The sequence below is a fragment of the Serratia liquefaciens genome (assembly GCF_027594825.1).
Taxonomy (GTDB): Bacteria; Pseudomonadota; Gammaproteobacteria; order Enterobacterales; family Enterobacteriaceae; genus Serratia; species Serratia liquefaciens_A.
Genome location: NZ_CP088930.1, coordinates 2,431,405 through 2,489,075 on the forward strand (window position 1 = coordinate 2,431,405; position 57,671 = coordinate 2,489,075).

Genomic DNA, 57,671 nt, shown 5'->3' on the forward strand with positions numbered 1-57,671 from the left:
TGAGCGAAACAACGCTTGCACACCAACAGGCCGCCGGCGATACGCTGGCGGCCGACGAACGCTTGGCCACCAAAGAAGGGCGCGGCCAATTCTGGCGTGCCACTTTTTCCTGCTGGCTCGGCACCGCCATGGAATATGTCGATTTCGCGCTGTATGGTCTGGCGGCCGGTATGGTGTTCGGCGACGTGTTCTTTCCCGAAGCCACACCGATAGTGGCGCTGTTGGCCAGCTTTGCCACTTACTCCGTCGGCTTTGTCGCTCGTCCTATCGGTGCATTGGTGTTCGGCTGGATTGGCGATCGCAAAGGCCGCCGCGTGGTACTGCTCACCACGGTTGCGTTGATGGGCGTTTCTACCACGCTGATCGGGCTGATCCCCTCCTACGCGCAAATAGGCGTTTGGGCGCCTGTCTGCCTGGTGATCCTGCGTTTTGCGCAAGGCTTCGGTGCCGGAGCGGAGCTCTCCGGCGGCGCGGTGATGCTGGCAGAATACGCACCGGCAAAACGACGCGGTCTGGTCGCTTCGATCATCGCCATCGGTTCCAACAGCGGCACCCTGCTGGCGTCGCTGGTGTGGTTGTTAGTGTTGCAGTTGGACAAAGCGGATCTGATCGCCTGGGGGTGGCGTATTCCGTTCCTTGCCAGCATCCTGATCGCCGCAGGAGCACTCTACCTGCGCCGCCACGTACGCGAAACGCCGGTGTTTGAACGTGAACTGCAGCAAAACCACCAGCGGATGCTGGAAAATACCCCCACCGAGCCGGATAACCGCAGTTATTTGCAACGCACCAAAGCTTTTTGGATCATGCTTGGCCTGCGCATTGGCGAGAATGGCCCCTCCTATCTGTGTCAGGGCTTTATCGTCGGTTACGTCGCCAAAGTGCTGATGGTGGACAAGTCGGTGCCCGCGCTGGCGGTAATGATCGCCTCGCTGTGCGGTTTCCTGGTGATCCCCCTGGCCGGTTGGCTTTCCGATCGCTTCGGCCGTCGCATCACTTACCGCTGGTTTTGTCTGCTGCTGGTGTTGTATGCCTTCCCGGCGTTCTGGCTGCTCGACAGCCGCGAACCGGCAACCGTCATTTCAGTGATTGTGGTCGGCATGTGCATCGCCTCGCTGGGTATTTTCGGCGTGCAGGCGGCCTACGGCGTGGAGCTGTTCGGCGTCAAGAATCGCTATTCGAAAATGGCGTTCGCCAAGGAGCTGGGGTCGATCCTTTCCGGCGGTACCGCTCCGCTGATCGCCACCGCGTTGCTGTCCGGCTTCGGTCACTGGTGGCCTGTCGCCTGCTATTTTGTTGTAATGGCGGCCATTGGCTTAATCACCACCTTCTTTGCACCGGAAACCCGCGGCCGCGATCTTAACCTGCCGCAGGATGCGGCGTAATCGGGGCGTACAGGAACCCAACTTGGATAATCAATCCGCGCGACGCATCACCCGTGCCGACGTCGCCCGCGTAGCGGGCACCTCGGTAGCGGTAGTCAGCTACGTGATCAACAACGGACCACGCCCGGTAGCGGAAGCCACCCGCTTGCGGGTACTGGCGGCAGTCGAGCAAACCGGTTACCGACCAAACGACATCGCCCGGGCGCTGGCTTCAGGCAACACCCTGACCTACGGGTTGGTAGTACCCGATATCTCCAACCCGTTTTTTGCCACCCTGGCCCAGGCGTTGCAGCGAGAGGCTTTCAGCCACGGTCGGGTACTGCTGTTGGGTGACGCCGGTGACGACCGCCAGCGCGAGCACGACCTGATTAATCATCTGCTGCGCCGTCAGGTTGACGGGTTGCTGTACACCAGTGTCGATCGCCATCCCTGGTTCGATCTGATCCGCGCATCCGGCACGCCATGCGTAATGATTGACACCATAGACAGCCATGCCGGCATCTGCGCCATTCGCGTCGACGAACGTGATGCAGCCTGTCAGGCAACCCGCCATCTGTTGCAGCACGGTTATCAGGAGATCGGCATTTTTGTGGGCCCCTTGACCATGCTCAACGCGCAGGACCGCCTTAACGGCTGGCGTGATGCGCTGAAGGAAGCGGGCATTGCGCCACGCGAAGAGTGGATATTCGAAGCCCCCTATACCCGTCAGGGGGGCTATCAGGCCAGCCAGAAAATGCTGCAAGCTCCCCGGCCACGGGCCATATTCACCTCTAACGAACAGCAGGCGCTCGGTTGCCTGTCGGCACTGGCAGAACACCGGCTTCGCGTGCCGGACGATCTGGCTATCATTTGTTTTAACGGCACCCAGCAGTCCGAGTTCAGCGTGCCGCCGCTCAGTGCGGTCGAACAACCGATTGACGCCATGGCCAAGCGAGCCATCGCCATGCTGGCCGCCGGTGCTGCGCAGCCAGAGCTGCACGAATTCGCTTTCCAACTGCATATCCGCCGATCGTGCGGCTGTTAGTTTATTGATTCAGGTAACCGCTATGCGTTTGATTATTGATTGCGATCCCGGCAACGGCATTCCCGGTGCTAACGTCGATGACGGGCTGGCTCTGGCAGTGGCGCTGGCGGCCAAACCGCAGCTTTCATTGGAACTGATCAGCATCGTGGCCGGCAATACGCCGCGCGATCTCGGCTTTGCCGTAGCCCGTCATCTGCTGCAAGAAACCGGCTATCAGGTACCGATTGCCGTCGGCGCGGCGCGCGCGCTGAGCGAACCACCAGAACCCTGGCGCGCCCACCTCGATCGCGCGATTGCCGATCAGGATCTGGCAGTACTGTGGCGCGATACGCCTTACCCACAGGCCGCAATCACGCCAACGCCAAACGCCGCCGTGGCGATCGGCGAGCTGATCTGCAATAACCCCGGCGAAATCACCCTGGCGGCAATCGGCCCCCTGACCAACGTCGCCCATGCTATGCAGCTGTACCCGCAGATGGCACAGGCGGTGAAGGAAATCGTGATCATGGGGGGAGTCTTCAACCTGGAAGGCTACATCAAGGACACCAATTTTGGTCTGGATCCGGAAGCCGCGCGCCAGGTGCTGACCAGCGGCGCCAATATTACGCTCGCCCCACTGGACGTTACCACGCAAACCATGTTGACTCAGGAAAGCCTGGCGCAGATGACCCAACCGGACACGCCGCTGTGCCGCTACCTGCGGAGCACCACTCAACCCTGGATTGACTATTCCCGCCATACCCGCCATCTGCCGGGTTGCTGGATCCACGATGCGCTGGTGATTGCCTGGTTGCTTGAGCCACAGTTGGTGACCACGGAGGAATATTACGTGGATGTCGCGCTGGAAGGTGCCATGACGCGCGGCAGTTCTCGCCGCTGGCGTCCCGGAGGCCTGCGCCTGACGGTCGGCATGCCGGAGCCCGAAGGCAAGCCGTTGCGGGTGATGCAGCAGGTGGATAACGCCCGCCTGCTGGCGTTGATCGGCAGCACTCTGGCCCGCGGATGAAAAAAGGTGCGCCGGGGCGCACCAATCATCGAGCCAGCATCGGCAGCGTCGGGTACTACCCCTTGCCTTTCACGCTACCAATAAAGGTTTCACGTGCTGTGGTGGAACCCAGTTTTTCAGCCTCATTCATCAGTTTCAGCGCTTTATCGATATCGCCCGCCTTCACCGCCTGTTTGATGCCGTTGTTAAAGTAAGCTTCGGTGTCATTCAACATCGGCTCCGCCGGTTGGGTCGGCGCTGGAGTCGGTGCTGCCGCCACCGCGGCCGTTGAGCCCACCACCACTGGCGTCGCCGCCGGTGCCGGCTGCAGCATGCCGATCATGATATTGCCGCTGCCCTGCTCTGCCGTGACCTTCAGCTTGATGGTGCCGCTGGTGCTATGCCTGGCGATCGGATCCGGAATATCCGGCACCGCATTGCCCACGCCCTGCGCATAGGCCTTGGCCGGGTTGGTCAGTTGCGTGGTTTTCGCCAGATCCTGACGGGTGGTGTACACCAGCAGATAAATTTGTTTCTGACCCAGCGCCGGGGTCAGTTTCAGCGTGCCCTCCAGCCGATCGGATGACATCGCACCCGGTGGCTGATACGGGAAATAGCTGCTCGGGTAATAGGCCGCAGGGCGCAGGTGCTCATCCAGCACCAGCACGCTCGGCGCGTAAAGTGAGTTGTTCTTGCTGATGCTGCTCAGCGTAACTTCCAGCGAACCGCGATCGGCCGGCAGCGTATAAGCGGCAATAGCTCCCTGAATGTCACCCTGATTGATTTGCGGGCTGACATTATCCAGTTTGATGTCCTGGCTGACCGGCGGCATCAGCGGTTGCCACGGCAGGCTTTGCAGCGTACTGGCACTAATGGCCGGCGCGATGGAAACATTGGCTGGCGTATCGGCATTGGCCACCAGCGGTGCGCCAAGGGTCAGAGCCAGTGACAGACAAAGTGACAGCAGATTCTTTTTCATTGTTATACCCCATGATATCCGGCGCGGCTCAGGCAAGAGAGACGACGCCGGCGAATACAGGCTGGGGAGAGCACCTGGCCCTCCCCGTTATCTCATTACCACCAGATTTCCATCTGGGCGCCGAAGGTGACTTCGTCGTCATTGCCGCGGCTGAAGGTGTGCAGGCTGGTGTCGTTGTACGCGGTGCCCGAGGTGTAACCGGCACCGGAATCGTTATTGGCGTAGCCCCACTTCTCATCCCACTTGGCGTAGGTCGCGAATACGCGGATGGCCGGACGTGACCAGATGCTGTTGCCCGCTTGCCACTGTTGCGCCAGGGTCACTTTGTACTGACCGTTGCGATCGCCGGTGCGCTGGGATTTCACGTTGTCGTAACCGGCTTCCAGCAGGGTGCTCATGATTGGCGTCCATTTGTACATTGGACGCACGCCCACGGTGTACCAGGTGGTGCCGTTATTGTTGTCACGATCGACATCCTGGAACATGCCGACGTACATCAGCGCCCATTGATCGTTGAAGTCGATGGCACCGTGATCCAGCACGCGGATCATCTTGCCGTTGTTGTCGATGGTCGAGCCTTGGTTGCGGCCGTTGTTCTGCGAAGTCATGGAGTCGGTGGCGTATTGCACCACAAACTTGTTGTAGCCGGTCAGGATGCTCTGGGTATGTTCCGCGGTGAACATCCAGCCGTCTTTGCTGGCGCCGTCAGCCAAATGGTAACCGTCCTGAGTGTTGGCGCGACCGTAGTCCACGCCCAACTCCAGGGTGCCGCCCGGGTTCAACTCCAGGCCGGCCAAGCGCACGTCGAAGGTGTCGTTGACGGTCGGACGTTGATCCCACTCGTTATCCAGATAACCGTAAGAGCCGCCGGATTCTGAGTTGCGGGTCACGGCAGCAGACAGCTTGCCGAAGCCCAGATCGATATTTTCCAGGCCGGCACCCGGACCGGAGATATCCCAGTAGTAGAAGTCAATCATGTGAACATCATGACGCTGATAGAAACGCTTACCGGCCCACATGTTGGCCCCCGGCAACCATTCAATCAGGTTTTTACCCTGCACATTCACTTCACGGAAGCCTGGCGTCACGTCTTCCCAGTCGGAACGTTGTGAAACGGAGTAAGCCAGGTTGGTATCGAAGTAGAAGCTTTTATCGCCTTCTTTCCACACTTCCTGTCCCAGTTTCAGCTCGGCGTAGGTCTCGCATTCGTTGCCGAGACGGTACTTGCTGCCGGCACCGGTAGCCTGGAAACACTGTTGCTCGCCGCCACTGCCGGTCCAGCCGATGCCGGAACGGGCGTAGCCTTTAAAATCAACGGCCATCGCCTGAGTGGTCAGAACACCAGCGGCGATTGCCAGTGCCAGAGGAAGTTTGCGCAGAGTAGTCATCATTATTCTCCTGTTATACAGACTGTGATGCTTTAAACGCCCGGCTCCTGGTGCAGCCGTTTACATGCCGTACCGTCCTCACGGAACAGATGGCAACGGTGAGGCGGCAAGCCTATGGCGAATGTTGCACCTTCTTCTACCAGCACCACGTCGTTCTGGCGGTAAACCAGGTTTTGACGAATTGCCGGGATTTGGATGTGGATTTGCGTCTCGTTACCGAGTTGCTCCACCACCTGTACGTCACCCGTAAGCAGTACTTCGGAGGCATCACTGGGCAGCAGATGCTCCGGGCGAATGCCCAGAGACATGTTGGTACCGGGCTGAACGTCGGTGCCTTCCACCGGCAACCACACCAACTGGCGGTTAGGCAGCTCGACCTGGACCTGTTGCGGCTCTGCGGCGGTCACTTTGACCGGCAGGAAGTTCATTTTCGGCGAGCCGATAAAGCCGGCGACAAAGCGGTTGGCCGGATAGTGATACAGCTCCAGCGGCTTGCCGACCTGGGCGACACGCCCGGCGTCCAACACCACGATCTTGTCGGCCAGCGTCATCGCTTCCACCTGATCGTGCGTCACGTAAATCATGGTGCGCTGCAGACGCTTGTGCAGACGCGAAATCTCAATGCGCATCTGCACCCGCAGCGCGGCGTCGAGGTTCGACAAAGGTTCGTCGAGCAAGAACACGTCCGGTTCCGCCACCAGCGTACGGCCGATCGCCACCCGCTGACGCTGCCCGCCGGACAGCGCTTTAGGCCGCCGGTCGAGCAGGTGAGCCAGTTGCAGCACTTCCGACACCTGATTCACCCGCTGGCTGATTTCCGCTTTCTTGGCACCGGCCAGCTTCAGGCCGAACGACATGTTGTCGGCCACCGACAGGTGCGGATACAGCGCATAGGACTGGAACACCATGCCAATGCCGCGCTCGGAAGGCGGCACCTCATTCATGCGTTTATCACCGATCATCAGGTCGCCAGAGGTGATGTCCTCCAGCCCGGCAATCATGCGCAGCAGCGTCGATTTGCCGCAGCCCGACGGCCCGACAAACACCACAAACTCACCGTCATCTATCGTCAGATTGACGTCTTTGGAAATCACAGCTTCGCCGAAGGCCTTATAAACGCTGCGCAATGTGACGCTAGCCATGCGTTACTCCCCTGCTTTCGCAGTTAACATTTCGTGTAAAAATGGCGGACGCAAAACCCGCCAAAACCCATTGATGACCCTCTTGCTGCGCACCGTGCTGCCATGCCAGTGGCAAGGTCGCCTCAGACGGTGCGGCCGCCTGAGTATAAGGCTGCAGGTTAATCAGCGCTTCAAGGCATTGATCCTGATGGGTAATAAGTAAACGAACCACGCCGTTATGCTGGCTGACCACGCTCAGTTCGCCCCGCTGGATCACCGGCAAGCGGCGCAGCGCCAACAGGGATTGGCAGTAACGCAAGGTGGATTGGTGATCCTGCTGCTGGCGGCTGATGGCCAGCGCACGATGTTCGATGGCCACCTGTTGGTACCAGTGGATCTCACCGTCGGTCACCTGTTCCGGCGCTTCATGCCAGGGCATCGGCGTTTGTGCACCCAGCGGATCCTGCAGGCCGGCGGCATGTGGCAGGCCCAATTCTTCGCCCTGATACAGGCAGATGGGCGCAGGCAACATCGCCAGCAGCGTCAAAAAGGCGTCGGCCGAACGCAGATTACCCTGGCCCCAATGGCTAACGACTCGCGGTTGATCCGCATCACCGGTGCTCCACAGGCTGTCTGCCAGGGTGGCGCGGCGCGCATTCAACACCTCAATCAGTTTCTCTACGCTGAAGGGCACCACCTCCAGCGCCAATGGGCTACGAAGGTACTGCTGCGACGCGGCGGCGCGGCGAATGTGATACGGCCCGTCGCAATACCACAGCGCCAGACCCTGTGCGGCGACCGCCGCCCCCTCTTGCTCCGCCAATGCCTGCGGCAGGACCAGGCCGTCTATCGACAGCTGGTTCAGGTAGGGTAGCGCCGCAATCATGCCGTGAGCATCACCCACACCGTCCCCGTTTCCATCACGGAAACTGACCGGGTGGATCCGGTACAGGGTTGGCTGAGTGACGGTAGGCATTGGCGACATAAATCCGGTTCCCTGCTGCACGTGGCGATAAAATCAATGTGGCCGATAGTGCGGTAATCCCCACAAAGGGTAATCATCCGTAACAGGATTTTTCATGGGGGAGGAGATGGGAGGATGAGAGAACGACCACGGGGACGAGAAGTTCCACGCTTAAGACAAATCTGTGATCTGCCTGGCAAAAATCGTCCCCCTATTTTGTGTCTGACACCACAGAATAGGGAGCAATGTTAACTGGATCACACTACGCAGGCGTGGGGCGTAGAGGGGGGGAGGATGAGAATGTGTCGCTTTGTGACCCACTATTACCGCGAAACCTCTCTCCTTGACTTACGTGCCCACAAAAAAGAAGGATTGGATTATGACTCGCAGCTTTACCACCGCCCGCACACTGGTGCTTTCGGCTCTGACCACCTTGGTGCTTTCCTCTTCCGCCTTCGCCAAGATCGAGGAAGGGAAGCTGGTTATCTGGATCAACGGCGATAAAGGCTATAACGGCCTGGCCGAAGTCGGCAAAAAATTTGAAAAAGACACCGGCATCAAAGTGACCATCGAACATCCGGACAAGCTGGAAGAGAAATACCCGCAGGTGGCTGCCACCGGCGACGGCCCGGACATCATCTTCTGGGCCCATGATCGCTTTGGCGGCTACGCACAGTCCGGCCTGCTGGCAGAAATTCATCCTTCCAAAGCTTTCCAGGACAAGCTGTTCCCGTTCACCTGGGACGCAGTGCGCTACGACGGTAAGCTGATCGGCTACCCGATCGCCGTAGAAGCGCTGTCGCTGATTTACAACAAAGACCTGATCAAGCAGGCGCCAAAAACCTGGGAAGAGATCCCGGCGCTGGACAAAGAACTGCGCGCCAAAGGCAAAAGCGCCATCATGTGGAACCTGCAAGAACCCTACTTCACCTGGCCGATTATCGCCGCCGATGGCGGTTATGCCTTCAAGTATGAAAATGGCAAATACAACATCAAGGACGTTGGCGTCGCCAACGCCGGTTCGCAGGCCGGTCTGCAGTTCATCGTCGATCTGGTGAAAAACAAGCAGATCAACGCCGATACCGATTACTCCATTGCTGAAGCCGCCTTCAATAAGGGCCAAACCGCCATGACCATCAACGGTCCATGGGCCTGGTCAAACATCGAGCAAAGCAAAATCAACTACGGCGTCACCCTGCTGCCGACCTTTAAAGGCAAGCCGTCCAAACCTTTCGTTGGCGTGCTGACCGCCGGGATCAACGCCGCAAGCCCGAACAAAGAGCTGGCTACCGAATTCCTGGAAAACTATCTGTTGACCAACGAAGGCCTGGCCGACGTCAACAAGGACAAACCGCTCGGTGCGGTGGCCCTGAAGTCCTACCAGGAACAACTGGCGAAGGATCCGAAAATCGCCGCCACCATGGAAAACTCACAAAACGGCGAAATCATGCCTAATATCCCGCAGATGAGCGCCTTCTGGTACGCCGAACGCAGCGCGGTAATCAACGCCGTCAGCGGCCGTCAGACGGTGAAAGCCGCGTTGGATGATGTGCAGACCCGTATCACCAAGTAACACACAACGTTGTGCGGGGTGCGAATCAGCGCCCCGCTGTGGCTTCACAGAAAGGAACGCCCTATGCAATTAGCTCACGCCGGGTCGCCTGCGCGCAAAAAGTCGAAGTGGTGGCAGAGTGACGTACTGAAATGGCTGGTCATCGGCCTGTTCAGCCTGGTTACCTGCTATCTGATTGTGTTGATGTATGCACAGGGTGAATACCTGTTTGCCATTCTGACGCTGATACTGGTCAGCGCCGGGCTTTACGTCTTCGCCAATCGCCGGGCTTACGCCTGGCGCTACGTTTATCCGGGCATCGCCGGCATGGGGCTGTTTGTCCTGTTTCCGCTGATTTGCACCATCGCCATCGCCTTTACCAACTACAGCAGCACCAACCAGCTCACCTTTGAACGCGCTCAGTCGGTGCTGATGCAGCGCCAGTTCCAAACCGGCAAAACCTTCACCTTCGGGCTGTATCCGGCAGAAAATCAACGTTGGCGCCTGCAGTTAACCCCCCCTGACAGTGACCAAAAACTGATTTCCGAACCGTTCAGCTTTGACGCCAGTGCGCCGCAAACGCTGAAACTGACGGAGGAAAGCGCAGAACCGGCCGGCGAACGCGCCACGCTGCGAGTGATCACGCAAAATCGTCAGGCGCTGAGCCAACTGGTGGCATTACTCCCGGACGGCGGCGAGCTGCGCATGAGCTCTCTGCGCCAGTTTTCCGGCACCACCCCGCTCTACGCGCTGGATAAGGACAGCAATACGCTGACCGACCAACAAACCCATATTCAATACCGGCCGAACCCGGACATTGGTTTCTATCAGGCGGTAAATGCCGAGGGCAACTGGGCCAAAGAGACCCTGAGCCCGGGTTATACCGTCACCATCGGATGGAAAAACTTCCTGCGCGTGCTGCAGGACGAAGGGATCAAGAAGCCGTTCGTGTCGATTTTTATCTGGACCATCGTGTTCTCGGTCATGACCGTGATCCTCACCGTGGCGGTGGGTTTGGTGCTGGCCTGCGTGGTGCAGTGGGAAGCGCTGAAAGGCAAAGCGGTTTATCGCGTGATGCTGATACTGCCTTACGCGGTGCCGTCGTTTATTTCGATACTGATTTTCAAAGGGTTGTTCAACCAAAGCTTCGGTGAAATCAACATGATGCTCAGCCACCTGTTTGGCATCAAACCGGCCTGGTTCAGCGACCCTATCACCGCCAAAAGCATGATTTTGATCGTCAACACCTGGTTGGGCTATCCCTACATGATGATCCTGTGCATGGGGCTGCTGAAGGCAATACCCGACGATCTGTACGAGGCCTCGGCAATGGACGGCGCCACCCCGATGCAGAACTTCTTCCGCATCACGCTGCCGCTGCTGATCAAACCGCTGACGCCGCTGATGATCGCCAGCTTCGCCTTTAACTTTAATAACTTTGTCCTGATTCAGCTGTTGACCAACGGCGGGCCGGACATGATTGGCACCACCACGCCGGCCGGTTATACCGACCTGCTGGTCAGCTATACCTACCGCATCGCCTTCGAAGGCGGCGGCGGGCAGGACTTCGGACTGGCAGCCGCCATTGCCACGCTGATCTTCCTGCTGGTGGGCGCCCTGGCGATCCTGAATCTGAAAGCCAGCAAGATGAACTTCGACTAGGGAGAAAAATAATGGCCATGGTCCAACCCAAATCCCAGCGCCTGCGCCTGTGGATGACCCATATTCTGATGCTGTGCTTTATCGCCCTGATCATGTTCCCGCTGCTGATGGTGGTGACCATCTCGCTGCGTTCCGGCAACTTCGCCACCGGCAGCCTGATACCGGAACAGATTTCCTGGGACCACTGGCGCTTGGCGCTCGGCATGAGCGTGACCCACGCAGACGGCAGCGTTACCCCACCGCCGTTCCCGGTGCTGCTGTGGCTGTGGAACTCAATCAAGATCGCGGTGATCACCGCGATCGGCATCGTCACGCTGTCCACCACCTGCGCCTACGCCTTTGCCCGCATGCGTTTTCGCGGCAAGAGCACGCTGCTGAAAAGCATGCTGATTTTCCAGATGTTCCCGGCGGTGCTGTCGCTGGTGGCGTTGTACGCCTTGTTCGATCGCCTGGGCCAATACATTCCGTTTATCGGCCTGAACACCCACGGCGGCGTGATCTTCGCTTACATGGGCGGGATCGCCCTGCACGTCTGGACGATCAAAGGCTATTTCGAAACCATCGATAACTCGCTGGAGGAGGCGGCGGCGTTGGACGGCGCCAGCCCTTGGCAGGCGTTCCGCCTGGTGCTGTTGCCGCTGTCGGTACCGATCCTGGCGGTAGTGTTTATTCTGTCGTTTATCGCGGCTATCACCGAAGTGCCGGTGGCCTCGCTGTTGCTACGTGACGTCAACAGCTACACGCTGGCGGTGGGTATGCAGCAATATCTGAATCCGCAAAACTACTTATGGGGCGACTTTGCCGCAGCGGCGGTGCTGTCGGCGATCCCGATTACCGCCGTATTCTTGCTGGCGCAGCGCTGGCTGGTCGGAGGCCTGACGGCTGGCGGGGTGAAAGGTTAGAGTTTCTCGGGCTCGACATGCAGAGCCCCTATTGCGCTTGATGTACTTCAGTTCTTTCCGATCAATACCTGTGTCTTTGGCGGCCTCCGGCCGCCATTTTTATTTCTGCTATTCCCGTTTTAAGCGGTCGGTATTAGCCAGGTAAAGTGTCACCACCAGTAACAATATCGCGGCGGAATAAATTAGCGTATCGATTGGGTTTTCATGATCCACAATGATTAAACGGATGATTGCGGTGATGCCAATGTAAATAAAGTAACGCAACGGGAAGTGATAACCCGACTCAAAATACTTCACAATCAAGGCAATAAACTCAAAGTAGAGGAAATAAATCACTATCCCCTCAATCAGCAGATAGGACGTCGACTCCTCGTTGTTGACAAACAGCACTTTCGCCAAATGAATGGTTTCTTTCACCAAAAAGACGATCAGGATCGCCGCCAGCAGCAGCAGCCCAACGTTCAGCACCCGTTGCAGCCCTTTGGCCACCATCACGGAGCGGGAGGTTTTTGCCATAGTTATTCCCCATAAAACTCATTGAAATTATCCGCGCATCCTAACATAGGCATTATCTTAAAAATTAACATCCGTATAAAACCAAGAAAAAATAAATATTATTCAATAAGTTATATTTAAATGTTTCACATGGATATATTTGTAGCAAATTGAAATGTCAACTATGATGGGTCATAGATCTTTACATAAAACAAACAACTCGAATTAACAAGGGAATATTTATGCGCGCTAAGCTTAACGGACTGGTCGCCGCAGGCCTGTTTACCTGTGCATTAACCGGCCATGCCAGCGGATTGGTAACCCCTGATAATGACCTGCGCAACGACCTTGCCTGGTTGTCGGATCGCGGCGTCATCAACGTCAGCCTGTCCACCTGGCCACTGAGCCAGGAAGAGATCAGCTCGGTCATTTCTCAAGCCAAACCGGTAACCAATACCGAGAAAAACGTCATCGACCGCGTTCAACGCCGCGTCGGTGAACTGAAAGCCAATATCCGCGTCAGTGGCTACGCCGCCACCGACAAACCGGGTACGCCTCAGGGATTCGGTCAAAGCCAATATGCTGACCAAAGCCTGACCGTCGGCGCCGGCGCCAACGGCGAATTCTGGGACGTGCGTCTCCAGGGTTCAGTCGAAGGCGATCAACGCGTCAGCGACGGTTCCAAATTCAACCTCAACGGCTCCTACGGCGCGGTGAAAATCTGGAACCAGTGGCTGTCCTTCGGTGAGGTTTCCCAGTGGTGGGGGCCTGGTTACGACGGCAGCCTGATCCGTTCCGACGCCGCACGCCCGGTTGCCGGCTTTATGCTGCAGCGCGCCGACCAATCGCCGTTTGAAACCCCTTGGCTGTCGTGGATTGGCCGTTGGCAGTACCAACTGACGGCAGGTCAGCTGTCGCAGTACACCGCCGTGCCTGACACCAAGCTGATTGGCGGCCGCTTTACCATGATGCCGACCAACTTCCTCGAGCTGGGTGCCTCGCGTATCATGATGTGGGGCGGTAGCGGTCGCCCACAATCCTGGAGTTCATTCTGGGATGGCGTAACCGGTAACGACAACACTGGCGATCCAAAAAACGATCCGGGCAACCAACTGGGCGGGTTTGACTTCAAGTTAAAACTGCAACCGTTGATTGGCCTGCCGGTCAGCTTCTACGGCCAGATCACCGGTGAGGATGAAGCGGGTATGCTGCCATCACACAATGGCTATCTGTTAGGTCTGGAAGGCCACCCTGAATGGGGTCCAACCACCATTAACTGGCATATTGAAGGGGCTGATACCCGCTCTAATGGCAAGTCTGATAATGTCATGTATCGCCACTACGTTTATAAAGATGGCTACTATCAGCAAGGCTACCCGCTGGGCCACGCCATGGGCGGCGACGGCCAAATGCTGTCCGGCCGCGTAGAGATGGTGCTGGACGATGGCCAACGCTGGAGCACCCGTCTGGTGTACGCCAAAGTGAATCCGAACAGCCAAACAGTGAACAAGGCGTTCCCGAAATCCGACACGCTGAAAGGTATTCAACTGGGTTGGGGCTACAATTTCGATTCGCAGGTCAAGTTTGATACCAGCCTGTGGTACACCGACAACAATGCCAGCACCGCCGATGACGTAGGCGCAGGCATCAGTTTCGAAGTGCCAATCAATCTGTAATTCCTTCAGACGTAAAAAAACCCGCCGCGGCGGGTTTTTTATTGGCATTCATTCAGACGGCAATTAACGCCATGCTTTGAAGCGGTTGATCAGCGCATTGGTTGAGCTGTCGTGGCTGCTGACCGCTTCATCACCCGCCAGTTCCGGCAGGATACGGTTAGCCAGCTGTTTGCCCAGCTCCACGCCCCACTGGTCGAAGGTGAAGATATTGAGGATCGCGCCCTGAGTGAAAATCTTGTGTTCATACAGGGCAATCAGGCTGCCCAGGCTGAACGGCGTAATCTCACGCAGCAGGATGGAGTTGGTTGGGCGGTTACCTTCAAACACCTTGAACGGCGCCACGTGCTTAACCTCGTCCGGCGTTTTGCCCTGGGCGGCGAATTCTTCTTCTACCACTTCCAGCGATTTACCGAATGCCAGAGCTTCGGTCTGCGCGAAGAAGTTCGACAGCAGTTTGGCATGGTGGTCGCTCAGCGGGTTATGGCTGATGGCCGGCGCGATAAAGTCGCAAGGCACCAGTTTGGTCCCCTGGTGGATCAGTTGGTAAAACGCGTGCTGCCCGTTAGTGCCCGGCTCGCCCCAGATGATTGGACCGGTCTGGTAGTCCACCGGATTGCCGTTGCGATCGACATATTTACCGTTGGATTCCATGTTGCCCTGCTGGAAGTAAGCGGCAAAACGGTGCATGTACTGGTCGTACGGCAGGATAGCTTCGGTTTCTGCACCGAAGAAGTTGTTGTACCAGATACCGATCAACGCCAGCAGCACCGGCAGGTTTTTCTCCGCCGGCGTTTGCGCGAAGTGTTGGTCCATCGCGTGCGCGCCGCTCAGCAGCTGTTCAAAATTCTCGTAGCCCACTGACAGGGCGATAGACAGGCCAATCGCCGACCACAGGGAATAACGCCCGCCGACCCAGTCCCAGAACTCGAACATGTTAGCGGTGTCGATACCGAACTCACCAACCGCCTTGCCGTTGGTGGACAGCGCCGCGAAGTGTTTCGCCACGTGTTTTTGGTCACCGGCGGTGCTCAGGAACCAGTCGCGCGCGCTGTGGGCGTTGGTCATGGTTTCCTGGGTGGTGAAGGTTTTGGACGCCACCAGGAACAGGGTGGTTTCCGGGTTCAGCGGTTTGAGCGTTTCGGCGATATGGGTGCCGTCAACGTTGGAGACGAAGTGCATGTTCAGGTGATTTTTGTACGGGCGCAGTGCCTCGGTAGCCATATAAGGACCGAGATCTGAACCGCCAATACCGATATTTACCACGTCAGTAATCGCTTTGCCGGTATAGCCTTTCCAGTCACCGCCAATCACGCGGTCACAGAACTGTTTCATTTTGGCCAGCACCGCATTCACTTCCGGCATCACATCTTTGCCATCAACGATGATTGGGCTGTTGCTGCGGTTACGCAGGGCGATATGCAGCACCGCACGGTCTTCAGTCCGGTTGATTTTCTCGCCGGCGAACATGGATTTGATCGCGCTTTGCAGATCGGTCTCTTTCGCCAGCGCCTGCAGCTTCTCCAGGGTTTCCGCCGTGATGCGGTTTTTAGAGTAGTCCACCAGCATCTGGTCGTTGAAGGTGGCGGAAAACTTGGAGAAACGCTCTTTGTCCTGAGCAAACAGATCGCCGATCTGTACGTCTTTCATCTGTTCAAAATGTTGCTGCAGGGCTTGCCAAGCAGCGGTTTGACTAGGATTGATATTTTTCATAGCAACACTCTTAGGCTTGAGAATAAATGTGACGTGGTTGACCGATTGTAGCCTGTTCGACCGTGATTATGATCTCTTTTCTTGCGATAGGCGCTAACTGTCAATTGCCGCCGCATCGTTTCAGCACTTCCCCTATACTTTTGGATAACAGCCTGTTATCAGGGTTGCTTAACTGTCACTAAACTGTGTCAGGTTATCACCACGTTAATGACGTAATTAGGCTAAGGATGCGCGGCCAGCCAGGCTGCGGTGTGAACGACGAAGGACATGACTATGGAATTATCTGCCCCATTGATGTTGGTGGTGATTGGATTGAGTTCATTGCTGGCGCAGTGGCTCGCCTGGGTGTTGCGCCTGCCGGCCATTTTGCCGTTGCTGGTGTTTGGCATCGTGCTGGGACCGGTGGTGCATTGGGTTCAGCCGGACGCGTTGTTCGGCGATTTGTTGTTCCCGCTGGTGTCGCTGTCGGTCGCCATTATTCTGTTTGAAGGGGCGCTAACGCTGCGGGTCGAGGAAATACGCGGCCTCGGCGGCGTGGTGCGCAATCTGGTGACCATTGGCATGCTGATGACCTTCCTGGTGATCGGCGTGGCCTGCTGGTGGCTGCTGGACTTTCCACCGGAGTTGGCGGCGCTGATCGGCGCGGTCACGGTGGTCACCGGACCAACGGTGATTGCCCCGTTAATGCGCGTGGTGCGTCCGAATGCCAATATCAACCAGGTACTGCGCTGGGAAGGCATCGTTATCGACCCGGTCGGCGCCATTTTTACCCTGCTGGTGTTCGAATTTATCGTACTGAAACAGCATTCAGAATCTTACACCCACCTGTTCTGGACGCTGGGCATTACCGCCGCCGTCGGTCTGGTGGCTGGCGCGCTGTTCGGCTATTTACTGGGCCTGGCGCTGCGCCGCGTCTGGCTGCCGCGCTACCTGCAAAACCTGGCGGTATTGGCGATCATGCTCACCGCCTTTGGCGTGTCCAATGCCATCGCCGATGAATCAGGGCTGCTGACCGTTACCGTGATGGGCATTTGGCTGGCCAATATGCGCGATGTGGATACCAGCGACATTCTGGCGTTCAAGGAAGAGCTGTCGGCGATCCTGATTTCGGCGCTGTTTATCATTTTGGCGGCACGGCTCGACGTTCAGGCCTTGTGGAACATGGGCTGGCCGTTACTGGGCCTGTTGCTGGTGGTGCAGTTCGTCGCCCGCCCGCTGTGTATTGCGGTATCAACCTGGCGCTCTTCCCTGCACTGGCGCGATCGCCTGCTGCTATGCTGGATCGCTCCACGTGGCATCGTCGCCGCGGCGGTCAGCTCGCTGTTTGCCCTGACGCTGCAGCGCAGCGGTTATCCGGGCGCCGATCGGTTGGTAACCGTGGTGTTCGCCGTGATCATCGGCACCGTGGTACTGCAAAGCCTGACCAGCGGCATGATGGCGCGTTGGCTGCGGGTACAGCAGCAAAAACCGCGGGGGGTGCTGATTGTCGGCGCCAATAGCGTCGCGCGTATGCTGGCACAGGCGTTGATGAAGTTGAATATCCCGGTGCTCGTTACCGACAGCAGTTGGGAATATTATCGCCAGGCGCGTATGGACGGCATCCCCGCCTATTATGGCCATGCTTACTCTGAACATGCCGAAAACTACCTCGATCTTAGCGACACCGCGCAAGTACTGGCGCTCTCCCCCAACCGCCACCAAAATGCTTTGGCGGTCTATCACTTCGGCCATATTTTTGGCGAAGGGCAGGTGTTCGCCATCCGTTCTGGTGCCCCGCTGAAAGGTCGCGGCAACAGTGCGGAAAGTTCGCGTTTCCGCCGGCATGAGATCCTGTTCAATCAAGAGGCCACCTACGGTCGGCTAAGCAGCCTGATTGCCCAGGGCGCCACCATCAAGGCCACCAAGCTGAACGAGAACTTCGGTTGGTTGGAATATATAGAGAAAAACCATAGTGTTATTCCGCTTTTCAGCCAGCGGGAAGACGGCACGCTGCAGCCGATCGGCGCCGGTTTCGTCCCGGCAATGCCCTGTACGCTGATTGCACTGGTACAAGATGAAAATCCCTCAACTTCCGGACGTTGACAGCGGCACGATATCGGGCTATTCCTAACAGCCTACTTGCGCACCCGGTGTGCAAGCCAGAAGAGGCGCGTCGCCCAGGTAGAGTGTCAGAGGAGCCGTTTTCCAATGACGACGCTTGAGGGGGAGCGACGCCGAGGTAAGGTGATGCGCGGCATTCATCGTATCGACTACAGGGGCTGAATCCCCTGGGTTGTCACCAGAATTGTCCGTAAGGGCAATCAACAAGGTGGGGCGCTTCTGGGTGTATCGTAGCTTTCACTTCTACGTCTGCTCCCGTTTATCGCTCCCCCCTTGTGCCAAGGCTATGAAAAAAGTGCTCTCTGAAGAGGGCCACCCTGACACGAGGTTTTTACATGAACCAAGCAGCACCCCAGAATGCCACCGTTGTCGCCAAATTCGGCGGCACCAGCGTTGCCGACTATGAAGCCATGAACCGCAGCGCCGACGTCGTTCTCGCCAATCCGAACGTACGTCTGGTGGTATTGTCCGCTTCTGCGGGCGTCACCAACCTGCTGGTGGCTCTGGCCGAAGGCAGCGATGCCGACAAACGTCACTATCAGCTCGACGAAATCCGCCGCATTCAATACGCCATTCTCGATCGCCTCGATAATCCGGCGGTCATCCGCGACGAAATCGACCGCATGCTGGAAAATATCGCCATGCTGTCCGAAGCGGCCTCCTTGGCCACCTCCACGGCGCTGACCGACGAACTGGTCAGCCACGGCGAACTGATGTCTACCCTGCTGTTCGTTGAGATCCTGCGCAGTCGTGATGTGCAGGCCGAGTGGTTTGACGTACGTAAAGTGATGCACACCGACGATCATTTCGGTCGCGCAACGCCGGACAGCGCAGCGCTGAACCAACTGGCCCAGTCGCTGCTCAAGCCACGCCTGCAGGAAGCCCTGGTGGTCACTCAGGGCTTTATCGGCAGCGAGCCGAAAGGCCGCACCACCACGCTGGGCCGCGGCGGCAGCGATTACACCGCCGCCCTGCTGGGCGAAGCGCTGAGCGTTAGCCGGGTCGATATCTGGACCGACGTGCCGGGCATCTACACTACCGACCCACGCGTGGTTCCGGCGGCAAAACGCATCGATAAAATCGCTTTTGAAGAAGCCGCTGAAATGGCCACTTTTGGCGCAAAAGTCTTGCACCCGGCCACCCTGTTGCCGGCCGTTCGCAGCGATATTCCGGTGTTCGTCGGCTCCAGCAAAGATCCGTCCGCCGGCGGTACCCTGGTGTGCAACACCACCGAGAACCCACCGCTATTCCGCGCGCTGGCACTGCGCCGCAAACAAACCCTGCTGACGCTGCACAGCCTCAACATGCTGCACGCACGCGGTTTCCTGGCCGAGGTGTTCAGCATTTTGGCGCGCCACAATATCTCGGTGGACTTGATCACCACCTCCGAAGTTAGCGTCGCGCTGACCATGGATACCACGGGTTCAACCTCCACCGGCGGCAGCCTGCTGACCACGTCATTGCTGACCGAGCTGTCGTCACTGTGCCGGGTAGAAGTGGAAGAAAACCTGGCGCTGGTCGCCTTGATCGGCAACAAGCTTTCCCAGGCCTGCGGCGTGGGCAAAGAAGTGTTCGGCGTGCTCGATCCGTTCAATATCCGCATGATCTGTTACGGCGCCAGCAGCTACAACCTGTGCTTCCTGGTACCGGGCGACGACGCAGAACAAGTCGTTCGCACCCTGCACCACAACCTGTTCGAATAAACTATCATCCTCCTCTGCGGGCGCAGCATGCTGCGCCCCTACATCTAAAAAATCAGTTCATAACCGTAGGGGTTCAGTTCACCGAACCCGCAAAAAACACAACACCACCCCATCGTTGTTATTTGGCTAAGGAAAACCTCACTCATGCTGGCAAAATTTACCCGATTATTCCCCCTGTGGGCGGTGCTGCTCGCCGTCGCCGCCTACAGCACGCCCACCACCTTTACCGGTATCGGCCCCTACGTCAGCCCGCTGCTGATGCTGATCATGTTCGCCATGGGCGTCACGCTGCGGCTAGATGACTTTAAGCGCGTACTGTCCCGCCCAGGCCCGGTCGCCGCGGGGATCTTTTTGCATTACCTGATCATGCCGCTGGCGGCCTGGCTGCTGGCAATGCTGTTCCATATGCCCCCGGATCTTTCCGCCGGCATGGTGCTGGTCGGCAGCGTGGCCAGCGGTACCGCTTCCAACGTCATGATCTATCTGGCCAAAGGGGATGTGGCGCTGTCAGTGACCATTTCGGCAGTCTCCACGCTGGTGGGCGTATTCGCGACGCCGCTGCTGACCCGCCTGTATGTCGATACCGAGATCAGCGTCGATGTCATGGGGATGTTGCTGAGCATTCTGCAGATCGTGGTGATCCCTATTGGCCTGGGTTTGATCGTCCATCACACCTTTACCAAAACCGTCAAACGCATTGAGCCGATCCTGCCGGCGTTGTCGATGATCTGCATTTTGGCAATCATCAGCGCCGTGGTTGCAGGCAGCCAGAGCCATATCGCCTCGGTCGGGCTGGTGGTGATCGTGGCGGTGATCCTGCACAACGGCATCGGGTTGCTGAGCGGTTACTGGGGCGGCAAGCTGTTCGGCTTCGACGAATCGACCTGCCGTACGCTGGCAATTGAAGTCGGCATGCAGAACTCCGGGCTGGCCGCGACGCTGGGCAAAATCTACTTCTCACCGCTGGCCGCGTTGCCGGGTGCCTTGTTCTCGGTGTGGCATAACCTGTCCGGATCCCTGCTGGCGGGTTACTGGTCCGGTCGACCGATCAATAAAAAATAATTACACCTCGGGGTGCAGCCATTTGCGCCCCCAAACTCTTCTGCGAAATTTCGTATTTCCCACTGGTCGGATTGTCAGAATTATCCCCATCCTCTATTATCCCCGCACAAAATAAAAATTCAGATTTTTCCCAGAGCTGCCGATAACCGCCTATAACGACGAGAGCGGAAAAGTCCAATTAATTTACTTTTTTAATTACCTCATTATGAGTAATTGAGAGGTGATTATTAAAAATATAAACAAGCAGCCTAATTATTATTTAGAAAAATAAAAACCCACCTTCTTATTTTCCACTGGCGAATAAGAACCCCGCAATGTGATTGTCGCTCGCGATTTCGGGCCGGCCGTTGGCCGCCTGTTTATTGACCTCATGGATTGAGCAGGCCGCCCCGGCGGCTTCTCATAATGGATTACAATGATCAGAAAAACCGCCGCTCTGGCGCTGCTGTTTAGCACCGCACTCCCCGCCGCCACCCTGCCGGAAATGGGGGATTTCTCACCGATGAGCGAATCGCGTCGCGCTTTGCAAGACGGCACGCGTGAAGTGAATCAACAAATAGAGCAACGACGCTACCAACAGCTTAAACAGCAGCAACTGCTTGCCGAGCCGGAACCCGCTGTGCCGGCGCTGCCACTTTCGGCTCAATGCCTGCCGATCGGCGGCGTGTATCTGCAGGGGATAACGCTGCTGTCGGCGAAAGATTTGGCGGAGTTGAGTGCACTGCCAGAGCACTGCATCAGCAGCAACGACATCAATCGCCTGACGCGTGAATTGACCCGCTTATACCTGGATAAGGGTTATATCACCGCACGCGTGCAATTTATTCGCCCCAATGCTGAGGGGGAATTAGGACTGCGAGTCACCGAAGGCTTTATCGAAAAAATAGAGGGGGGCGATCGTTGGGTTAACAGCCAATTATTATTCCCCGGATTGGAAGGTCAGCCATTAAAATTAACCCAGCTCGATCAGGGATTAGATCAGGCCAATCGTTTGCAATCGAATAAAACCCGATTGGATATATTGCCGGGCAGTAAAGTGGGAGCTTCCATTATTCGGCTGCATAATCAACATACTAAACCCTGGTTGCTGTCCGCCACATTGGATAATTACGGTCAGAAAAATACCGGTCAATGGCTGGCGCGCAGCACGGCAACGCTGGACAGCCCTTTCGGCCTGTCGGACTTCGCCAGCCTGAACGTTGCCGGCACGCTGGACAACCCGGCACAACGCTATAATCGCGCCTATACCCTGCTCTATTCCCTGCCCTATGGCGCTTTGACCTTCAGCGGCTTTGCCAGCTACTCGCAATACCTGAACCACCAGCAGTTGATGTTCAACAGCTACAAACTGCACGGCCAGACCCAACAATACGGTCTGCGCGGCGACTATGTGTTTTATCGCGATCGCGATCAGATCAATACCCTGAGCGGCCAACTCACCCATAAGCGCATCACCAACTATTTCGATACCGTACGCATTGGCCTTGGCAGCCCGACGCTCAGCTTGTTTGAGCTGGGCGTTAACCATCTGCAGATCCTGCCCACCGGCCTGATCAGCGCCAATCTCAGCGTGGAGCAAGGGTTACCCTGGTTCGGCGCCGACCGCCATGGAGGAGAGAACCTTCCCGATGCCCAATTCACCAAAGGAAAAGTGTTCGTCAACCTCAACCAACGCATCGAGCTTGCCGGTTCCACTTACCAATTGAGCAACTTGCTGTACGGGCAGTACAGCCGCGATCGCCTGCCTGGCGTGGAGTGGCTCAGCTTGACGGACCGCAGCGCGATCCGTGGTTTCAGCCGCAGTACGCTGTCCGGCGATAACGGCTGGTATCTGCAAAACACCCTGTCCCGCAGCTTCACTCTGGGCCAAAGCACCCTCACCCCACGCATCGGCGGCGACGTCGGCCGGGTACTGCCTCGCGACAACCGACCTTCCGGCTGGCAAAGCAGCGCTGGGTTAAGCGCCGGCGTTACCCTGCGCTACCAACGAACCCTGTTCGACGTTGAAGCCAGCCGCGGTTGGCTACTGTCCAGTCACTCAATGCCTGACGATCCTATCCAGGTGCTGGCACGCTTTTCGTACACCTTTTAGTTAGCGTTTTTTTTGCACTACCACAGCGATATATGGAGATACATGGATGAAAAATAATAACTTCAGGCTCTCGGGAGCGGGCAAGTTAGCCGCTTCACTGGCGATCATTCTCGCCTCCCTCGGCAGCGCTTACGCCGGCGAGATCGTAGCGGCCAACGGCGCTAACGGTCCCGGTGTTTCAACTGCCGGTAACGGCGCACAGGTGGTCAATATCGTGACGCCTAACGACCAAGGGCTGTCACATAACCAGTATCAGGACTTCAACGTCAACCAACCCGGAGCGGTGCTGAACAACTCGCTTGATGCCGGGCGGTCTCAGTTGGCCGGCCAACTGGCTGCCAACCCGAACCTGAACAATCAGGCGGCCAGCGTGATCCTCAATGAAGTGATCAGCCGCAACCCGTCGCTGTTGCACGGACAGCAAGAAATCTTCGGCATGGCGGCCGACTACGTGCTGGCTAACCCGAACGGTATCAGTTGCGACGGCTGCGGCTTTATCAATACCAGCCGCTCGTCGCTGGTAGTGGGTAACCCCCTGGTGGAAAAAGGCATGCTGCAGGGCTACAGCACGCTGGGCAATCGCAATACCCTGAGCCTTGATGGCCGGCTGAACGCCAGCGGCGTGCTGGATTTGATCGCGCCAAGGATCGACAGCCGCGGCGAGGTAATAGTCGCGCCGTTGTACGATAAAAAAAGCGATAAAATGATCTCGGCGATCAACGCCATCAGCGGCAACAATCGCGTATCGCGCGATGCACAGGTACTCAGCAGCGAACAACCTGAGCTCACAGTCTGGGACCAGTTATTAGGCACCACGGACAGCTACTATCTTGGCAGCATGCAGGCAGGGCGCATCAATATCATCCATACCGTCACCGGCAGCGGCGTAAAGCTGGCGGGCAAGCTGGATGGTAGCGACGAAATCCGGGTGAAAGCTTACAACATCCGCACCGACAGCCAGGTCAGCGACAGCAGCAGCAACCGCAATAGCGGCGAGAACTATCAAAACTACCGCGGTGGGATCTACATCAACGACCGCAGCACCGGTCAGCAACTGGCGCGCACCGAACTGAAAGGCAAAAATATCAGCCTGGTGGCCGATAACAGCAACCACCTGACCGCCACCGACGTTCGTGGCGAAGAGATCAGGCTGCAAGGCGCCAGCCTGACGCTCGACGGTCGGCAACTGAAGCAGACTCAGGGCCACACCGATGAACAGTGGTTCTACAGTTGGAAGTACAACGTCACCCGTGAGAATGAGCAGCTTCAACAGGCCACCAGCAACATTGAGGCCACAAAAAATGCCACTCTGACCGCCACCGAGCAGGATGTGACGCTGCTGGGCGCCAGTGTGACGGCGGGCAACGCATTGAAAATCGAAGCCAAGCGCGACGTGCAGCTCAGCGGATTGGTCGAGCGAGACAAAACCAGCGAACGCGGTAATCAGCGCAACCATACCTCCAGCCTGCGTACCGGCAGCTGGAGCAACAGCAATGAAACCGAAAGCCTGAAGTCCGGCAGCGTCTTCTCCGGCGGTGATTTGGCGATAAAAGCCGGTAATCGCGTCGTGGCCCAGGGAACCAAAGTGTACGCGTCAGGCGATCTCAAGGTGGATGCCAACGACCAGATCAATATCGGCGTACAAAAGACCGCCAATGAGAAAATCGTTCGCGACAATAAAACCTCATGGGGCGGTATCGGCGGCGGCAACAACCAGGACAACAGCAACCGTCGCGAAGTCAGCAACGCTTCTCAGGTGATGGCCGACGGCACCCTGTGGCTGAACGGCAAACAGGGCGTGACCATTACCGGCAGCACCGTGAAAGGGGCCAAAGGCGGTTTTGTCGCCGCCACCGACGGCGGTCTGCGGATCGATAACGCCCTCAGCACCACGGTTGACAAGGTGGATGCCCGTACCGGCACCGTCTTCAATATCACCAGCAGTTCGCAAAAGTCCAACAACAGCCACCAACAGTCCACCGCCAGCGAATTGGTTTCCGATACCAACCTGCAGTTGGTCAGCAAAAAGGATACCGACGTGGTGGGCAGCAAGGTGACCAGCGCCGGTAAGCTGGAGGTCAATGCCGGTGGCAATATCAATGTCAGCGCCGGGGAACAGCAGCAGCACATTGATGAGCAGAAGACCGCCCTTGCCATCAACGGCTATGCCAACGAGAAAAGCGATAAGCAATACCGCGCCGGTTTACGTATCGAGCATACCAGCGACAGCGAGAAAACCACCCGCAGCGAACAGCAATCGTCGACGCTGAGCGGCGGTAGCGTCGAGCTGAAAGCAGACAAGGACGTCACCTTCAGCGGATCCAAACTGGTGACTACCCAGGGTGATGCCAGCATCAGCGGCGACAACGTGGCCTTCCTGGCGGCCGACAACAAGACCACCAGCGATAGCGAAAAAACCAAAATCGGCGGCGGAGTCTACTACACCGGCGGCATAGATAAAGTTGGCTCCGGCATCGAAGGCGGTTACGAGAACAGCAAGACGCACTCGCAAAGCAGCAAGGCCGTAACTTCCGGCAGCGATATCGCGGGCAATCTGACGATTAATGCCAAAGACAAACTGACCCAGCAAGGTGCACAGCACCAGGTTGGCGGCAAATATCAGGAAAACGCCAACAGCGTTGACCATCTGGCCGCCGTCGACAGCGAAAGCAGCAGTACCCGCAAACTCGACGTCGGCGTAGATATTGGTGCCAACGTGGATTACAGCGCCGTCACCCGTCCGGTAGAGCGCGCGGTAGGGAAAGTCGCCAAGCTGGACGCCAACGGCGTGATTAACGAGATCGGCGGCATCGGCACACCGAATATCGGGCTTGATATTGGCGCCAATGGCGGCAGTAGCGAAAAGAGCAGCAGCAGCACGCAGGCCGTGGTCAGTAACATTAGCGCCGGGGCGATCGACGTTAAAGCCGGCGGAAAACTGCAGGATACCGGCACAAAATATCAGGCCAACCAAGGTGGCGTGACGCTGACGGCAGACAGCCACCACAGTGAAGCGGCGAAAAACAGCCAGCAGGAAAGCAGCAGCGAAAGCCGTGGCGGCGCCAGCGTGCGCGTTTATACCACCACCGGCAGCGATCTGACCGTTGATGGCAAAGGCGAAGGCGGCAATAAACACAGCGAAAGTACCGGCAGTCAGGCCGTTACCGGCAGCATCACCGCCGCCAACGGCATCGACATCAAGGTCAAGCAAGATGCGGTGTATCAGGGGACTTCGTTGGAGTCCGGCGACGGCAAGGCGAAGGTAAAAGCGGAAAACGGCAACATCCGTTTCGAGCAGACCACCGACACCAGCCATGAAAGCCACAACGGCTTCAATGTCAAAGTCTCAGCCAAAGGCGGCACCACACCGGAAACCAAAAGCTTCGGCCTGGGACTGGGCGGCAGCTACAGCGATGGGAAAAGCGATAGCAGCAGCGCGCAAGTCAGCAACATCGGCGGCAAACAGGGTGTAGAACTGGATGCCGGCCGTGGGCTGACGCTGCAGGGCAGCAATGTCACCAGCCAGGGCGACGTTTCGCTGAAAGCGGGAGACAAGGTCGCACTACAGGCAGCCCAATCGCAGCAGACCCGTAAGGACGATACGCTCTCCGGCAATATCGATATCGGCGGCAACAGCACCGATAGCGACAAAAAGAACGCGGGCGGCCTTTCCCTCGGCGGCGCGTTTGACATTGCCAAGGTAGATGAAACCTCGACGACCCAGCAAGGTGGCAAAATCACCAGCGGCGGCGCAGTGACCATTACCGCCAAAGGCAACGACGCGCATGCCCTGCACCTGCAGGGAACCGAGGTCAAGGGCAGCAGCGTTAGCCTGAACGCCGAGAACGGCGGCGTGGTGCTGGAGTCGGTGCAAAACCAGGAGCAGAAAAACAACTGGAACCTGGGGCTGAAGGCTAACGCCAAAGGCGGCCAATCCTTCAATAAGGACGCCAACGGCAAGGTGGATACCGCCAGCGGCAGCGACACCCATACCCTGGGCGCCGGGGTGAAAGTCGGTGTGGATAACCTGCAAAAAACCACTCAGGGCAACAGCCAGATCACGGCTGGAGAAGTGACAATCAACAGTGGTAAAGACACCCGATTGGCCGGTGCCCGGATCGATGCCGACAGCGTGCAAGGCAACATCGGCGGCGACCTGCATGTTGAGAGTCGCAAAGACAGCGAAAGCAGCGTGAAGGTCGATGTGGATGTCGGTCTGAGCCACACCAACGACCCGGCCAGCAGCATAACCAGCAAACTGTCGAAAGTGGGCACCCCGCACTATGCGGGTAAGGTGAAGGAGAAGCTGGAGGGCGGCATCAACAAGGTCGCTGACGCCACCACCGACAAGTACAACAGCGTAGCTCGTCGCCTCGATCCGAAACAGGACACCACCGGTGCGGTCAGCTTCAGCAAGGCCGAGGGTAAGGTCACCCTGCCGGAAACGCTGGCCGGTGAAAAACAAAAGGGGCCGCTGTGGGATCAGGGCGCTCGCTTCCTGGGCAACAAATCCAAAGAGAGTCTGACCGGCCCTGCCGGGCTGCAAGGTCAGTTCAAGGTCAAGGCCGACGTAGTCAATAACGATGCCGTAGGCGTGCAGTCTGCCATCAGCGGGAAAAATGACGTGGCGCTCAACGTTCAGGGCACCACTCGTCTGACCGGCGGCGAGATCCGCAGCCAGCAAGGTGAAGTGACGCTGGGTAACGGCAAACTGGAGCAGCAGGACGTGGCGGGCAATCGCTATCAGGGTGGCGGTCATCTTGATGCCGCTGCCTCGGCCGGTGCCCTGCTGGGTATTGCCGGTAAAAGCGTGGTGAATCTGGAGACACCGGTCGGCGGTTATATCAATAACCAGGCCGCCGATGCCAAAGCGGGGGTCTTTTCGGGTAAATAACTGAGGTACTGCCCCCGGCTGCGCCGGGGGCATGACTTACAGCGTGCTGGGCGTATCCTCCCACTCGCGCTCATCATCCTTTTCATCTTGATCCAGCACGTTATACGCCACCGCACAGAACAGTGAGTTCAGGCGTTTCATATCCCCCAGCAGCCCCAGATGCAGCGAACTGGTTTCAATACTCTGCACGTTCTGCTGATGCAGGCGATCCACGTGCGCATGCGCGTAACGCCGATCCAAAATACGGAACCGATGCTTGGAGCGCCGCAGCCGTTTGGCGCTGGTAAGGTCGCCGGACAGGAACACCGACAGCCCCAGGCGCAGATTGCCGATCAGCCGCTCATGCAACGCATCCAGCTCGGCCAGCCCTTCGGTAGAGAAGGCTCGCCGCGCCGCGTGTGATTTCGACCCCACGTCGCCGGCCATCCGCTCGATAATGTCGCCCGCCTGCTCCAGGTTGAGCGCCATCTCGATGATTTCAGCCCAGCGGCGTGAGTCCTCCTCGCCCAAATCCTCTTTCTGGATCTGCGCCAGATACAGCTTGATGGCGGTATACAACACATCGACGTCATCATCCAGCCGGCGAACCTCTTTATCTTGCCCCTGCTTACCGTGCAGCACTTCACGCTGCAAAATCATCATATGCTCCACCACATCGCCCATGCGCAAGGTTTCGCGCGCCGCATTGGCCAACGCCAGCGTCGGGGTATCCAGAGCACTGGCATCAAGGTGCCGGGGCCGCAATCGGGGATCGTCCGCCGCCACGTCGGCGATCAGCGTTTCGCACAGGCGTGCCATCGGCCCGGCCAACGGGATCAGCACCAGGCAACGGATCAGGTTGTAGAACACGTGGAAATAGATCACCAACTCTTCGTTGCCACCGGGCAGGCGGGTCATTGCATCTGCCAGATAAGAGACGAACGGCAGCACCAGCACACAGCCAATCAGCTTGAACAACAGGCTGCCGAGCGCCACCCGACGGCCGGCGGCATTCTGACCGCTGGTGTTGATCACCGCCAGCAGGCCGCTGCCGAGATTGGCACCAATCACCAGGCACAGCGCCACCTTCAGCGAGATCACCCCGGAAGCCGTTAGAGTGGCGGTCAACAGCACCGCCGCCAGGCTGGAATAGCTGACAATGGCGAACAGCGCCCCCGTCAGGGCATCCAGCATCACGTCGCCGGTCAGCGACGAGAACAACACTTTCACTCCCGCCGCCTGGGTGATGGGCGTCGCGGCGGCAACAATCAGCTCCAGCGCCAGTACGATCAGCCCGAGGCCGATGCACACGCGCCCCATTTGGCCCACCCGGGTTTGCTTGCGGCTGAGGAACAGGAAGACGCCGACCAGGATCAGCAGCGGTGACAGCCAGGAAAGATCAAAGGTCAGTATTCGCGCCATCAGCGCGGTACCGACATCGGCGCCGAGCATGATCACCAGTGCGGGCGTCAACCCCACCAGACCTTGCGCGACGAAAGAGGTCACCAGCAACGCCGTGGCGTTACTGCTTTGCACCAGCGCGGTCACGCCGATACCGGAGACGAACGCCAGCGGTTTTTTCTCTACGCTGTCGCTCAATACCCGGCGCAAATTAGCACCGTAGACCCGCATAATCCCGGTGCGCACGATGTGGGTACCCCACACCAAAAGGGCAACCGCAGAAAGCAGGTGAAGAAGGGTCAACACGGAAGGAACGCTCCCTTCACGCCCGGCAAGACACAGCAGGCTATCCTGCCTGCCAGGCGTGCGTAAGGCAGGACAGCGGCAACAGGCTGCAGACCGCTATTGGAGGGTTAACGCAACGGCAGGAATTACCCTGGAGTTATCATTGAATGCCGCAGCGATGTCATGCAACTTCCCGTAATGTAACAGTTTCTAAGTGTAGTCCAATTTCACTGCCGTCGGGCCGCAAATCTTCGACCGAACGGTTGAGCACGTCGACCAGCAACTCCACGCCGCGGGCCTGGACCCGATAGCGCACCACGTTGCCCAACAGGCTGTGGTTAAGGATCACCGCGGCAATCCCCTGCCCGGCAGGCACCAGGGTAATGGACTCTGGTCGAACAGCTACCTTACCGTGGTAAGGGCTGCCGGTCAAAGTCGTCGCCTGTTCTGCACTCAACAGGTTGTAGTTGCCGATGAACCCGGCGGCGAAGACGTCGGCCGGCTGGGTATACAGCGTTTCCGCGTCGCCGCTTTGTACGATTTGTCCTTTGTTCATCAATACGATGCGATCCGACAGCGTCAACGCCTCTTCCTGATCGTGGGTAACGAAGATGGCCGTCAGGTTCAGTTCGCGCTGGATCCGACGGATCTGTTCACGCAGGTGCTTACGAATGCGCGCGTCCAGTGCCGACAGGGGCTCGTCGAGCAATAGCAGCCGCGGTCGGGTCACCAGCGAACGTGCCAGCGCCACCCGTTGGCACTGCCCACCGGACAGCTGATGCGGATAGCGTTTCGCCAGCTCAGTCAGTTCCACCAACGCCAGCACCTCTTGCACCCGCTGCTGGATCTGTCCGGTCGCCAGCTTTTGCATTTTCAGCCCGAACGCGACATTGCCCTCAACGGTCATGTTCGGGAATAACGCATAGCTTTGGAACACCATGCCGATACCGCGCTTTTGCGGGGGAAGCGGCACCAGATCCTGGCCCTGCAGCAGGATCTGTCCGCTGTCGACCGGGGTCAGCCCCGCCAGACAACGCAGCAAAGTCGATTTGCCACAGCCGCTGGGCCCGAGCAGCGTGACAAACTCGCCCTCCTCGGCGGTGAAGTCGATATCCTGAAACACCTGGGTCTGACCATAGTGTTTATTGAGGCGGGTGACATTGAGATAAGCCATGCGGTTAGCCCTTATTTTTATTCAGCAAATTCGCCAACCAGGTGACGATCAGCACCACGGCGAAATAAGAAATGACCAATGCGCTGGTGAAATGGCCGCTGCCGTTACGCATGTTATAGAGGTAAACCTGCAGCGTTTCGTATTGGCTGCCCACCAGCAGGTTGGCGAAGACGAATTCGCCAATCAGGAAAGAGAACGACAGCAGTACCGCAATCATTCCGCCCTTGCGCAGGTTCGGCAGCACCACCAGCAGCGCCGCCTGCCAGGTGCTGGCACCCAGCAGATGTGCGGCGTCCATCAGGTCGCGCAGGTTGATCGCCTGCATGTTGTTGCTGATGGCGCGGTAAATAAACGGCAACGTAATGGAAAAATAGCAGCCGATCAGGATCCACGGTGTGCCCAGCAGCGGCAACGGATCGGCGGCGAACAGCTGCATCAACCCGACCGCCGACACCACCGGCGGCACGGCGAACGGCAGCAGGATCAGCACGTTCATGACCGCATCCAGCTTGGGAAAATAGTAAGCAATCACAAACATGGTGGGCAAAATCACCACCACCGCCAGCACCAGGGTACCGAAGCAGATCAACAACGAGTGCCACAGCGCCAGCAGGAAGCGGGGATCGCTCCATAAGGCCACCAACCATTTCAGGGTAAAGCCGTCCGGCAGGATCGTCGCCCCCCATTGGGTGGCCAGCGCATAAATCAGCGTCGCCGCCAGCGGCAACAGCAGGATCAACAACAGCAGACTGCTCACCACGCGGTGATAGCCGGTTTCAAAACGCGACATGGCCGCCCTCCGCAACATTATGAGCGCGCATTGAGGTAGCTCCTGCGCAACAGCCATTGATGGATCAGAGTGATAAACGCCATCATCGCCACCAGCAGCATGGCCAGCGCACTGGCCAGGTTAGGATCCAGGGAGATATCCCCCGCAACCAAAGCCGATATGCGGATCGGTATCACGTTGAAATTGCCGGTGGTCAACGCATACACCGTGGCATAAGCGCCCAGCGCGTTGGCCAGCAGGATGACAAAGGTACCCATCAACGCCGGTGCCAGCACCGGCAGGCCGATATGCCGCCAATAGCGCCATGGACTGGCGCCGAGCAGCGAAGCCGATTCGCGCCAGTCCTCGCGCAGCGCGTCAAACGCCGGGTACAGCAGCAACACGCCCAGTGGGATCTGGAAGTAGGTGTAAAGCACTATCAGCCCGGTTTTGGAGTAAAGGTTAAAGCTCTCCATCAGGCCGTATTTGCGCAGCAGCAGCGTCAGGCAGCCGTTCAGCCCCAGCAGAATGACAAAGGCAAACGCCAGGGGGACCCCGGCGAAATTGCTGGTCATGTTGGTAAACGACATCACAAAATCATGAAACCGCGTCTGACCGAGCCGTCGAAGTGAGTAACTGCCCACTAACGCAATCAGCAGCCCATAAACGCTCGACCAAAGGGAGATCTCCAGCGAGAACTGAAACGCCTGCAAATAGAACGGCGAGGTCAGTACATCAACATAGTTGCCCAGCCCCCAGCCGCTGGTCTGGCTGAAAAAGCTGCTGACGGCAATCCACACCAGCGGCGCAATTTGAAACGCGCCGAACAGCAGGATAAACGGCAGCAGGCACAGCGCGGCAATCCACTTAGCTTTCATGGCTCACCCTTAGGCCAACAACGCACGACAACGCGGCTTGTCGTGCGGTACCTGCAGCACTTCGCACAGGGTGCCACACAGGTCGGTTTGCTGCGGGTTGGCATCGCTCTGGCTGAAGGCGTCACCGAAGACAAACAGCGGCACCTGCCGCTCTTCCGGCAACACACCGCCGTGGCTGCGATCGTCATTCATGCCGTGATCGGCGGTGACCATCACCTGATAACCCGCGTTCAGCCAGTCGGCCAAATAGCGCGACAGCACGCCGTCGGCGTTGCGCGCCGCATTGCGGTACTGCGGCGATGACAGGCCAAAGCGGTGCCCGGTGTCGTCAATGTTCATCGGGTGGATCAGCAAGAAATCGGGTTGATGACGGCGGCGCAAACTTTCCGCATCGTCAAACAGGTGAGAATCCGGGTAACGGTCGTCGTAATAAAAATGGCCGTGCTGGATCGGCAGCTCGGCATCGTCGGTATGGCGATCGCGCGCGGCGTCGAACGGGGTACGGTTGTACAGCTCACTGAACCAATGATAGGCCGCTGCCGCGGTAGTCAAGCCCGCGGCCCGAGCGTAGTGAAACACGCTTTGCTGATGCGAGAGGCGTGACACCTGGTTATGCACCACGCCACTTTCCACCGGCGGCACACCGGTGAGAATGCATTCATACAGCGGTCTGGAGAGCGAGGGCAACTCGCTCTCCAACTGATACAACCGTCCGCGCCCTGCCGCACATTCGGCCTGCAGATAGCCCATGGCGTCGTGCGCCACCTGATAGTTCAGACCGTCCAGCAGCACGAGGATAGTTTTCATGATGGCTTAACTCACTGCTGCATAAACATAATGACGTTTTCCTGCCACTGGCGCGGCAGCGTTTTGGCACTTTGCTCCCAGGCCGCCGGATCGGCGATCGGGTGGGCATTCTTATACTGTTCGGCCGGCAACAGCTTGGCTTTGACATCGTCAGGCAACGTCAGGTGTTCCGCACGGATTGGACGCGCATAGCCGCGCGCCAGGTTGATTTGGCCTGCGTCAGAGAAGATGTATTCACGTGCCAGCTTGGCGGCATTCGGGTGTTTGGCGTATTTGTTGATAATGGTGGTGTAACCGGAAGTGATGGATCCGTCAGAGGGGATCAGCACTTCAAAGCGGGTTTTGTCGATCTGATCGCGGTAGTTCAGGCCGTTAAAGTCCCAAACCACCCCAACCTGCACTTCGCCTTTTTCCAGCGAGGCGATCACCGGGTTGCTCAGGCTCAGGCGCCCGGCCTTGGCCAGCTTGCCGAAGAATTCCAGGCCCGGCTTCAGGTTCTTTTCGTTCCCGCCCATCGCGTAGGTTGCCGCCAGCACGCCGCTGGCCGCCTGCGAAGCGGTGCCGACGTCACCAATGGTGACCTGATAAGTGCCCTTTAACAGGTCAGCCCAGCTGTGAGGGATCTCTTTCACCTGTTTTTTATTGATAATGAAGGCGATGGTGCCGGTATAGGCCAGCGCCCAGTGGCCGTCCTTGTCTTTGGCCCAGTCAGGCACCTGTTCCCAGGTGGAGGGTTTATATGGCTGAGTCACCCCTTTTTGTACTGCGATAGGCCCGAATGCCGCGCCCACGTCACCAATATCCGCCGTGGCATTACTCTTTTCCGCATCGAATTTGGCAATTTCCTGCGCCGAACTCATGTCGGTATCGGCATGCTTCAGGCCGTACTTGCTCAGCAGATCCTGCCAGGTATCTTTCCAGTTAGCCCAGCTGTCCGGCATGCCGACGCTGTTGACTTCCCCTTCCTTCTTGGCAGCCTGTTCCAGCGCCGCCAGATCGGAATCGGCTGCCCAGCTCATTTGACTGGTCAGGACAATGGCACTGGTTAACACAGAAGCGCACAAACGTTTCATAACTGATGCTCCGGGTGGTAGTGTGGGAGTGGCTGGACTAGTCCAGCAAGAACCAAGCCAATCTAACGGACGAATGTGATAATTATATGTCAGTCTAAAAAAGCAGCGGTTTTATCGCATTTGGCGTGTTCGTCAACCCTTCGCTGGTCTACCTTTAGCGGGGATAAAAGCACTGAAATGGGGCATCTGCTGCATGAGTGAAGCATCGACAACCGTGGCGACCATCTGCCAGACGCTGAACGCCCGGATCGCCGGGGGGGAGTTCAGCGCCGACGGCAAATTGCCTTCGGAACGAGCTCTGAGCGAACAGTTTTCCACCACCCGTATTACGCTGCAGGAAGCGCTCGGTCAGTTGGAGGCGCAGGGCGTGATCTACCGTCAGGTGAGGCGCGGCTGGTTTATCTCGCCGCCGCGGTTGATCTACAACCCTCTGCAGCGCAGCCACTTCCACGCCATGGCGCAACAGCAAGGGCGTGATGCCCATACCGAAGTGATCGACAGCGCCACCGTGCCGCTGCGCGACGACCTGAGCCAAAAACTGGCTTTACCGTCCGGTACCGAGGTCTATCGCATTCGTCGCTTGCGCTACATCGATGGCCGCGCGGTGCTGTATTGCGAGCACTACCTCAACCCGGCCTACTTTGCCGGCATTCTGGAGGAAGATTTAACCCAGTCGCTGACCGGGTTGTATGCCGAACGCTACGGCATTCGCTACGGGCGGGTGCGTTTCGATATGCTGCCAACCCTGCTGTCGCAGGAAGCGGCAGCCATGCTGAAGGTCACCTACGGCAGCCCGGCATTGTTCATTACCCGGGTAAACCGCGATCAGCACGCTCGGGTGATTGACTGCGATTTGGAGTACTGGCGATACGACGCGCTGCACATTGACGTCGAAGCGCTGTAATGACATGGGCGCATTGCTGCGCCCATGAAAGAGAGGATCAGTCGGCGTCGTAACCGAGGTTAGGCGCTAACCAGCGTTCAACCTCGCCGACGCTCATGCCTTTGCGCGCCGCATAATCTTCCACCTGATCGCGCTGGATCTGCGCCACCGCGAAATATTTGCTCTGCGGGTGGCTGAAGTACCAACCGGATACCGCCGCCCCCGGCCACATGGCGAAGGATTCGGTCAGCACCATGCCGGTATGACGGTTAACGTCCAGCAGTCGCCAGATTTCCGCTTTCTCGGTATGTTCCGGACAGGCCGGATACCCCGGAGCCGGACGAATGCCCTGGTAATTCTCGCGGATCAGCTCTTCGTTGCTCAGGTTCTCGTCGCTGGCAAAGCCCCAGTGCACCTTGCGCACCTGTTCGTGCAGGTACTCGGCGAAAGCCTCCGCCAAACGGTCGGACAGTGCCTTCACCATGATTTTATTGTAATCATCGTGCTGCGCGTCATAGGCCGCCGCCAGTTCATCCTCCTCCAACCCGCCGGTCACCGCGAAAGCCCCGAAGTAGTCGGCCGTGCCGCTGCTTTTCGGCGCGACGAAGTCGGCCAGGCAGTAGTTCGGGAAGTCGGTTTTCTCGGTCTGCTGGCGCAGATGGCGACTGACCACCAGCACCTCATCGCGATTTTCGTCGCGATAAACTTCAACGTCGTCACCGACCCGGTTAGCCGGGAACAGGCCATAAACGCCGCGCGGGTTAAGAGTGCCGTTAGCGGCCAGCCTATCCAGCATCTGGTTGGCGTCGGCAAACAGCCGCTTGGCTTCTTCCCCCACCACTTCATCCTCCAGAATGCGTGGATATTTGCCCGCCAGCGACCAGGTCATAAAGAACGGCGTCCAGTCGATGTAATGCCGCAGCGTCTCGATACTGGCTTCGACCGGGTAAACACCCAGTTGCTTCGGCACCGGCGGCTGGTAATTTTCCCAGTCCAGCACCATGGCATTCGCACGCGCTTTCTGCAGGTCAACCGGCGGAGTTCGCGGTTTCTTGCGTGCGTGCTGAATGCGGACGGTTTCGTATTCTTTACGGGTTCTCGCCACAAAATCGTCGCGCTGAGCGTCAGAAAGCAATGCCGACACCACGCCCACGGTACGCGAGGCATTTTGTACGTAGGTGGTTGAGCCGCTGTAATTCTGCTCAATCTTCACCGCAGTATGGGCCTTGGAGGTGGTAGCGCCGCCGATCAGCAGCGGCAGGGTAAAGCCCTGACGCTCCATCTCTTTGGCCACGTTGACCATCTCGTCCAGCGACGGGGTGATCAGCCCGGACAGGCCGATAATATCCACATTCTGCTCGCGCGCGGTTTTCAGGATTTTCTCCGTCGGCACCATCACGCCCAGATCGACAATTTCGTAATTGTTGCACTGCAGCACCACGCCAACGATATTCTTGCCGATGTCGTGCACATCGCCCTTCACCGTCGCCAGCAGGATTTTGCCTGCCGTTGAGCCCTTTTGCTTGCTGGCCTCAATGTACGGCTCCAGATAGGCCACCGCCTGTTTCATCACGCGGGCGGATTTCACCACCTGCGGCAGGAACATCTTGCCTTCGCCGAACAGATCGCCGACGACGTTCATGCCCGCCATCAGCGGCCCCTCGATCACTTCGATCGGACGATCCGCCCTCTGCCGGGCCTCTTCGGTATCGAGCTCGATAAACTCGGTGATGCCTTTCACCAGCGAGTATTCCAGCCGTTTTTCGACCGCCCAGCCGCGCCATTCCGCCTGCTGCACAGCCACTTCATTGTCTTTGCTGCCGCGGTATTTTTCCGCCAGTTCCAGCAGCCGTTCGGTGCCGTCGTCACGGCGGTTGAGGATCACGTCTTCCACCGCATCACGCAGCTCTGCCGTCAGATCGTCATAGATCGCCAGTTGCCCGGCGTTAACGATCCCCATGTCCATGCCGTTGCGGATCGCGTGATACAGGAACACCGCGTGGATCGCTTCGCGTACAGGATCGTTGCCGCGGAATGAAAACGACACGTTGGACACGCCGCCGGAAATCATCGCGTGCGGCAGGTGAGTTTTGATGTCGGCACAGGCCTCGATAAAGTCGACGGCGTAGTTGTTATGCTCTTCGATACCGGTAGCAACGGCGAAAATATTCGGGTCGAAAATGATGTCTTCCGGTGGGAAGCCGACGCGCTCGGTCAGAATTTTGTAGGCGCGGCGGCAAATCTCGAATTTGCGCTCGCGCGTATCGGCCTGGCCCACTTCGTCAAACGCCATCACCACCACCGCGGCACCGTATCGACGCACCAGCTTGGCGTGGTGAATGAAGGCCTCTTCACCCTCTTTCATCGAGATGGAGTTAACGATGCCCTTACCCTGAATGCACTTCAGGCCTTTTTCGATCACCGACCATTTGGAGGAGTCGATCATGATTGGCACGCGGGCGATATCCGGTTCACCGGCGATCAGGTTGAGGAAACGTACCATCGCCGCTTCCGCGTCGAGCATCCCCTCATCCATGTTGATGTCGATAATCTGGGCGCCGCTTTCTACCTGCTGGCGCGCTACGGCCAGCGCTTCGCTGTATTTCTCTTCTTTGATCAGCCGCTTAAAACGTGCCGAGCCGGTGACGTTGGTTCGTTCGCCCACGTTGACGAACAGCGTTTTGGCATCGATGTTTAGCGGCTCCAGCCCCGCCAGACGGCAGGCAACCGGGATCTCCGGCAGTGGGCGCGGTGGCACGCCCGCTACGGCCTTGACCATGGCAGCAATGTGCTCTGGCGTGGTACCGCAGCAGCCGCCGATAATATTCAGGAAGCCGGCTTGCGCCCACTCCCCGACCTGTTTCGCCATCTCTTGCGCATCCAGATCGTATTCACCGAACGCATTAGGTAAACCGGCATTGGGGTGCGCGGTAACGTAGCTTTCCGATATGCGCGACAGTTCGGCAACGTATTGACGCAGTTCATCCGGCCCCAGCGCACAGTTCAGGCCAAAGCTCAGCGGGTTGACGTGCCGCATCGAGTTATAGAAGGCTTCGGTGGTTTGACCGGACAGGGTTCGGCCGGAAGCATCGGTGATGGTGCCGGAAATCATGATCGGCAACGAAACCCCCAGGGCTTCGAATTCGGTTTCCACCGCGAAGGCGGCGGCCTTGGCGTTCAGGGTATCGAAGATGGTTTCGATCATGATCAGATCGACACCGCCCTCCACCAGCGCACGCGTCGACTCGCGGTAGGCCTCCACCAGTTCGTCGAAAGAAACGTTACGAAATGCCGGATCGTTGACGTTCGGAGAAATGGAGGCGGTGCGGTTGGTCGGCCCCAGCACCCCGGCCACGTAGCGGGGCTGCTCTGGGGTACGCGCAGTCCATTCGTCGGCGCAGGCACGCGCCAGGCAGGCGGCCTGATAGTTAATCTCGGCCGACAGCGACTCCATATGGTAGTCGGCCATGGCGATGGAGGTAGAGTTGAAGGTATTGGTTTCGAGGATGTCGGCTCCCGCTTCCAGATAGCCGTAGTGAATGGCGGTTATGACCTCGGGCTTGGTCAGCACCAGCAGATCGTTATTGCCTTTCAGATCGCTTTGCCAGTCGGCAAAACGCTCACCGCGAAAGTCGCTCTCTTCCAGACGGTAGCTTTGGATCATGGTGCCCATGCCGCCGTCCAACACTAAAATTCGCTGCGCTAACTGCCGGCGCAGTTGTTCTACTCGATTTGTCACTGTAGCCCCTTCAATTACCGATCCAGCCCATCGCTCAATTGCTGCAAAAACCAACGAGTCATCCTAGCACAGGTTGTGTCGGCAAAGGGGCGAGCGGTTATTGAGAGTTTTTCAGGTTGTCTGGCAACACATCCGATGAGCTGATTGACGGCTTGCATTTCACACGTAAAAAACGAAAATGAATTCCATCATACGGAAAAAGGAATGTGAATCATGGTCACCCCCGTTCCCGCCAAACGTGGCAAGAAGCCCCGCGCTGCATCTCCGAGCGCCAGTGCGGCAACCGGTCAGGTACAGTCGCTGACCCGTGGCCTGAAATTATTGGAATACATTGCCGAAGCTCAGGGCAACGTGGCGTTGACCGATCTGGCCCAACAGGCGGGGTTACCGAATTCCACCACTCACCGTCTGCTTTCCACCATGCAACAGCAAGGGTTCGTGCGTCAGGTCGGCGATCTGGGCCTGTGGACTATAGGTTCGCACGCCTTTGTGGTGGGCAGCAGTTTTCTGCAAAGCCGCAATCTGCTGGCAATGGTACACCCCACGCTGCGTCGCCTGATGGAAGAGTCCGGCGAAACGGTTAACCTCGCGGTGCTGGATACCAGCGAGTACCAGGCGATTATTATCGACCAGGTGCAATGCACTGCGCTGATGCGCATGTCTGCGCCCATCGGCGGTAAACTGCCGATGCACGCCTCCGGTGCCGGCAAAGCCTTTCTTTCCACCTTGCCGGACGATCAGGTCACCAAACTGCTGCATCAAAAGGGCATGCAAACCTATACCCCGCATACGCTGACGCCGCACAACCTGAAGGAAGGGCTGGCGCAGATCCGCAAGCAGGGTTTCTCGTTTGACGATGAAGAGCATGCGCTTGGCCTGCGCTGCGTGGCGGCCTGCATTTTTGACGAGCACCGCGAAGCCTTCGCTGCCATCTCGATTTCCGGGCCCATATCGCGTATCACCGACAACCGCGTGATTGAGCTGGGCGCGTTAGTGATCCATGCCGCGAAAGAGATCAGCCTGGAATACGGCGGCGTACGTTAAAGTGGAGCAACGCCGTTGCATTAAACCTTCAAATAATCGAATATTATCAGACTGCTGACAAAGCCCGGGATTAGGGAGAGCGTGGCGTAGGGGTCGTAGCGGCTTGCCCGCCGGAGCGCCCCTCGGTGCGCTAGGCCCGGGTATCTCGGGTTCAAAGACCACTTTGTCGTCAAACTCATATTATACGTTTTATCGCCCCCAACGAGCCGCCAATGAGAGATAAATTCATTAAGAAAGAAGGTATTGCGCTTATCCAGCTCGCCAGATATTTGCTGGATGAGAAGCCGATGAACCGGTTACGCACTATCGATGAACTCTCTGAAAGTTTTGGTCTTTCCGTTGGCATTGTGCAAAACGCACTTAAATCGCTGGAAAACAGCGGCTGTATTCAGTTGGAACGGCGCGGCCGCAACGGGACGCAATTAAAACAGTTAAACTATCAGGCGCTCCTTTCCCAGGCCGATATTGGCAACATTGTTTGTGCGATGCCACTGCCCTACACCAAACTTTATGAGGGCTTAGCCAGCGGTCTGAAAATACAGTTTGGGCAAATACCGCTTTACTACGCGCATATGCGCGGAGCCAGCGTACGTATCGAATGCCTGCTGGATGGTATCTACGACATGGCCGTCGTGTCCCATCTGGCCGCCAGAGAAGTTTTACAGGCGGGCAAAGCCCGTATTGCGCTGGAGTTAGGCGCGGGATCCTATGTTTCAGGCCACCAGATGGTTTACCGCCGTGGCGAAGAAAACAACATCCGTCGTGTGGGCCTGGATCCTCGTTCGCCAGATCAACGCCAATTGTCCGAACTCTACTTCCATGGGCAAGAGGTTGAATATGTCGATACGCCATATCACGACTGTTTAAACCAAATAGAAAAAGGCAATATTGATTCAGCTATCTGGAATCTGGTGCAGGACTTTGCCAGTGACACCCTGGCCGCTATTCCCTTGCAAGGCCACCCTTCCTATATTCAAGCCTCTGAAGCCGTGCTGCTTATTCGCAGCGATGACGCTCTAATTCAACGTCTTGTGGCACGTCAGGTTGACAAAAAACAACTGCTGCAGCACCAGCAAAATGTCGTTTCGGGAAAGGAAGAACCCTTTTACTGATTAAGCTTTGTATATAATTAATGCCAACCATTATTTACAGCTTCAAGATAACAAAACCCACCACGTTATATTAATACCTTGAAAGAGGTATAAAATAACCGCGTTAGTTTGTTCCGGAATCATATCCAATGTGTCAGGAATAAAGATAAGGAATGTGAAAATGAAACGCGAAGATAAATATAATCACGGTGACTACAATGATTTTCTAACGGCCATAAGAACATTTGAATGCTCTATTGATCCTAAAGACGCCGACTATTATGACGAGCATTACGAAGATGACAAAGCAGCAACCTATCAACAAGTTGAGTATCCAGGTCGCGTAATTCGCGACAAAAATGGCGTCCCCTTGCAAAGTACTACGTCAATAAAAGGCTATTTCATTAAGCTTGGTATTGATAAATACTATACGCGCGGCTCCAGCGACCCTGAGATGTTTCGCAAGATGCAATATGCCGTGATGAATTATCTGGGTTTTGTCGGCTATCAGTTCAGTGAACATGATCTTTGGGATCTTGGTTATTACGCCCATTATGATAATGAAAATCTCCCCATGTACTATTCAGATGTCGACGTCAGCAATTGGTCCAATGGAGTGCGAGAAAAAATAATGGATCTTCCGGACGGGAAAATCCATGTTACCGACGTAAATACCTGGAAGGGGGCATTTACCGGCAAACACGGTATCAGTTCTTTCGCCGATGTCATCGACCCGGATAAACAAGAATTTATTGCCCGCGATCATTTCGACAATAAATACCAAAATATTGTTTTGCAGCTGGCCGACCATGGCAAAACCCTGAATGATTATCTGGGGAGTACGCTACGCTGGAGCGAATGCCAGCCCAGGTTAGCCCCACCCGGTGGGCGTTCTGATGAGGTCACCCTCACTTTATCCGGCTTACTGGCCGGCGCTCATCTGCGCGGGGCGGAAGGCGTTGTCGCCCTGTTGGTCAGGCATGAAAACCATGCTGATGAGAACAAAACGGCCATCTTGCAGTATGTCTATGATTTTGGCGGCTACAGTACGCCTTATGATCAGTAAATCGGGCATGCGTTTGGCCGGCGCCCGGTGTGGCGCCTCATTATAATTTGTGATCTTGTTCAAGTAATAATCGCTTCCCCGTTGTCGTCCGTCATGGGCTCACTTACCATTTCATTTATATATTCAAAAAAATGAGGATATAAAATGATACACCAGGGCCTGAACACGCTGCGACAAGCCAAAGTGATTGATGAAGACATTTATCAGGGAATGCTGGCCGTCGTCGAACAGCTGCAACAGCATTGCCAACGCCCGTTACCCGCTGAACAAGGCTGGTTGGCTATCGCACACATGGCCAATGCGCTAATGCGTTGCCGCCAGCAGCAACCTGTCTCACCGTTGGACAACGAAATATTGGCGGAAATAGCGGAAGCAGGGAAATTGGAAGAGGTGCGCGCGCTCAATAATGCCCTGATGAAAAACTTTACCCTCGAACTTCATCCCGATGAAGAAGGCTATCTGCTGGTCAATTGGTACAGTTTGAGCAAAGCATAATTGACATGAATAATTTCTCTTAAATATTCAAATAAATGAATGTTTATCGCAAGGATGACAAACCAGGAGTAAAGGGAACAATGTTTATTACTGCGTTACAACGGCAAAATCCTGCGCTGATCGGCACTGCCGTAGCACTATGGCAACAGCGAATCCTTCGCCCGGACAGCTACGTGATCGATGTTGATACCGTAGAGGAAAACGCCCGACACATATTGCAAATCGCTCAGCAGCATCACCTGACGCCTTATGTCATGAGCAAACAATTTGGCCGCAACCCCTGGTTATGCCAACGCATTATCAATCTGGGTTTTCCGGGCGCCGCCGCTGTCGATTTCAAAGAGGCGCAGCAGCTAATGCAGCATCGCGTTCCCTTGTGCCACGCAGGGCATCTGGTTCAGATCCCTGACGGTGAGATCGCCGCCATTCTGAAACAGCGGCCAGAAGCGATCACCGTCTTTTCGATTGAAAAAGCCCGCAGCGTCGCTGAACAAGCAAAAAAAATAGGCATCACGCAATCCTTGTTGCTAAAAGTCTATCAGGAAGGTGACCTCCTCTACCCTGGGCAAGAGGGCGGCTTTCTGCTGGATGATGTCGTGATCGCCGCCAGACAAATAACACAGCTGGGGCACGTGCAGGTGGTCGGCGTCACCCATTTCCCCTGCCTGCTTAGCCATAAAGCCGGCGATATCCCGCAGACGACCCCCAACTTTGCCACCCTGATTGAAGCTGTGGCTCGCCTGCGTCAGGCCGGCTTCCAGATATGCCAAATCAATGCCCCCTCCGCCAATAGCTGCTCGTCGTTGCCGATGCTCGCACAGCTTGGCGTGACCCACATAGAGCCGGGGCACGCGTTCACAGGGACCTTCCCGGCGAACGTTTTTGGTACTGAGCCAGAACGCCTGGCAATGCTATATATGACTGAAATATCTCATCATTATAAAGAACTCAGCTTCTGCTATGGCGGCGGACACTATCGCCGCAGCCACGTCCAACACGCGCTGGTGTTCACCCCTGATGGCCAGATGAGCCAAACCGAAGTGGTGCCGCCGGAGGACCACAGTATTGATTATTACCTGGGGCTACGCGGGACGTTCCCTATTGGTAGCGTAGTCATCATGTGTTTTCGCACCCAAATTTTCGTTACCCGCAGCGACGTCGCCATGGTGTGCGGCATTTCGCGGGGTGCCCCGCAGCTTGCCGGGGTATTCGACAGCCAGGGAAACAGACTCAGCCATTCAGGAGATGCCCGGTGAATAAATTTGTGGTTATTGTTTTAGATGGTTTCGGTATCGGTGCCATGGACGATGTCGCCCACCAGCGCCCCCTTGATATTGGAGCCAATACCTGCGGCCATATCTTGCAAAAATACGGCCTGCTACGGTTGCCGACATTAGAGAAATTGGGCCTGATTAACGCTTTGGGATATCAGCCAGACAATGTGATGCACCCCAATCCGGCGGCAAATTACGGCAGCGCAAATTTGCAGCATCAGGGGGCCGACTCCTTTATGGGACATCAGGAGATCATGGGCACTCGCCCTGGCATCCCATTGTTGATGCCCTTTTCCCAAGTCAGGGAACAGGTGGCTTCGGCGCTTAATGATGCCGGGTTCCTGGTAGAACGTGTCGCGGTCGAGGACGGTTTATGCTACCTGCGAATTAACGGATGCGTCGCCATCGGCGATAACCTCGAGACCGATCCCGGCCAGGTTTATAATGTGACTGCCAATTTGGATGCCATTGATTTCGCCACCGTTCGCGCCATTGGTGACATCGTTCGCAGCCAGGTTCAAGTCGGCCGGGTGATTGTCTTTGGCGGCAACATTGGCAGTAATGCCGCTTTGCACCATGCCGCCGAAACCCGCGCAAAGCGCTATGTCGGGATCAATGCCCCCAAGTCAGGCGTCTATGGCCATGGCTTTACCGTTGTCCATCTCGGTTATGGCGTCGATGCAAGCCAGCAAACCGCCGCCAGTTTGCACTCATCAGGCGTACCGACGGTGTTAATCGGCAAAGTCGCAGATATCGTCATCAATCCTCACGGAATAAATTATCAGGGCATTTCCAATTCGGAAGAGATCATGCAATTAACCTTGCAGGCGGTCGAACAGCCGGGACAGGCCTTTATCTGTACCAATATCCAGGAAACAGATCTGGCCGGCCATGCCGAAAACAGCGATCGCTACGCTGAGCGATTACAGGTCGTTGACGGTTACCTGGCGCAATTACTGGCTCGACTCGGCGAAGACGACGCCCTGCTGGTGATGGCCGACCACGGAAATGATCCGACGATTGGTCACTCGCGCCATACCCGAGAAAAAGTGCCATTACTCTTCTGGCGCCCCGGCGTTCAAGGCGTCTATTTGGGCGAGCGTTCAACCCTGGCTGACGTCGGGGCTACGGTCTGCGACGCCTTTGGCGCTCCGGCACCTCAAAGCGGCCATTCGTTCTTCCCGCAAATGAATAAGGGACAACCATGAATCCTTCATCGCAATTTGATCGACGTGGCTATACCTATGCGCACGAACATCTGCATATTGATCTGTCACCGTTCAAACAGAATATAGATTGCCGACTGGATTGTTACGCACTCCTCGTGGATGAAATGAAAGCGCTGGTCAATAAAGGCGTATTGAACCTGGTTGAGGTCACGAACCGCTATATGGGGCGTAATCCTCAATTTATGCTGGATTTGATGCAAGAAACCGGCATAAACATTCTGGCATCAACCGGTTACTACCAACAGGATTTCTATCCGCCACATGTTGCTCAACGCAGCGTGCAGCAGTTGGCGCAAGAAATGATCGACGAAATTGAGCACGGCATTGACGGCACAACGCTTCGCGCCAGCGTAATTGCAGAAATTGGCAGCAGCGAAGGCACCATTACCCCCACGGAAGAGAAAGTATTCCATGCTGCTGCCCTGGCACATTTAGCCACCGGAAAACCCATTTCTACGCATACCAGTTTCAGCACCATGGGATTGGAGCAGTTGCAGCTATTAATGCGCTATGGTGTCGATGCAGAACATATTGTTATTGGCCACTGCGATTTATGCGATCAGCTGGATACCTTGCTGAGGATTACTGAAACCGGCGCTTTTATTCAATTCGACACTATCGGCAAAAACGATTACTACCCGGACGAAAAACGCGTGGCGACATTGCTGGCGCTTTCTCAACGCGGACTATTGGGCCAGGTAATGCTTTCCATGGATATCACCCGGCGTTCCCACCTGGCCGCAAATGGCGGTCTGGGATTCAGTTATCTCATTGATAAATTTGTTCCGATGCTGCTGCAGGCAGGGATACCGCAACAAGATATTGACCATATGCTGTGCACCAACCCAAACACTTTCTTCAGAGGACAAGAATAATGAAAAAGATCGGTATTGCAGGTTTACAACGCGAGCAAATTAAACAGGCTATCGAATCAGCCGCCCCCGGTAAATTTGAGTGTTTTATTCAAAACGACATGGAAGCGGCCAGCAAAGTCAAAAGTGGCGAGTTGGATTACTTTATTGGCGCCTGCAATACCGGTGCCGGTGCCGCGTTATCCATCGCTATCGCGATTATCGGTTATAACCGCTGTTGCACCATTGCCAAACCGGGAATACAGGCAAAAGAAGAACAAATAATAAAATGGGTCAACGAAGGCAAAGTGGCCTTTGGCCTTTCGGTGGAACATGTTGAACATGCCATCCCGATGCTGATGGGTCATTTGAATTAAGGGGCTATCCATGGAGCAGTATTTGCATATTGTTATTGTCGCTTTGCTAACGGGAATGACCTCGCTGCTTTCTCATCGTTCCGTTGCCGTATTTCACGACGGCATTCGTCCGATTCTGCCGCAACTGGTTGAAGGGAATATGAATCGCCGTGAAGCCGGCAGCATTGCATTTGGTTTGAGCATCGGCTTCGTCGCATCCGTCGGGATCTCCTTTACCCTCTCAACCGGGCTGTTGAACAGTTGGTTGCTGTTTTTACCCACCGACATCATCGGCGTACTGGCCTTTAACAGCTACCTGGCTTTCGCTTTGGGCATGGCCTGGGGAGTATTGGTGCTGACCAGTTTGGTGCCGATCAATACCCTGCTGACCGCGCTTCCCGTGGATATCCTCGGTTCACTGGGCGAGCTTTCCAGCCCGGTGATTTCGGCCTTCGCGCTGTTCCCACTGGTGGCTATTTTCTATCAATTCGGCTGGCGCCATAGCCTGCTGGCCGCCGTTGCCGTACTGATGTCGCGCGTCATTGTCGTGCGCTTTTATCCTTCACTCTTTCCAGAGTCGATTGAGATATTCGTCGGAATGGTGATGTTGCTGGGGATTGCGATATTTCGTGATATCTCACAGCACAAGCATCATGAAGAAAACCATGGCACCTCCGTTTTCGAGGAAAGAACCTCTCGCATTATCAAGAATCTGCCGCTGCTCGCCATTACCGGTGCGCTAATCTCGACGGTTGCCAGCCTTAAGCTGTTTGGAGGCTCTGAGGTTTCGATCTATACGCTGGCAAAAGCCTGGGCCCCCGGGGTATCACCGGAAGAATCCGCTGCGTTGGTCAATCAAGCTGCGCTGGCTGAGTTTATGCGTGGCCTGGGCTTTATTCCGCTCATCGCAACCACTGCGTTAGCCACTGGGGTGTACGCCGTCGCCGGTTTTACCTTCGTCTTTACCGTCGGTTATCTGGCCCCCTCGCCCTGGTTAGCCGCCATTTTAGGGGCCCTGACCATCACGTTGGAAGTGCTGCTGTTGCGGACTATCGGCCGTTGGTTAAGCAACTATCCCTCGGTTCGTAATGCCTCGGACAGCATCCGCAATGCCATGAACATGCTGATGGAATTTGCTTTGCTGATCGGCGCTATTTTCGCCTCTATCAAGATGGCGGGCTATACCGGCTTCAGCATCACCGCAGCCCTGTACTTCCTTAATGAAGCACTGGGGCGTCCTATATTGAAAATTGCCGCCCCGGTAGTGGCAACCATAATATGCGGTATTTTATTGAACATTTTGTATTTCTTAGGGTTGTTCGTCGTTAACTAACCAAGCGTATTAAACGGAATATCTGACCAATAACGGAATATAAACACAGGGGAATCATAATGAAAATAGAGAATAATAAAAACGCAACCCGCTCAAAGTGCTTTGCAGCATTAGCATTACTCTTGGGTTCTACGGCATTTTTATCGGCGGCCCACGCAAACAACGATACCGCACCCAATAACGATCCAACTGAAACCTGGCGCACCGATTATAGCGATATCGGTTATCCGGACGTGGGTTTTTCCCCTTATATCAAAGGGTGGATTAAGGGTTATCTGACACCGGCAGATTACCCTGACGGCGCAAAAATTCTGCCGCCGCCGCCAAAAGAGCATTCCGCAGCAGCAAAAAGCGATATTGAAACGTTCCATGAATTACGACAGCTGCGCGATACGCCACGCGGCCAGCTGGCAATCCAAGATGCCAAGCTCTCCTTCAACCATATTGGCAGCGCATTTTCGCCGGCGCTGGGCATCACTATTTCACGTAAAAATACGCCTCATTTGCACCTGCTGCTCAGCCGAGTTTTTACCGATGCGGGTTATGCCTCCAATGACACCAAAAAAGCGTTTAGCCGAATTCGGCCCTACTCGGCATTACGTATCGACAGTTGCACGCCTAAAGAACATAGCGCGTTAAGTAACGACGGCGGCTCTTATCCCTCTGGTCATGCCGTCACCGGGATGATGTGGGCCATGACGTTAACCGCCATGGAGCCACAGCTGGCAACCCCGTTAATGAAAAAAGGCTATGAGTTTGGTCGTAGTCGTCTGATCTGCGGCGTACATTGGGAAAGCGATGTCAACGCGGGTCGCTTCCTTGCTGCCGGCGCTTTCGCTCGCCTGCAGGCCAGCCCCGAATATCAAAAACAATTCCGCGAAGCCAAGCTGGAAGTCGACCGTTTATTAGCGCAAAAACAAGGCAGTAAATAAACGTCAGCGCGGATTACCCGGCACATTAGGCGAAAGTCATCATCGTAAAAATGCCCAGGTTTGCGCAGAGAGTGTGGCTGCGCAAGCCTTTCCCCATAACAATTATCCCCACCGTGACGCATCCGCGCAGCTCAACTTCAACGAAGTTTTATGTCTGGACGTCAGCCTGAAATAGTTGAAGTCGATCACAAATAATGACTTTGCCAACGGAAGCCGATTGCAACCGGCGAAACTTCCTTCGACAATGTTACCGATAACATGTTACCGGTAACAACTTGTATAGGGTAACGCCACCTGTCGTTTTGGAGCTAAGCCATGACCAATAATCAAAACCGTATTTACGTCATTATGGGCGTTTCCGGCAGCGGCAAGTCCGCCGTGGCCGCCGCAGCGGCCCGCCAACTGTCTGCCGGGTTCCTTGACGGTGACTTTCTGCACCCGCGCAGCAATATCCTGAAAATGGCCGCCGGTGAACCGCTGAATGATGACGATCGCGCCCCCTGGCTGGCCGCACTCAACGACGCGGCTTTCGCCATGCAACGCACCAATACTGTTTCGGTCATTGTCTGTTCGGCGCTGAAAAAGCACTACCGCGATCGCCTGCGCGCCGGTAACGGTAACCTGTCGTTCATCTACCTGCACGGCGATTTTCCGGTGATCGAAGCCCGCCTGGCTGCGCGTAACGGCCACTTCTTCAAGCCACAGATGCTGGTAACGCAGTTCGCGGCGCTGGAGCAACCGGGCGCGGACGAAAGCGACGTCATGTCCGTGGACATCAACCAGCCGCTGGAAGCCGTCATCGCCGATACCGTGCGACATATTCAGAGTTTCCTGCCTCAGGACGTATGCGCGTGAATACTGTAACGCTGGTCGGTACTGCAGTCGGCTCGGTTCTATTACTGCTGTTTTTGGTGATGAAGGCGCGTATGCACGCCTTCGTCGCCTTAATGTTGGTGTCTATCGCTGCCGGTATTTTCTCCGGCATGCCGCTGGACCGCATCGCCGACACCATGCAAAAAGGCATGGGCGATACGCTGGGCTTCCTGGCTATCGTAGTGGCGCTGGGCGCCATGTTCGGCAAGATACTGCACGAGGTCGGTGCACTCGATCAAATTGCGGCACATTTGCTGAAACGTTTCGGCCAAAGTAAGGCGCATTACGCGCTCGGCATCGCCGGATTGATCTGCGCCCTGCCGCTGTTCTTTGACGTGGCGGTGGTACTGCTGATCGGCATTGTGTTTGCCGTCGCACGTCGCACCGACGGCAACATCGTCAAGCTGGCTATTCCCCTGTTTGCCGGCGTCGCCGCTGCGGCCTCCTTCTTGCTGCCGGGGCCGGTGCCAATGCTGCTGGCGGCGCAAATGAAAGCCGACTTCGGCTGGATGATCGCCATCGGCCTGGTCGCCGCTATCCTCGGCATGCTGATTGCAGGCCCATTGTACGGCAGCTTTATCAGCCGCTTCGTTAGCTGGCCAATGCCGGCGGATGAAAACGAACCGACGCTCAACAAGGGCAACCTGCCGTCATTTGGCTTTAGCCTGGCGCTGGTACTCTGCCCGTTGGTGCTGGTCGGTATGAAAACCATTGGCGCACGTCTGGTCACGCCGGGTTCTCAGCTGCAGCAGTGGCTGGAGTTTATTGGCCACCCGTTCACCGCCATTTTGATTGCCTGTCTGATCGTGATTTATGGTCTGGCAAAACCGCGCGGCATGACCAACGAACAAACGCTGGCCATCTGTTCGGCTGCGGTGCAGCCCGCCGGGATCATCTTGCTGATGACCGGTGCCGGTGGCGTGTTCAAACAAATCCTGGTGGATTCTGGCGTCGGCCCGGCACTGGGCGACGCCATGATTGGCACCGGTCTGCCAATAGCCGTGGCGGCCTTTGCGCTGTCCGCCATGGTGCGCGTGATTCAAGGTTCAGCCACCGTTGCCTGCCTGACTACCGTCGGTCTGGTGTTGCCGGTGACCAGTCAACTGGGCCTCGGCGGCGGGCAGTTGGCCGCGCTGGCTATCTGTATTGCCGGGGGCTCTATCGTGCTCAGCCACGTCAACGATGCCGGTTTCTGGCTGTTCGGCAAATTTACCGGCGCCAATGAGCTGCAAACGCTAAAAACCTGGACGGTGATGGAAACCCTCCTCGGCAGCGTGGGTGGCATCATCGGCATGATTGCTTTCACCCTGTTTTAAACCACGATAACGACATAACACCGCCCCCGGCCTTTGCACATCAGGGCTGCAATCTCTCTCCGGGGGCACCGCCATAGGCGGCGTCTATAACAATAGCCATGTGAGGAAGGTATGCTTAATCCCACCCTATCCCGTGTCACGCAACGCATCATCGATCGTTCAAAACAGAGCCGCACCGCCTATCTGGCACGCATTGAAGCGGCGCGCTCCCAAACCGTACACCGCGCACAGTTGGCCTGCGGCAACCTGGCGCACGGTTTTGCCGCCTGCCAGCCGGATGACAAAACTGCGCTGAAAAACATGGTGCGCAGCGATATCGCCATCATCACCGCCTATAACGATATGTTGTCCGCCCACCAGCCCTACGAAAACTATCCCCAGCGGCTGAAACAGGCGCTGCATGCCGTAGGCGCGGTCGGTCAGGTAGCCGGTGGCGTACCGGCGATGTGCGACGGCGTGACCCAGGGGCAGGATGGCATGGAGCTGTCGCTGATGAGCCGCGACGTGATTGCCATGTCCTCGGCTATCGGCCTGTCGCACAATATGTTCGACGGCGCGCTGTTCCTCGGCATCTGCGACAAAATCGTGCCGGGTCTGGTGATGTCCGCCCTGTCGTTTGGCCATTTGCCGTCGCTGTTTGTGCCTGCCGGCCCGATGAGCAGCGGCTTACCGAACAAAGAAAAAGTGCGCGTGCGTCAGCTGTACGCCGAAGGCAAGGTCGATCGCCTGGCGCTGTTGGAGGCCGAAGCCGCTTCGTATCACGGCATCGGTACCTGCACCTTCTACGGCACCGCCAACACCAACCAGATGGTAATGGAAGTGATGGGGCTGCACCTGCCGGGCGCCTCCTTCGTTCACCCGGATACCCCTTTGCGCGATGCGCTGACCGACGCTGCCGCACGTCAGGTCACTCGCCTGACCGAAACCGCCGGCAACTATCTGCCGATAGGCAAGCTGGTGGATGAAAAGGTGGTGGTGAACGGCATCGTTGCGCTGTTGGCCACCGGCGGCTCCACCAACCTGACCATGCATATGGTGGCGATGGCGCGCGCCGCCGGCATTATCATCAACTGGGACGACTTCTCCGAACTGTCGGACGCCGTGCCGCTGCTGTGCCGTATCTACCCGAACGGCCCGGCGGACATCAATCAGTTCCAGGCATCGGGCGGCGTCGCCCTGGTGGTCCGGGAGCTGCTAAAGCACTGCCTGCTGCACGAAGACGTGCACACCGTGGCCGGTTTTGGCCTGAAGCGCTATACCCAGGAGCCGTGGTTGGATAATAGTCAACTTGCCTGGCGCGAGGGAGCGGATACTTCGCTCGATCCCCAGGTCATCGCCAGCGTCACCGAGCCTTTTGAACACCACGGCGGCACCAAAGTCTTGGCAGGCAACCTCGGCCGCGCGGTCATGAAAACCTCGGCGGTGCCGGTCGACAACCAGATTATCGAAGCGCCGGCGGTGATATTTGAAAGCCAGCATGACATCGTGCCGGCGTTTGAGGCCGGCAAGCTGGATCGCGATTGCGTAGTAGTGGTTCGCTTCCAGGGGCCGCAGGCCAACGGCATGCCTGAGCTACACAAGCTGATGCCACCGCTGGGCGTACTGATGGACCGCGGGTTTAAAGTCGCGCTGGTCACCGATGGCCGCCTTTCAGGCGCCTCCGGCAAGGTCTCTTCCGCCATCCACGTAACCCCGGAAGCCTATACCGGCGGCATGCTGGCCAAGGTGCAGGACGGCGATGTGATCCGCGTGAATGGCCGCACCGGCGAGCTGGCATTGCTGGTCGATGCCGAGGTTCTGGCCCAGCGAGCGCCTTACCAACCTGACCTGAGCGCAGAACATATCGGCTGTGGCCGTGAACTGTTCGGCGCATTACGCAGCCAGCTTTCCGGGGCCGAACAGGGCGCCTGCTGCATTCAATTTTAACCGATAGCGTGGCCGCGCAGCGGCCATAACTGGAGAGAACCGTTAATGAACAATTGGAAGACAAGCGCAGAACAGATCCTGATGGCCGGACCGGTAGTCCCGGTGATTGTCATCAACAAATTGGAACACGCAGTCCCCCTGGCGAAGGCTCTGGTGGCCGGTGGCGTCCGGGTATTGGAAGTCACCCTGCGCACCGCCTGTGCAATGGATGCGATCCGCGCCATTGCCAAAGAAGTGCCGGATTCCATCATCGGTGCCGGCACCGTCATCAACCCGCAGCAACTGCAGGAAGTGACCGATGCCGGTGCTCAATTCGCCATCAGCCCGGGGCTGACCGCCGATCTGCTGAAAGCGGCCACTGCCGGTTCAATCCCGTTAATTCCAGGCATCAGCACCGTGTCTGAACTGATGCTGGGCATGGATCATGGGCTGCGTGAGTTTAAATTCTTCCCGGCGGAAGCCAACGGGGGTGTGAAGGCACTGCAGGCAATCGGCGGCCCGTTCCCACAGGTACGTTTCTGCCCGACCGGCGGTATTTCACCGAGCAACTACCGTGACTATCTGGCGCTAAACAGCGTACTGTGCATCGGGGGTTCCTGGCTGGTACCGGCGGATGCGCTGGAAAGCGGCGACTACGCGCGCATCACTGAATTGGCGCGGGCCGCCGTTGCCGGTGCAAAAGCTTAATGCTATCGGGCGCGGCGTGCCGCGCCCTTACGTCGCTGCCGAGGTCGCAGGTAATTCCACTCCGCTGCGCTGACTGAAACGCCGCTTCTTGCGGTAAGCGAATACGTCTTCCACATGCCCATCGCGAATGCGCTGCTGCAGCCCGCGCCAGTAATCTGCTTCGAACAGATCGCTATGCAGCTCTTCAAACACCTGTCGAATGCGCCGGTCGCCACACAGAAAGTGCCGGAACTCCTCCGGGAACACATCATTCGCTGACACGCTGTACCACGGCTCGCTGGCCAATTCGTCTTCCGGGTAACGCGGCGGTGGAATATCGCGGAAGTTCACCTCGGTCATGTAGCAAATTTCATCGTAATCGTAGAACACCACCCGCCCGTGCCGGGTCACGCCGAAGTTCTTGAACAGCATATCGCCGGGGAAGATATTGGCGGCGGCCAGCTGTTTGATCGCATTGCCGTACTCTTCGATGGCGTCACGCATCTGCTGCTCATTGGCCTGCTCCAGATACAGGTTCAGCGGTGTCATGCGCCGTTCCATATACAGATGCTTGATCACGATGCGATCGCCAAGGTCCTCCAGTTTGTCCGGCACTTCACGCTGCAACTCAGCCAAAAGCTCCGGGCTGAGACGCGCCTTGTCGACGACAAAATTCTCGTATTCTTGGGTATCCGCCATACGCCCAACGCGATCATGTTCTTTCACCAGTTGGTAACAGGCCATTACCTGTGCCTGCGTCACTTCTTTTTGCGGTGCGAACTCATCCTTGATCATCTTGAACACCCGATCGAACGACGGCAGGGTGAATACCAGCATCACCATGCCTTTCACTCCCGGCGCGATGATGAACTGCTCCTGCGAGCCGGCCATAAACGTCAGGTATTCGCGGTAACACTCCGTTTTTCCGTGCTTCTGGCAGCCAATCGCCATATACAGTTCGGCGGTGGTTTTGCCCGGCAGGATCTCACGCAGCCACTCGACCATCGCTGCCGGAAGCGGTGCATAAACCATAAAATAAGAACGGGCGAAGCCAAACACGATGCTGGCCTCGGCCTTGCTGGTCAGGCAGGTATCTATAAACAGGTCGCCGGAATCACTGTGGTGGATCGGTAACAGGAAGGGATAGACCGTATGCGCCACGCGCAGCTTACCCACCAACCAGGCGGCCTTGTTGCGGTAAAAAAGCTCATTGGCGATCTGGAATGTCGCCCCCGCCAGCTGCTGCGCGCTAAAGCTCTGTTGCAACGCCCGAGTGATGTAATCAATGTCGCGCGACAAATTTTCCCAAGGTAGCCGTAAGGGCAAATCGGTCAGCAGGTTGTACAACATCGCCGACACGTCGCCGTTAGCGGTGAAATCACGCGACAGCGGGCGCGGGATATCGCGAAAGCGTCCCTCAGGTTGAGAGCTGAAAACAAACAGCTTTTCCGGCGTCAGATCGCGGTGCTTGAACAGGCGGCAGTAAACCGAATTGAAAAAGCTTTCGGCAATCTCAAAACGGGGATATTCCGGCAGCAAGTCGGTGTACACCGCCTTCACCCGGCTGGGGAAATCAGCATCGAAGTACTTTTGCCCGGTGATGCACTTCAGTTGCTCCACCACCAGGCCGACGTGATGGTCATACAGGTGAATACGCTTTTTCATCGCCTGTTGCACCGCCGGCCAGTCTGCGCGCTCAAAACGCTGCTGCGCACCGGCGGTCACTTCAAGGAAGCGGCCGTATTGCGCATCAAAACCCTGCAGTATCGTCTGTGCGATCAACAGCTCCAGTTTCGCCGCCATCCTTACCTCCCGCCAGAAAAGAGAGCCTGCATAAGCAGGCCCTGATTTAGATTTTGTTAGCTCTGCGGCCTCAGAACTGCTGTTCTTCCGTCGAACCGGTCAGCGCCGTTACCGAAGAGGTGCCGCCCTGAATGATGGTAGTGACCTTGTCGAAATAGCCGGTCCCCACTTCCTGTTGGTGCGATGCGAAGGTGTAGCCGCGTGAAACGGCATCGAATTCAGGTTTCTGTACCTTCTCGACGTAGTGCTTCATGCCCTCGCCCTGTGCATAAGCGTGCGCCAGGTCAAACATGTTGAACCACATGCTGTGGATGCCCGCCAGCGTGATGAACTGGTATTTGTATCCCATCGCCGACAGCTCTTCCTGGAAGCGGGCAATCGTCTGATCGTCCAGGTTCTTTTTCCAGTTGAACGACGGCGAGCAGTTGTATGCCAGCAGTTTGCCTGGGAATTTGGCGTGAATAGCGTCGGCGAAACGCTTGGCTGCCTGCAGATCCGGCGTGGAGGTTTCGCACCACACCAGGTCGGCGTAAGGGCAATACGCCAGGCCACGGCTGATCGCTTGCTCAATGCCGGCATGGGTACGGAAGAAACCTTCCGCAGTACGTTCGCCAGAGACAAACTCGCTGTCGTATGGATCGCAGTCAGACGTCAATAAATCGGCGGCATCGGCATCGGTACGCGCAATGACCAGCGTTGGCACTCCGAGCACGTCAGCAGCCAAACGCGCTGCAACCAGCTTCTGAATCGCTTCCTGGGTAGGCACCAGCACTTTGCCACCCATATGACCGCATTTTTTCACCGCCGCCAATTGGTCTTCGAAATGCACCCCGGCAGCGCCGGCCTCAATCATGGCTTTCATCAGTTCAAAAGCATTCAGTACGCCGCCAAAACCGGCTTCGGCATCGGCGACGATCGGCAGGAAGTAGTCGGTGTAACCCTTGCTGCCCGGCTCAATCTTATTGGCCCACTGGATCTGATCGGCTCGGCGGAAAGTATTGTTGATGCGTTTAACCACGGCCGGCACGGAATCAACCGGGTACAGCGACTGGTCCGGATACATGGCAGAGGCGGTGTTGGCATCCGCAGCGACCTGCCAGCCAGACAGATAAATCGCTTCGATGCCGGCTTTGGCCTGCTGCAGTGCCTGCCCGCCCGTCAACGCACCCAGGCTGTTGACATAGCCTTTGCGTGATTTACCGTGCAGCAGTTCCCACAGCTTGGCGGCACCGTTTTGCGCCAGCGTACAGACCGGATTTACCGAGCCGCGCAGATTAATCACGTCTTCAGCGCTGTACGGGCGGGTGATGCCTTCCCAACGAGCCGATGTCCATTCCTGTTCCAGTTGTTGAATCTGTTGAGCACGAGAGGTAGACATAATTTTTATCCTTTTCAATAATGTAGGGTTAATGGTCAGGAACGGGTTCAGGCCAGGAGCTCATAGCCAGGTAACGTCAGAAAATCGATTAATTCGTCTTGCGTAGTGATACGTTCCATCAGGCGCGCGGCTTCTTCGAAACGGCCAGCATTAAAACGCGCCTCACCCAACTCTTCACGTACCACCAACATCTCTTCTTTCAGCATCTGGCGGAACAGCGCCTTAGTGACCAACTGGCCATCGCTCAGGCTCTTTTGGTGATGGATCCACTGCCAGATTGAGGTACGGGAGATTTCCGCCGTCGCGGCATCTTCCATCAGGCCGTAAATCGGTACGCAGCCATTGCCGGAAATCCAGGCTTCGATGTATTGCACCGCCACACGAATATTGGCGCGCATACCCGCTTCGGTCCGTTCGCCATCACAGGGTTCCAGCAGCTGCGCGGCGCTGATCGGCGCATCGTTCTCACGCAGGACTTCCAGCTGATTACGGCGTTCGCCGAGCACTTTGCTGAACACTTCCATCACGGTATCCGCCAGCCCCGGATGCGCCACCCAGGTGCCGTCATGGCCGTTATTGGCCTCCAGCTCTTTATCCGCCCGCACCTTGTTCAACACCCAGGCATTCTTCTCGGCGTCTTTGCTCGGAATAAACGCCGCCATGCCCCCCATGGCGAAAGCGCCTCGCTTATGGCAGGTTTTGATCAACAAGCGGGAGTAAGCACTGAGGAATGACTTGTCCATCGTGACCGACTGGCGATCCGGCAGGACCCGATCCGCATGGTTTTTCAGCGTTTTGATATAGCTGAAGATGTAATCCCAACGGCCGCAGTTCAACCCGACGATATGATCGCGCAGGTGGTAGAGGATCTCGTCCATCTGGAATACCGCCGGCAACGTTTCGATCAATACGGTGGCCTTGATGGTGCCGCGCGGCAGGGAGAAACGATCCTCGGCAAAGCTGAAGACCTCACTCCACCAGGCGGCTTCCTGCCAGGATTGGGTTTTGGGCAGGTAGAAATAAGGTCCGCTGCCTTTTGCCAGCAGTTGACGGTAGTTGTGGAAGAAATACAGAGCGAAATCGAACAGGCCGCCTGGGATCGCTTCGCCCTGCCACTGCACGTGTTTCTCCGGCAAATGCAGGCCACGTACGCGCGCAATCAATACCGCTGGATTGGGCTTCAGCTGATAAATCTTGCCGGCTTCATTGGTGTAAGAAATGGTGCCATTCACCGCATCGTGCAGGTTGATTTGCCCATCGATCACTTTGTCCCAGCTCGGCGCCAGTGAATCTTCGAAATCCGCCATAAAGACCTTCACATTGGCATTCAGGGCATTGATCACCATCTTGCGTTCAACC

43 protein-coding genes and 1 riboswitch (2 of these 44 only partly in view) are annotated in these 57,671 nt (G+C 56.9%); of the genes, 27 read left to right on the forward strand and 16 right to left on the reverse strand.

The window, feature by feature from the left end:
- The 3 genes in view from LQ945_RS11055 to LQ945_RS11065 are tightly spaced (at most 22 nt apart) and all read left to right on the forward strand, a layout consistent with a single transcriptional unit that may run on beyond the window.
- Nucleotides 1–1,382 carry the 3' portion of an MFS transporter gene (locus tag LQ945_RS11055; RefSeq protein WP_044553806.1) on the forward strand. 1 nt of this gene lie to the left of the window's left edge, so the window shows 1,382 of its 1,383 coding nt (coding positions 2–1,383); its start codon straddles the left edge of the window (only 2 of its three bases are visible, at nucleotides 1–2); its stop codon occupies nucleotides 1,380–1,382.
- A gap of 22 nt (nucleotides 1,383–1,404) precedes the next feature.
- Nucleotides 1,405–2,406: a LacI family DNA-binding transcriptional regulator gene (locus LQ945_RS11060; RefSeq protein WP_044553904.1), complete on the forward strand. Its 1,002-nt coding sequence runs from the start codon at nucleotides 1,405–1,407 to the stop codon at nucleotides 2,404–2,406.
- 22 nt (nucleotides 2,407–2,428) lie between these two features.
- Complete coding sequence (locus tag LQ945_RS11065; protein WP_270102876.1) at nucleotides 2,429–3,412, forward strand: nucleoside hydrolase; 984 nt, start codon at nucleotides 2,429–2,431, stop codon at nucleotides 3,410–3,412.
- A 55-nt stretch (nucleotides 3,413–3,467) separates the two neighbouring features.
- Here LQ945_RS11065 and malM read toward each other — a convergent pair whose 3' ends face one another.
- The 4 genes from malM to LQ945_RS24850 all read right to left on the reverse strand — a co-directional run bounded on the left by malM (nucleotide 3,468) and on the right by LQ945_RS24850 (nucleotide 7,864).
- Complete coding sequence (malM, locus tag LQ945_RS11070; protein ID WP_269934066.1) at nucleotides 3,468–4,370, reverse strand: maltose operon protein MalM; 903 nt, start codon at nucleotides 4,368–4,370, stop codon at nucleotides 3,468–3,470.
- A 95-nt stretch (nucleotides 4,371–4,465) separates the two neighbouring features.
- Nucleotides 4,466–5,758: a maltoporin gene (locus LQ945_RS11075; RefSeq protein ID WP_046372520.1), complete on the reverse strand. Its 1,293-nt coding sequence runs from the start codon at nucleotides 5,756–5,758 to the stop codon at nucleotides 4,466–4,468.
- Between the two features lie 32 nt (nucleotides 5,759–5,790).
- A complete protein-coding gene (gene malK, locus LQ945_RS11080) occupies nucleotides 5,791–6,900 on the reverse strand; it encodes a maltose/maltodextrin ABC transporter ATP-binding protein MalK (RefSeq protein ID WP_020837178.1) in 1,110 nt (369 codons plus the stop codon).
- The gene (locus LQ945_RS24850) at nucleotides 6,893–7,864 is read right to left on the reverse strand and encodes an alpha-amylase family glycosyl hydrolase (protein WP_044553815.1); all 972 of its coding nucleotides are present in this window, start codon (nucleotides 7,862–7,864) and stop codon (nucleotides 6,893–6,895) included. Before LQ945_RS24850 ends, malK begins: the two co-directional genes overlap by 8 nt.
- A gap of 358 nt (nucleotides 7,865–8,222) precedes the next feature.
- On the opposite strand from LQ945_RS24850, the gene malE reads away from it, so the two are divergent.
- The 3 genes from malE to malG all read left to right on the forward strand — a co-directional run bounded on the left by malE (nucleotide 8,223) and on the right by malG (nucleotide 11,959).
- On the forward strand, nucleotides 8,223–9,416 hold the full coding sequence (gene malE / locus LQ945_RS11095; RefSeq protein WP_020837180.1) for a maltose/maltodextrin ABC transporter substrate-binding protein MalE: 1,194 nt from the start codon (nucleotides 8,223–8,225) through the stop codon (nucleotides 9,414–9,416).
- Between the two features lie 63 nt (nucleotides 9,417–9,479).
- Nucleotides 9,480–11,057: a maltose ABC transporter permease MalF gene (malF, locus tag LQ945_RS11100; RefSeq protein WP_270102877.1), complete on the forward strand. Its 1,578-nt coding sequence runs from the start codon at nucleotides 9,480–9,482 to the stop codon at nucleotides 11,055–11,057.
- 11 nt (nucleotides 11,058–11,068) lie between these two features.
- Complete coding sequence (gene malG / locus LQ945_RS11105) at nucleotides 11,069–11,959, forward strand: maltose ABC transporter permease MalG (protein ID WP_020837182.1); 891 nt, start codon at nucleotides 11,069–11,071, stop codon at nucleotides 11,957–11,959.
- Nucleotides 11,960–12,067: 108 nt separating this feature from the next.
- On the opposite strand, the gene psiE is transcribed toward malG, so the two are convergent.
- Complete coding sequence (gene psiE / locus LQ945_RS11110) at nucleotides 12,068–12,475, reverse strand: phosphate-starvation-inducible protein PsiE (RefSeq protein WP_020837183.1); 408 nt, start codon at nucleotides 12,473–12,475, stop codon at nucleotides 12,068–12,070.
- A gap of 221 nt (nucleotides 12,476–12,696) precedes the next feature.
- Here psiE and LQ945_RS11115 point away from each other — a divergent pair, with 221 nt between their 5' ends.
- A complete protein-coding gene (locus tag LQ945_RS11115; protein WP_182824851.1) occupies nucleotides 12,697–14,130 on the forward strand; it encodes a capsule assembly Wzi family protein in 1,434 nt (477 codons plus the stop codon).
- Nucleotides 14,131–14,193: 63 nt separating this feature from the next.
- Here the strand turns inward: LQ945_RS11115 and pgi are convergent, their stop codons facing one another.
- Nucleotides 14,194–15,840, reverse strand: a complete 1,647-nt coding sequence (gene pgi / locus LQ945_RS11120; protein WP_270102878.1) for a glucose-6-phosphate isomerase — start codon at nucleotides 15,838–15,840, stop codon at nucleotides 14,194–14,196.
- A gap of 273 nt (nucleotides 15,841–16,113) precedes the next feature.
- On the opposite strand from pgi, the gene LQ945_RS11125 reads away from it, so the two are divergent.
- The 5 genes from LQ945_RS11125 to LQ945_RS11145 all read left to right on the forward strand — a co-directional run bounded on the left by LQ945_RS11125 (nucleotide 16,114) and on the right by LQ945_RS11145 (nucleotide 27,691).
- Nucleotides 16,114–17,922: a cation:proton antiporter gene (locus tag LQ945_RS11125; RefSeq protein WP_044553823.1), complete on the forward strand. Its 1,809-nt coding sequence runs from the start codon at nucleotides 16,114–16,116 to the stop codon at nucleotides 17,920–17,922.
- Between the two features lie 52 nt (nucleotides 17,923–17,974).
- Nucleotides 17,975–18,167, forward strand: a riboswitch (Lysine riboswitch).
- Nucleotides 18,168–18,275: 108 nt separating this feature from the next.
- Nucleotides 18,276–19,643, forward strand: coding sequence for a lysine-sensitive aspartokinase 3 (gene lysC / locus LQ945_RS11130; RefSeq protein WP_270102879.1), 1,368 nt, complete (start codon nucleotides 18,276–18,278; stop codon nucleotides 19,641–19,643).
- Nucleotides 19,644–19,787: 144 nt separating this feature from the next.
- Nucleotides 19,788–20,705, forward strand: a complete 918-nt coding sequence (gene panS / locus LQ945_RS11135; RefSeq protein ID WP_270102880.1) for a ketopantoate/pantoate/pantothenate transporter PanS — start codon at nucleotides 19,788–19,790, stop codon at nucleotides 20,703–20,705.
- A gap of 415 nt (nucleotides 20,706–21,120) precedes the next feature.
- Complete coding sequence (locus LQ945_RS11140; RefSeq protein ID WP_270102881.1) at nucleotides 21,121–22,797, forward strand: ShlB/FhaC/HecB family hemolysin secretion/activation protein; 1,677 nt, start codon at nucleotides 21,121–21,123, stop codon at nucleotides 22,795–22,797.
- 46 nt (nucleotides 22,798–22,843) lie between these two features.
- Complete coding sequence (locus tag LQ945_RS11145; RefSeq protein WP_270102882.1) at nucleotides 22,844–27,691, forward strand: hemagglutinin repeat-containing protein; 4,848 nt, start codon at nucleotides 22,844–22,846, stop codon at nucleotides 27,689–27,691.
- Nucleotides 27,692–27,727: 36 nt separating this feature from the next.
- Here LQ945_RS11145 and LQ945_RS11150 read toward each other — a convergent pair whose 3' ends face one another.
- The 6 genes from LQ945_RS11150 to LQ945_RS11175 all read right to left on the reverse strand — a co-directional run bounded on the left by LQ945_RS11150 (nucleotide 27,728) and on the right by LQ945_RS11175 (nucleotide 34,057).
- Complete coding sequence (locus tag LQ945_RS11150) at nucleotides 27,728–29,377, reverse strand: Na/Pi cotransporter family protein (RefSeq protein ID WP_270102883.1); 1,650 nt, start codon at nucleotides 29,375–29,377, stop codon at nucleotides 27,728–27,730.
- A gap of 160 nt (nucleotides 29,378–29,537) precedes the next feature.
- On the reverse strand, nucleotides 29,538–30,530 hold the full coding sequence (locus LQ945_RS11155; protein WP_269934057.1) for an ABC transporter ATP-binding protein: 993 nt from the start codon (nucleotides 30,528–30,530) through the stop codon (nucleotides 29,538–29,540).
- Nucleotides 30,531–30,534: 4 nt separating this feature from the next.
- Nucleotides 30,535–31,320: an ABC transporter permease gene (locus LQ945_RS11160; RefSeq protein WP_044553836.1), complete on the reverse strand. Its 786-nt coding sequence runs from the start codon at nucleotides 31,318–31,320 to the stop codon at nucleotides 30,535–30,537.
- A 17-nt stretch (nucleotides 31,321–31,337) separates the two neighbouring features.
- Entirely contained in the window at nucleotides 31,338–32,177 is an 840-nt protein-coding gene (locus LQ945_RS11165; protein ID WP_262242292.1) for an ABC transporter permease, read from the reverse strand.
- A gap of 9 nt (nucleotides 32,178–32,186) precedes the next feature.
- Nucleotides 32,187–32,984, reverse strand: a complete 798-nt coding sequence (locus tag LQ945_RS11170; RefSeq protein ID WP_269934056.1) for an alkaline phosphatase family protein — start codon at nucleotides 32,982–32,984, stop codon at nucleotides 32,187–32,189.
- Nucleotides 32,985–32,995: 11 nt separating this feature from the next.
- Entirely contained in the window at nucleotides 32,996–34,057 is a 1,062-nt protein-coding gene (locus LQ945_RS11175; protein ID WP_270102884.1) for an ABC transporter substrate-binding protein, read from the reverse strand.
- Nucleotides 34,058–34,250: 193 nt separating this feature from the next.
- On the opposite strand from LQ945_RS11175, the gene LQ945_RS11180 reads away from it, so the two are divergent.
- Nucleotides 34,251–34,961, forward strand: a complete 711-nt coding sequence (locus LQ945_RS11180; protein WP_270102885.1) for a UTRA domain-containing protein — start codon at nucleotides 34,251–34,253, stop codon at nucleotides 34,959–34,961.
- Between the two features lie 37 nt (nucleotides 34,962–34,998).
- Here the strand turns inward: LQ945_RS11180 and metH are convergent, their stop codons facing one another.
- On the reverse strand, nucleotides 34,999–38,694 hold the full coding sequence (metH, locus tag LQ945_RS11185) for a methionine synthase (RefSeq protein WP_420136188.1): 3,696 nt from the start codon (nucleotides 38,692–38,694) through the stop codon (nucleotides 34,999–35,001).
- A gap of 198 nt (nucleotides 38,695–38,892) precedes the next feature.
- Between metH and iclR the strand changes: the two genes are divergently transcribed.
- The 14 genes from iclR (at nucleotide 38,893) to LQ945_RS11255 (ending at nucleotide 53,152) form a co-directional block, all read left to right on the forward strand.
- A complete protein-coding gene (iclR, locus tag LQ945_RS11190) occupies nucleotides 38,893–39,723 on the forward strand; it encodes a glyoxylate bypass operon transcriptional repressor IclR (protein ID WP_270102887.1) in 831 nt (276 codons plus the stop codon).
- A 212-nt stretch (nucleotides 39,724–39,935) separates the two neighbouring features.
- A complete protein-coding gene (gene yhfZ, locus LQ945_RS11195; RefSeq protein ID WP_270102888.1) occupies nucleotides 39,936–40,835 on the forward strand; it encodes a GntR family transcriptional regulator YhfZ in 900 nt (299 codons plus the stop codon).
- A gap of 160 nt (nucleotides 40,836–40,995) precedes the next feature.
- Nucleotides 40,996–41,880, forward strand: a complete 885-nt coding sequence (locus tag LQ945_RS11200; protein WP_269934053.1) for a hypothetical protein — start codon at nucleotides 40,996–40,998, stop codon at nucleotides 41,878–41,880.
- 144 nt (nucleotides 41,881–42,024) lie between these two features.
- Complete coding sequence (locus tag LQ945_RS11205) at nucleotides 42,025–42,375, forward strand: hypothetical protein (protein ID WP_262242299.1); 351 nt, start codon at nucleotides 42,025–42,027, stop codon at nucleotides 42,373–42,375.
- An 80-nt stretch (nucleotides 42,376–42,455) separates the two neighbouring features.
- A complete protein-coding gene (locus LQ945_RS11210; RefSeq protein ID WP_269934052.1) occupies nucleotides 42,456–43,631 on the forward strand; it encodes a YhfX family PLP-dependent enzyme in 1,176 nt (391 codons plus the stop codon).
- Nucleotides 43,628–44,857 carry a phosphopentomutase gene (locus LQ945_RS11215; RefSeq protein ID WP_270102889.1) on the forward strand — a complete coding sequence of 410 codons (1,230 nt, stop codon included), beginning with the start codon at nucleotides 43,628–43,630 and terminating at the stop codon, nucleotides 44,855–44,857. The genes LQ945_RS11210 and LQ945_RS11215 overlap by 4 nt, the downstream gene beginning before the upstream one ends.
- A complete protein-coding gene (locus LQ945_RS11220; protein WP_270102890.1) occupies nucleotides 44,854–45,753 on the forward strand; it encodes a phosphotriesterase-related protein in 900 nt (299 codons plus the stop codon). The genes LQ945_RS11215 and LQ945_RS11220 overlap by 4 nt, the downstream gene beginning before the upstream one ends.
- Nucleotides 45,753–46,106 carry a DUF2620 domain-containing protein gene (locus LQ945_RS11225; RefSeq protein WP_020837206.1) on the forward strand — a complete coding sequence of 118 codons (354 nt, stop codon included), beginning with the start codon at nucleotides 45,753–45,755 and terminating at the stop codon, nucleotides 46,104–46,106. Before LQ945_RS11220 ends, LQ945_RS11225 begins: the two co-directional genes overlap by 1 nt.
- Before the next feature lie 10 nt (nucleotides 46,107–46,116).
- Nucleotides 46,117–47,418, forward strand: a complete 1,302-nt coding sequence (locus tag LQ945_RS11230) for a YhfT family protein (protein ID WP_270102891.1) — start codon at nucleotides 46,117–46,119, stop codon at nucleotides 47,416–47,418.
- A 59-nt stretch (nucleotides 47,419–47,477) separates the two neighbouring features.
- Nucleotides 47,478–48,350 carry an acid phosphatase gene (locus LQ945_RS11235; protein WP_270102892.1) on the forward strand — a complete coding sequence of 291 codons (873 nt, stop codon included), beginning with the start codon at nucleotides 47,478–47,480 and terminating at the stop codon, nucleotides 48,348–48,350.
- Nucleotides 48,351–48,665: 315 nt separating this feature from the next.
- Complete coding sequence (gntK, locus tag LQ945_RS11240; protein ID WP_020837209.1) at nucleotides 48,666–49,205, forward strand: gluconokinase; 540 nt, start codon at nucleotides 48,666–48,668, stop codon at nucleotides 49,203–49,205.
- Nucleotides 49,202–50,539, forward strand: coding sequence for a gluconate transporter (gene gntU / locus LQ945_RS11245; protein ID WP_044553905.1), 1,338 nt, complete (start codon nucleotides 49,202–49,204; stop codon nucleotides 50,537–50,539). Before gntK ends, gntU begins: the two co-directional genes overlap by 4 nt.
- Nucleotides 50,540–50,650: 111 nt before the next feature.
- The gene (gene edd, locus LQ945_RS11250) at nucleotides 50,651–52,465 is read left to right on the forward strand and encodes a phosphogluconate dehydratase (RefSeq protein WP_270102893.1); all 1,815 of its coding nucleotides are present in this window, start codon (nucleotides 50,651–50,653) and stop codon (nucleotides 52,463–52,465) included.
- Between the two features lie 45 nt (nucleotides 52,466–52,510).
- On the forward strand, nucleotides 52,511–53,152 hold the full coding sequence (locus LQ945_RS11255) for a bifunctional 4-hydroxy-2-oxoglutarate aldolase/2-dehydro-3-deoxy-phosphogluconate aldolase (RefSeq protein ID WP_270102894.1): 642 nt from the start codon (nucleotides 52,511–52,513) through the stop codon (nucleotides 53,150–53,152).
- 27 nt (nucleotides 53,153–53,179) lie between these two features.
- Here LQ945_RS11255 and aceK read toward each other — a convergent pair whose 3' ends face one another.
- The 3 genes from aceK to aceB form a co-directional block, all read right to left on the reverse strand.
- Nucleotides 53,180–54,934, reverse strand: coding sequence for a bifunctional isocitrate dehydrogenase kinase/phosphatase (gene aceK / locus LQ945_RS11260; protein ID WP_270102895.1), 1,755 nt, complete (start codon nucleotides 54,932–54,934; stop codon nucleotides 53,180–53,182).
- 70 nt (nucleotides 54,935–55,004) lie between these two features.
- On the reverse strand, nucleotides 55,005–56,312 hold the full coding sequence (aceA, locus tag LQ945_RS11265) for an isocitrate lyase (RefSeq protein WP_182824827.1): 1,308 nt from the start codon (nucleotides 56,310–56,312) through the stop codon (nucleotides 55,005–55,007).
- A 47-nt stretch (nucleotides 56,313–56,359) separates the two neighbouring features.
- Nucleotides 56,360–57,671 carry the 3' portion of a malate synthase A gene (gene aceB, locus LQ945_RS11270; RefSeq protein WP_269934044.1) on the reverse strand. Its footprint extends 287 nt past the window's final position, so only the last 1,312 of its 1,599 coding nucleotides appear in the window; its start codon lies off the right edge, out of view — the gene reads right to left on this strand; the stop codon is at nucleotides 56,360–56,362.

Bases quoted from the DNA above. Each gene is read 5' to 3' on its own strand.
- aceK (WP_270102895.1), bottom strand. From the start codon at position 54,934: ATGGCGGCGAAACTGGAGCTGTTGATCGCACAGACGATACTGCAGGGT.
- LQ945_RS11225 (WP_020837206.1), top strand. From the start codon at position 45,753: ATGAAAAAGATCGGTATTGCAGGTTTACAACGCGAGCAAATTAAACAG.
- lysC (WP_270102879.1), top strand. From the start codon at position 18,276: ATGAACCAAGCAGCACCCCAGAATGCCACCGTTGTCGCCAAATTCGGC.
- LQ945_RS11140 (WP_270102881.1), top strand. From the start codon at position 21,121: ATGATCAGAAAAACCGCCGCTCTGGCGCTGCTGTTTAGCACCGCACTC.
- LQ945_RS11175 (WP_270102884.1), bottom strand. From the start codon at position 34,057: ATGAAACGTTTGTGCGCTTCTGTGTTAACCAGTGCCATTGTCCTGACC.
- malG (WP_020837182.1), top strand. From the start codon at position 11,069: ATGGCCATGGTCCAACCCAAATCCCAGCGCCTGCGCCTGTGGATGACC.
- aceA (WP_182824827.1), bottom strand. From the start codon at position 56,312: ATGTCTACCTCTCGTGCTCAACAGATTCAACAACTGGAACAGGAATGG.
- LQ945_RS11205 (WP_262242299.1), top strand. From the start codon at position 42,025: ATGATACACCAGGGCCTGAACACGCTGCGACAAGCCAAAGTGATTGAT.
- pgi (WP_270102878.1), bottom strand. From the start codon at position 15,840: ATGAAAAATATCAATCCTAGTCAAACCGCTGCTTGGCAAGCCCTGCAG.
- LQ945_RS11230 (WP_270102891.1), top strand. From the start codon at position 46,117: ATGGAGCAGTATTTGCATATTGTTATTGTCGCTTTGCTAACGGGAATG.
- LQ945_RS11115 (WP_182824851.1), top strand. From the start codon at position 12,697: ATGCGCGCTAAGCTTAACGGACTGGTCGCCGCAGGCCTGTTTACCTGT.
- yhfZ (WP_270102888.1), top strand. From the start codon at position 39,936: ATGAGAGATAAATTCATTAAGAAAGAAGGTATTGCGCTTATCCAGCTC.
- LQ945_RS11235 (WP_270102892.1), top strand. From the start codon at position 47,478: ATGAAAATAGAGAATAATAAAAACGCAACCCGCTCAAAGTGCTTTGCA.
- LQ945_RS11165 (WP_262242292.1), bottom strand. From the start codon at position 32,177: ATGAAAGCTAAGTGGATTGCCGCGCTGTGCCTGCTGCCGTTTATCCTG.
- gntK (WP_020837209.1), top strand. From the start codon at position 48,666: ATGACCAATAATCAAAACCGTATTTACGTCATTATGGGCGTTTCCGGC.
- iclR (WP_270102887.1), top strand. From the start codon at position 38,893: ATGGTCACCCCCGTTCCCGCCAAACGTGGCAAGAAGCCCCGCGCTGCA.
- LQ945_RS11180 (WP_270102885.1), top strand. From the start codon at position 34,251: ATGAGTGAAGCATCGACAACCGTGGCGACCATCTGCCAGACGCTGAAC.
- LQ945_RS24850 (WP_044553815.1), bottom strand. From the start codon at position 7,864: ATGTCGCCAATGCCTACCGTCACTCAGCCAACCCTGTACCGGATCCAC.
- LQ945_RS11065 (WP_270102876.1), top strand. From the start codon at position 2,429: ATGCGTTTGATTATTGATTGCGATCCCGGCAACGGCATTCCCGGTGCT.
- LQ945_RS11255 (WP_270102894.1), top strand. From the start codon at position 52,511: ATGAACAATTGGAAGACAAGCGCAGAACAGATCCTGATGGCCGGACCG.
- malE (WP_020837180.1), top strand. From the start codon at position 8,223: ATGACTCGCAGCTTTACCACCGCCCGCACACTGGTGCTTTCGGCTCTG.
- LQ945_RS11170 (WP_269934056.1), bottom strand. From the start codon at position 32,984: ATGAAAACTATCCTCGTGCTGCTGGACGGTCTGAACTATCAGGTGGCG.
- psiE (WP_020837183.1), bottom strand. From the start codon at position 12,475: ATGGCAAAAACCTCCCGCTCCGTGATGGTGGCCAAAGGGCTGCAACGG.
- edd (WP_270102893.1), top strand. From the start codon at position 50,651: ATGCTTAATCCCACCCTATCCCGTGTCACGCAACGCATCATCGATCGT.
- malK (WP_020837178.1), bottom strand. From the start codon at position 6,900: ATGGCTAGCGTCACATTGCGCAGCGTTTATAAGGCCTTCGGCGAAGCT.
- LQ945_RS11210 (WP_269934052.1), top strand. From the start codon at position 42,456: ATGTTTATTACTGCGTTACAACGGCAAAATCCTGCGCTGATCGGCACT.
- LQ945_RS11125 (WP_044553823.1), top strand. From the start codon at position 16,114: ATGGAATTATCTGCCCCATTGATGTTGGTGGTGATTGGATTGAGTTCA.
- LQ945_RS11155 (WP_269934057.1), bottom strand. From the start codon at position 30,530: ATGGCTTATCTCAATGTCACCCGCCTCAATAAACACTATGGTCAGACC.
- LQ945_RS11075 (WP_046372520.1), bottom strand. From the start codon at position 5,758: ATGACTACTCTGCGCAAACTTCCTCTGGCACTGGCAATCGCCGCTGGT.
- panS (WP_270102880.1), top strand. From the start codon at position 19,788: ATGCTGGCAAAATTTACCCGATTATTCCCCCTGTGGGCGGTGCTGCTC.
- malF (WP_270102877.1), top strand. From the start codon at position 9,480: ATGCAATTAGCTCACGCCGGGTCGCCTGCGCGCAAAAAGTCGAAGTGG.
- malM (WP_269934066.1), bottom strand. From the start codon at position 4,370: ATGAAAAAGAATCTGCTGTCACTTTGTCTGTCACTGGCTCTGACCCTT.
- LQ945_RS11220 (WP_270102890.1), top strand. From the start codon at position 44,854: ATGAATCCTTCATCGCAATTTGATCGACGTGGCTATACCTATGCGCAC.
- LQ945_RS11160 (WP_044553836.1), bottom strand. From the start codon at position 31,320: ATGTCGCGTTTTGAAACCGGCTATCACCGCGTGGTGAGCAGTCTGCTG.
- LQ945_RS11200 (WP_269934053.1), top strand. From the start codon at position 40,996: ATGAAACGCGAAGATAAATATAATCACGGTGACTACAATGATTTTCTA.
- LQ945_RS11145 (WP_270102882.1), top strand. From the start codon at position 22,844: ATGAAAAATAATAACTTCAGGCTCTCGGGAGCGGGCAAGTTAGCCGCT.